The sequence below is a fragment of the Woronichinia naegeliana WA131 genome (assembly GCA_025370055.1).
Taxonomy (GTDB): Bacteria; Cyanobacteriota; Cyanobacteriia; order Cyanobacteriales; family Microcystaceae; genus Woronichinia; species Woronichinia naegeliana.
Genome location: CP073041.1, coordinates 5,881,584 through 5,939,254 on the forward strand (window position 1 = coordinate 5,881,584; position 57,671 = coordinate 5,939,254).

Sequence of the window (57,671 nt, forward strand, 5' to 3'; positions counted from 1 at the left end):
TCGCCGCGATCGGGGTTCAATTTATGGTTACAGGTATCATTAATATTTTTGTTAGTAAGATTATTCCTGAATTATCTAAAATTAAATAGCATACATCTAAAAAAATATTCATAGTGCGATCGCTGTTCTATTGTTGATTAAATCTTAAAACCGCGATCGTTTTTTACTGTCTTCGTAGTGCGATAATTTGTTGGTTTATTTGAAACTCTCTCTATGTTGAATCATTTTCTATCGTCCCTAAATCGTCTCTCGCCCAAGGCATTCCCATTGGCAACGAAAGCCAAAAGATTATCAATAACCGCCTTAGCTCTCATTGTCATCACTACCAGTTTAGTTATTATGTCCTCTCCCAGTAACGGCCAATCTCTGACGGGTTCTCCCGCCAACCCTAAAGTAAAATTCTCAACTCCCCTACCCCCAGGAATCGCTTCACCTGCCAGAGTGGAAACTCGTCTGGGAACGCTCAATTTCTTCGACGGTTTTCCCGACCAGGCAACTGCCGAAAAGCTTTATGATAATCTCGACTTCCAACGGGCTGTTCAAGCTTATCTATTGGGAATCCCCGCCGTTAACCAAGCGGCCAATCGTAACGCGATCCGTACCTTGGGGCCCGTGAATACGGTTGTGCCGATTTTCGAGCAACTTTTAGATTCGCGATCAATTTTTCTGACCGCTAATGATAACACCGTTTACAGTTGGACGTGGCTCGATCTCACGAAGGGGCCGTTAGTGTTAGAAGTCCCTCCGAAAGTGTTAGGAACGGTGAATGATATTTGGTTTCGCTGGGTGATTGATGTGGGCATTACTGGCCCCGATAAAGGCGAAGGCGGAAAGTACCTCTTTTTACCCCCAGGCTACAAAGGGGAAATTCCATCGGGTTACAATGTGGTGAAATCGCCGACCTTTAATATTTGGATTCCCTGGCGCAGTTTTTTGGTCAAGGGCGACCCGAAACCTGGGGTTGAGTTAGTGACAAAGAACACGAAAATTTATCCCCTAAACAGTGCCAACAATCCCCCCGCCTTAAATTTTGTCAATATGTCGGGTAAGCCGTTTAATACTGTTGCACCCGCCGATTATCGGTTCTGGGAACTGCTCAATCAAGTGGTACAGGAAGAACCGAGTGAATCCCTCGACCAAATTCGTCTGGGTTACTACGCCTCTATTGGTATTCAAAAAGGCAAACCTTTCAAACCCGATGAACGCATGAAAAAAATCCTGACGAAAGCGGCGGCAGTGGGGGATGCAACGGCACGGGCGATCGCCTTTCATAATCGACAGAAGGAGGCTTATTACTATGAGAACAGTGCTTGGCAGTTACCTTTTATCGGTGGCTATAAGTTCCAGACCCAGCCTGATGTTCTGAACATGGATGCTTATATCTATTACTATTTCATGGCGACGGGTGTTACTCCTGCGATGGAAGAAAAAATGGTCGGACTGGGTTCTCAATATGCTTGGACGGCCCGTGATGCTAAGGGTAATCTCCTCGATGGTGGCAAGAGTTATCGCCTCCATTTACCGCCCAATATTCCCGTGAAAGATTTCTGGTCAGTTATTCTTTACAGCAACCAAACGCGATCGCAGATTCAGACGGATCAACAGTTTCCTAGTGTCGGTAGTCAGACTAAGGGGCTTTTGGTTAATGCTGATGGTTCTGTGGATATCTATTTCGGGCCGAAACCGCCTGCTGGCAAGGAGAATAACTGGGTGCAGACAAATCCGGGCACGGGTTGGAACACGATTCTTCGGCTTTATGGCCCGCTTGAGCCTTGGTTTGACAAGACTTGGCGACCAGGGGAAATTGAGTTATTGAAATAGCTCTATCCAGAATATTTCTTGATCGCCGATCTGTAGCTTGGATTGAAGTGATAAAATGCAATACTACCTTTTTTCTCGCCAATAAAATCGGCGATCACACTTTGTCAGAGAGAATGATTGCAGTAACTCGATAATTAGGTTACTATTTCTCGTAGTTGTTTTGCGTTCCTTAACCCAACCCAAAAGATCGGCGATCGCACTAAAGAATGATAAGCACCATAACACTATATTTGACGACCAAAGACTATGTCAAAGAAAAAAGACGCAATGTGGGTAATTATCGGGGCAACCGCTGGAAATTCTCTCCAAGCCAGCGTCCCAGTGCCAGGTTTTGAGACTCATAAACATGTAGCAATGACTTCTGTCGAAATTGGAATGTGCCTGGCAATTGCAAAAATTTATTTTGGTGAGCAAATCACAAAAGAAGATCTTAAACCAATGTTTCAAGAAGCTGGGATAGCTATTGGAGCTGGCGGGGGTCTGGGTCTTGTCGCCACAAAAGTTGGGCATGTGGCAACAGATGAACTGCTAAATCTTGCCGGTCCAATTGGTTGGGGTGCGAAAGCTGGGATTGCTGGTAGTCTAACTGCAAGCATTGGATTAGTATTTTTAAAATTCTGTGAATCTCGCCTTTAAAGCAAGTAGTGCGATCGCCGATCTTGTAGTGCGATCGTTTTGGGAGAGTGCGATCACTTTCACGTTGTTGATTCATGTTTAAAAACGCGATCGTTTTGGGAGAGTCAATCTTTTGGGAATGGTGATCGTTTTTTGTGATGATGAGCGGCGATCTCTGTTTGGGATGTGAAGTGCGATCACTTTGGGAGAGTGCGATCCTTTGATTTTTGAAAGTGGGATTAATTTGTCTGTTGAAAGTGCGATCTCCTTAAATAAACTCAAAATTTAAAACGCGATCGCTCCTCATTATAGAAAAGGTGATGTTATATTTGCCATAATGATAAGGTCGTGTCCTTTGTAGGAACAATTAATATGTCTTCCTTATCTAGGCAAATTTTACAAACGGTAGAAGTATTACCGACTGAAGATCAGTATCAGGTGTTGAGTTTTGTGGAATCTCTTTGGAAAAAACGTCAGGAAGCAATTACTACGTCTCTAGAAACAAATTCTCCCTCGTTTTTTGAGGTGGCTCAAGCTTCGATTGGAGTAGGGGAAGGGCCAGGCGATCTTTCCACTAATCCTGATTATATGCAGGGCTATGGTCAGTGATGCACTACGAGGTAATTGTTGACACAGGGATTTTACTAGCTTTGATTGACCGCAATGATAGCCACCATACTTGGGTGACAGAACGATTAAAAGAGATTGCTCCCCCATTACTGACTTGTGAAGCGGTGATTTCAGAAAGTTGGTTTTTGTTGCAACGGGTAAAGAGAGGGCGAGAAGTTTTGCTGCAATTGTTAGCCCAGAAACAGATCATTATTCGGTTTAATTTGGATGCGGAGTTGGTGACAATAATGGCATTATTAAGTCGCTATCAATCAGTACCAGTTTCTTTAGCAGATGCGGAGTTAGTACGAATGTCGGAGCTATATCCTAATAGTCTGATTTTTACTCTCGATAGCGATTTTCTCGTTTACAGAAAGAATCGCGATCGTCTAATTCCTTTGCTTATGCCTCCATTAGATTCTTAATGTCTTATTTTATCGGTGCGATCGCCGTCACCTTGCGGATTAAACTTTTAAACTGCGATTATTTTAGTTTTTGAAAGTGCGATTAATTTGATTGCTGAAAGCGCGATCATCTTCCTCTTGATTAAGGTTTAAAAATGCGATTCTTTCTGCTTTTGAAAGTGCGATCGCTGTCATCTTGTTGATTAAACTTTAAAAGTGCGATCACTTGGGATAGGAACGCAAAGGGTGATCGCTTTTTGCGGATGACGAGGGGCGATCGCTGATTCTCTGGGGTACATTAACAAAAGTGTAATGTGCCTTTTTCTGTGGCATGATGAGTTCGGTAATCCATAATCTGCCTTCCGTGCCAACGAACAACTCTGAAATACAGGAGCAAGCAAGAAACATCTTAGATGCAATTGCGTTTACTCCCTTTGAGCAATGCCAACCCTTGAGCCGTGATTTTAGCGAAATTCCCGATCGTCCTGGTATTTACGCAGTCAGACATAGATATCAGGGATTACTTTACATTGGTAAAACCAAAAGCTTACGAGGTCGTTTTAAAGGTGGACACAAAGCTTTTTTGTGGGCTTGGCTCGATCAATATACAAGTGAAGATGTACGAATTGCGGTGCAGACAATACCTTACTCGAAAAACCCTGCGCTACTATTAGAACTAGAGGCGATAATTTTAAGGGCAACTGAGCCACCGTATAATGTTCAAATTCCTATGGAGTCCTAACCCATGCAAGTGAAACTTTCGGAGCAAATCTCGTCTGCGGATGCGGAAAATATTTTAAAGTGCTTACCAGACTGGATTCAGAATGCTCTAATTGCTCGTGCCACTGAAATTGATTATCCCGTCGAAGCAATCCTTGAGATGGCGATCGCCAATTTTCTAGACACAGAGGCATTAAGTTTTGCCGACTGTAAGCCAGGGCGAGGTTAATAAGTGCGATCGCCGATCTTGTTGATCAAACTTTAAAACTGCGATTATGTTGGATTTTAAAAGTGCGATTTTGGCTATTGAAAGTGCGATCACTGTGGCCATTGAAAGTGCGATCGCCGATCTGTAGATTTAGATTAAGCAACGAAACCCAATAATCTTTGTTACAATATTCTTGTCATAAAGAAAGACCTCTAAAAATAGATTTATGCCAGAAATTACTCGATTTTACGGAATTATCATTAAACTCTTTTTTGCCGATCATCTACCTCCCCATTTTCATGCGATTTATGGAGACTATAACGCCCTATTTAACCTAGAAACCTTAGAAATCATCGAAGGCGACTTACCCAATAGAGCCACAAAAATGGTTGTAGAATGGGCAACAATCTATCAACCAGAATTATTGAAAATGTGGAATACTCAAGAATTTAATAAATTACCACCTTTGAAATAAAATAATGCTTTGCCCCAAAATAATATCAGCCAAAATCATTGAAAATTACACTTTATTGGTGCATTTTTCTAATCATCAAGCTAGAAAATATAACTGTGAAAAGCTACTGGAAAAAACAATGTTTTCCCCGCTTAAAAACTATGCTTTCTTTAAAAATTTTCAACTAGATCCATCAGGTAGTGGAATCATTTGGAATGATGAAATTGATATAAGCGAGTATGAAATTTGGGTCAATGGGATTGAACTACAATTGTAGTCTTCTTTTTGAGTAAATTTTAAAACCGCGATCTTTTTAGTTTTTGAAAATGCGATTTTGGCTTTTAAAAGTGCGATCGCTTTGCTTTTTGAAAGTGCAATTTTTGCTTTTGAAAGTGCGATTACTTTGACTGCTGAAAGTGCGATCATTTTGGGAGAGTGCGATTTGGCTTTTGAAAATGTGATCACTTTGGTTTTTGAAAGTGCGATCATTTTGGGAGAGTCAATTTTTCGGGAATGGCGATCATTTTTTGTGATGACGAAGGGCGATCGCTGTTTGGGATGTGAAGTGCGATCGTTTTGGTTATTGAAAGTGCGATCCTTTTGGCCTTTGAAAGTGCGATTACTTTGACGGCTAAAAGTGCGATCATTTTGGGAGAGTGCGATTTGGCTTTTGAAAATGTGATCACTTTGGTTTTTGAAAGTGCGATCATTTTGGGAGAGTCAATTTTTCGGGAATGGCGATCATTTTTTGTGATGACGAGGGGCGACTTTGAGCAAATCCCTTAATTTGGGCAGGATTAACAATACTGACAATGTGACCTAAACCGTGTAAATAAGTTGCTACTGAATGGCCGTAGGTACTGGCATACTCCTCACGGTCATAATTTACGATTTTTAGTTTGGCCCCCCTAGCCCCCCAACTTTGGGGGGAAACATTCTCTATTTATGGGTTTCAAAGTCCCCCAGAATTGGGGGATTTAGGGGGCAAAAATCACAATTCATAACCGTGCTAAGTATAGCTTCTAAGCAGGCATGAACTTTTTCGACCAAGGAACGATGGAGTCAATTTTGGGCAAAACTTGATCAATATGGGTTCCCTGTAGAACCCTTATTACACCAGCTTTTATCAACTAAAGGTCGCGCCTATACCAGTCAGGATAATTGTCCATGGCTGACACCATCAGGGTTTATATTGCCAAGGATTAAAAACGGTTTGTTGATCTTGCTCTATCACTTAATGTAACCATCCCCAAAACATCTGCAAAAGTAGCCAGCTATTTAAACCGACGATTAAAGTCGCGACTGCCCCTGCCAACAGTTTAAGCCAGGTTGGATTCACAAATTCCTTCATAATGCGAGGGTTACTGGTAAAGCTCACTAGGGGAATGACGGCAAAGGAGAGTTGTAAACTGAGAATCACCTGACTTAATACTAATAAATCTGTTGTGCTACCTTCCCCCAAAAGCAAAATGGTTAATAGAGCAGGAATAATGGCTAGGCTACGGGTCAATAAACGACGCAACCAGGGACGCATTCGCAATTTGATAAACCCTTCCATGACAATCTGGCCAGCCAATGTCCCCGTTAAGGTGGCGTTTTGGCCTGAGGCTAACAAGGCGATCGCAAATAAAGTGCTGGCTAAACCCGTTCCTAATAGCGGGGTGAGCATTTGATAGGCATCTTCAATCGAAGCAATATGATGATGACCTGACTCATGGAAAGTGGCCGCCGCCAAAATTAAGATCGCCGCATTAATAAACAGGGCAAAACAGAGGGCAATGGTGGAATCTAAACTACCAAAACGAATCGCTTCCCATTTTTTCGGTGTCGTCAATTCCCAGGCACGGGTTTGGATAATGGCGGAATGGAGATAGAGATTATGGGGCATCACCGTCGCGCCTAAAATCCCGATCGCCAGATAGAGCATTTCAGGATTATGAATAACGGCTGATTGGGGAACAAAACCGGCTAATATTCCCGACCATTGGGGTTGGGCCAAAAATAATTCCGCTAAAAAACAGCCGCCAATCAAAGCAATAAGGGTAATCACCAGGGCTTCCAGGTAGCGAAAACCTCTACTTTGCAGTGACAGCAATAAAATGACATCGGCAGCCGTCAAACTCACACCAATAAGTAACGGAATCCCAAAGAGCAACTTTAAACCGATCGCACTGCCCAGCACCTCGGCTAAATCACAGGCCGCGATCGCAATTTCCGCCAAAATCCAGAGTAAAAAACTAACTGGTGGTGAATAGTAGGCTCGACAGGCTTGAGCTAAGTCCTTTCCCGTTGCCACTCCTAACCGCACACAGAGCGATTGTAACAATACCGCCATCAGGTTAGACAATAAAATAACACTCAGCAAGGTATAGCCAAACTGAGATCCCCCCGCCAAATCCGTGGCCCAGTTGCCTGGATCCATATAGCCCACCGCGACCAAATAACCCGGCCCCGCATAGGCCAAAAGCTTGCGCCAAAGTCCCTTCCCTGAAGGAATAACCACAGTGCGATGAACTTCCGATAAACTAGCCACCTGGGGAGAAACAGACATTGCCAACACTTCTCATAATTCTTTCATAATCTAATTTAGCATCCCACCCTTGACTTTTTCATAATTCTTTCATAATTCCTATTTGTTAAGAAATGTTACAATATTGCCGTCATAGAGGCTTACCATCTTGACAGAATGAGATTTAGTTATTACATTAGTTTTCAATACCCGTTGGGTAATCTCATTTAAGTGATATGCAAGACAAGCAAAAGGTCACACTCTATTTACCGCCTGGCATTCATCGACAACTCCGAATCCGCTCTGCCATTGATACCGAATCGATGTCAGCCATTGTGGAAAAGGCAATTAACTTCTATCTGAAGTACCCAGAAAAAGTTGAAGAAGAGGAAGCCGCCGCCTACGGTAAAACACACCAGGTTCATATTTGTCCCGAATGTGATGCCGCAATGGTCATGCGAGAAGGGCAAATGGTTTCTCTTAAGAATCAGCCCAGTGTGATGAATGACGATTTCTCCTTGGAAGTTATCGAAAAAGTCCCAGTTACAAATGAATCTGCCGCCGAAATGCTAGTTCCTTGCTAACTTTGACAAGCTGATAATTTGACCGTCCCGCCCTTTAACTCAGGTCGATCCCATGAAAGAAGAGCTCAGTGTTCTCGTTCAGGCTCAATATCCCCTAATCTATCTGGTTACGTCCGAAGAAGAACGGGCCGAACAGGCGATCGCCAAAATTGCCCACCAGCAAACCCAGCATCATCGGGTTTTTGTCTGGACGGTAACTAGAGGGTTTATCGAGTACGGTCAATCTCAAGCAGCCAACCATCACAACACTATCTCTCCTGAAGCGGCGATTGAGTGGGTGATGCGGCAGAAAGAGTCGGGTATCTTCATTTTCAAGGATCTTCATCCTTTTATTTCCTCTCCGGCGGTTACTCGTTGGTTACGGGACGCGATCGCTAGTTTCAAAGGCACAGACAAACTCATTTTGTTAATGTCGCCCTATCTAGACATTCCCCTCGAACTGGAAAAGGATGTTATCGTTCTTGATTTTCCCCTGCCCGATTTGACAGAATTGGGAGAAGTTCTCGCCCAGCAATTAGAGCAAACTCGTACCCGTAGAACCTCAATTGAAGTTCGGGAAAAACTGCTCAAAGCGGCCCTAGGCTTAACTAAAGATGAGGCTGAAAAAGTTTATCGCAAGGCCTTTGTCAAAGCAGGCAAACTGACGGAAGAAGAGGTTGATGTCATTCTCTCTGAGAAGAAGCAACTGATTCGTCGTAATGGCATTCTCGAATACATTGAGGAAGACGAAACCCTGCAATCCGTTGGTGGTTTAGAAGAACTCAAACACTGGCTGACTCAGCGTTCTGATGCCTTTACCGAGAGAGCTAGGGAATACGGTTTACCTCAACCCAAGGGGATGCTGATCTTAGGGGTTCCAGGCTGTGGAAAATCCCTCATTGCCAAAACCACTGCTAGACTATGGGGATTACCCCTACTCCGTTTGGATATGGGTCGCGTCTATGATGGCTCTATGGTGGGGCGATCGGAAGCTAACCTTAGAAATGCCCTCAAAACCGCAGAATCCATTTCTCCCGCCATTCTCTTTATCGATGAACTAGATAAAGCTTTTGCGGGGGGAGCTGGTTCGGGAGACTCTGATGGCGGTACCTCTAGCCGTATCTTTGGTAGTTTTCTGACCTGGATGCAGGAAAAAACTTCTCCTGTCTTTGTGATGGCAACGGCAAATCGGGTGGAACGCCTACCCGGAGAGTTCCTTCGCAAGGGACGGTTCGATGAAATCTTCTTTGTGGATTTGCCTAATCCCGAAGAACGTCAAGATATTTTTAAAATTCACCTTAATAAGCGTCGCCCTGACGCGGATCGTTTTGAACTAGGCCAACTCGCTAAGGTATCTGATGGTTTTTCTGGGGCAGAGATTGAACAGGCGATTATTGCGGCAATGTATGAAGCCTTTGCTCAAGATCGGGAATTTACCCAACTTGACATTATTGCAGCCATTAAATCGACATTACCTCTGTCTCGGACAATGATGGAACAGGTCACTGCGCTACGTGATTGGGCTCGACAACGTGCCCGACCTGCTTCTGCCTCCGTTGCTGAATATCAGCGATTGGAGTTCTAACAGACTTTCTCCTGCTCCCAACAGGACGAAAGGCTAGTCCTAATTGATTCAGGCTAGCTTCTCTCTCAAAAAAGCCGTTTTTCTTTCAATGAGGCGGCGTACTTCCCAACTCTCAATCTGTTGTTGTTGATTTTTGTTTCCTGGAGGAAATCTACCATGTCTCACTTTAGCACTCTTCGTACCAAAATCACCGATGCCGAAATTCTCAAAGCATCTCTACGTGACATCGGTATTGATGTTAAAAACGAAGCAGATGTGCGTGGCTACAATGGCCAGCGCGTTCGGGCTGACATCGTTGCCGTTCTAGATGGTGAGTATGACCTCGGTTGGACTCGCAATAATGATGGCTCTTTTGATCTTATTGCTGATCTTTGGGGTGTCGCGAAAAAACATAATCAAACCGAATTGATTAACTCCATCAATCAAAAATACGCCGTTAACAAAACGCTTTCGGAAGTAAAACAACGCGGTCTGCAAAACGCTAACGTTAAGTTGGTAGTTCAGTAACAGGATTCTCAGCGCGTTCCCAAGCTTTAGGGTTGACCAAGTTGGTTGACCCTTTTTCCTAACGGACGGACACAAGTGTGTAAATGCCCTGATTGACTGACAAAAGTTATGCAGAAAAGTACTGATAAGAGTGGATAGTGAATTCGAGACGATGCAGTCGCTGACGATGTTGTGGGCGCGAAGCCATAGAGGGTTCGGAGTCAAAATTAGAAGAGAAACGGACTTGATGAATGAGATTCCATGAATTGAGAACAGCCGCCTTAGTCCAGTCACAGCCAATCCGAAAATAACTGTTGCCGCGAAACCAATGAGTATCGACCCAGCGACGATGCCCTCCATCAACGACAGCAAGACCTTGAGAGGTGGCAAAAAGTGTAGCCACAGCCATGATAAAACAGAGGCGTGACAGAGCGCAGACATCCCGAATCTCGGAACGTTGGAGATTCCAACCGCGCCGAAGCTTTCCATTCCTACCCAACTGTCCGCTCCACAAATTACAGCTAAGATGGCAATCGTTAGAATATCAATGAGTTTATGCCGTTTTGTTCGTTCGATGCGAGGGTCATCTATTTCGGCAAAGTGTTCTACCAGTCTATATTTGGGTCGGAGTTTCATCGCTTTTGTTTTCTATGCACTTTCCCTTATTTTCCCTTATCCATCCCTCTATAATGTTCTTGTATCTGTATCATTTTTAGATGCGTTCGCCCTAGCAAAAAAGAGAAATTCTCTGCATAATCCCCCTGTAGAGAAGAATCTCAAGAAACTTTCGGGATAATAGGCCAGATAGTTATACTATCCAGAAATAGTCTTGATATCAATCGAGGATGTTGTAATTAAGGAACGCAACACAACCGACAGTTCGCTGATCGCCTCTTGATTAAAAAAGCGATCAATTCTTAATTTATCATTCTCAATAACAAGCGATCGCCCTTTACCCATAAAAAGCGATCGCCTCCTCCAATCTCATTCCTAAAAAACGTGATCGCCTATCAACTTCTTGACTCACAGGAATAGCGATCGCCTTCAGGAGATAAATTGTTAATATGATCCTCTAGAAAAGATGAGTAGCAATAATACAAATTGTCTAACTCCTGAAATTGTCAATACAAGTGCCAATTTGTTTAAGTCCCTGCAAAACTTGAATACGTTCTGCTGTATTTTCAAGGAACCGATAAGTATGCGATTTCGTATATTGAGGGACACTTTTGTTGCGATCGCATTTCAAAAATAATACTTCCCTTCCGTTTGTAACCATTCCATAGCAACTTGACTGCAAATTAGGCGCGCTCAACAAGTAGGTGAGTGCTTGGGGAATTCCTGCGGTAACGTCTAGTCTTGCAGGTTTTGATTCGATCACCAAAATCCAAAAACTATCTTGGATTACCAAAATATCAATTCTGCCTTGAACCAACCTAGTATTAGCTTCGTCAGCGACTTCGATATTGGTACTTACTTCTGCTTTTACCAAAAAAGGAAATTGATAGAATCCAGCCAAATCTAGCAATGGTGACACCACGACAAGCTTAACAATTTCTTCGAGGGGCGGTTCCTCTTGACTGAGATAGGTATAGTTGCGAGCAAGGCGATCTAGTCCTTGTAGTTCCGCTTCGGTTAGAGTCGGTGCATTATTTAGCCATTCGTCAAAAAAGCGATCGCTAGAGTCAAGTCTCAAGCCAAAGTTTTGACGGAGAGTGCTAAGGGTAAGGCTACTAGCATTTGTAATCACAGTTAAATCTTTTTAGTATTTACATGAAATTTAGAAGTCTAGGTATTTGATCTAGTCACTAATAATTAATATACAATACATACGAAGAAAAGAGCGATCACCTAAAAATCACGGCTAACAGGAATAGCGATCGCCTCCTCCAATCTCATCCCCACAAAAAGCGATCGCCTAAAAATCACGACTCACAGGAACAGCGATCGCCTTATCCAGTCTCATCCTCACAAAAAACGATCGCGTCATCCAATCTCATCCCCACAAAAAGCGATCACCCTTTAATCTTCACAACCAGCGATCGCCTAAAAATCACGAATCACAGGAATAGCGATCGCCATACCGCAAATCCTTTAACAGATAGATAATTGAGGAGATTGTGATTCACCAGGGAAAATGATCGCACTCCATCACTAGTGGCACGTCAACTTTATTTTGATGGGTTGCTAGATTCTCAAAGCCTTGCCAAAATAGACTTACGGGTTCTTGTAGCCCCTCATTTCAAGCTTGACAGACCACTAGACGCGATCGCCTTCCAAAAATTCCTTTTTGGGATAAAATTTAGTTATTATAATCCTGAAAAATTTTATGAAATTATTATCAAATGTTATTCATTGTGATCCCGATATAATGGGTGGGATTCCTGTTTTTGTTGGAACCCGTGTTCCCATCAGAACTTTGCTTGATTATCTTGAAGCGGGGGATTCTCTCGATATTTTTTTAGATCATTTTCCTAGCGTGAGTTGTGAACAAGCGATCGCCGCTTTAGAATTAGCCAAAGAAATGCTAACAACCTATGCGAATCCTGCTTGATGAATGTGTCCCGAAGCCTTTGAAACGTGAATTGCTCGATTATCCGATTCGTACTGTGGTTGAAATGGGGTGGTCTGGAAAAAAAAATGGTGAGTTGCTCCGACTTATGAAACGGGAAAATTTTAATGTGCTGTTAACGACAGATCAGAATTTGCAGCATCAGCAAAACCTCCTACAGGTTGGAATTGTCGTGATTGTGATGGTAGCACCAAGTAATCGTCTTTCTGAACTTTTGCCTTTGCTTAAGAATGTTCGTAAGGCATTAGAGCGAATTGCTGGGGGTGAAGTAGTTGAAGTGATTGAAATAAGACTTTGATGAAATTTCATCGCTAATCAAGTAATGTTTTGTGTGCTTTTCCAACAATCAAACGCGATCACTCTCTATCATCTACAAAACCGCGATCGCCCCCTTCAATCCCCCCCAAAACGATCGCCTAAAAATCACGACTCACAGGAACAGCGATCGCGTCATCCAGTCTCATCCTCACAAAAAACGATCGCGTCATCCAATCTCATCCCCACAAAAAGCGATCACCCTTTAATCTTCACAACCAGCGATCGCCTAAAAATCACGAATCACAGGAATAGCGATCGCCTTTTCTAGCACTTCCAAATACCCAAATTTCTATGCTCTAATTCTGGATTTTAATCATCATCCTGATCCTCGCCAGATTCGTCTAATAGCCCCAATCTCAATAACTTTTTGGCAAGAGCATATACGTCCTGTTTACTGCCATCCTTCCGAATTCCCAAAGCAACAATCATTACAGTGACTTGAGCTTGCCCGATCGCGTAAATGATGCGATATCTTTGTCCAACTGCACGCACACTGTAATAACCATCCAGTTCACCGAGTAATGGTTTTCCCTGCATTTCAGGAGATTCTCGGAGCTTATCAATGCGATCGCTGATTTTTTGACGGATACAGCGATCGCTGATTTCTTTTAATAGTTTGAAAGCCGTAGGTTGAATGACAATGCGATACATTACAGGTCTAATTCTCGTTTAGCTGATTCCCAATCCATTTCTTGTACTGATTTTGCCTCGGTAATACCTTGACGCAGGTTAGCCATGAGGTTCGCATCACCAAGTATTTCTATGGTTTCGAGTATTGCTTCGTAATGTTGCCAGGTCATCACGGCTAGGACTGGCTTGCCTCTACGGGTAATAGCAAGTGCACCGCCTTGCTGGGTAAGCTTTTCAGGCAATGAGGTTAACTCGTGTCTTGCTTCTGTAATCGGAATATTGGACAGCATCATTTTAAACTCTATCTGTACATCTAAGTTTACATCTAAATAGGGCTTGCTGAAAAAAGCTGAAACCTTTACGGAGAAAAATAGTAGGCGAATTAAGAACCGCTAGAATGCACGAAAATAGGGTAGAATGCCTCAAAACCATTGCATTAAGAAGAGAGAAAGCAGATGTACCGAAAGCAACAGTACTCAATTGAAACACCAGAAAACTTGAAAAATCTGTTCGGCGGGCAGTTAGACGAAGAAAATCGTTGGATAGAAATGTCAAAAATGATTCCCTGGGAAGAATATGAGGAAGAATATGCAAAAAACTTCATAGAAAAAAAAGGAGCCCCAGCCAAATCATTTAGAATGGCATTAGGAGCATTAATTATCAAAGAAATTTCAGGAAAAAGTGACAGAGAAACAGTAGAACAAATAAAAGAGAACCCTTATTTACAGTACTTTATAGGAATGGAAAGCTATAGTAGCAAAGAAGCATTTAATGCGTCAATGATGGTTCATTTTCGTAAAAAAATAGGAATGGAATTAATAAATAAAATTAATAAAGAAATAGAAAAAAAAGCGACGGGTGTAGCGTCAGAAAAAAAAGAAAATGAAGGAAAGTTATTGTTAGATGCGACTTGTACACCAGCAGATATAAAATATCCAACGGATATAGGAATATTGAATGATGCCAGAGAAAAAACAGAAAAAATAATAGATAAGCTGTATGAAGAAATAAAAGAGAAAAGGAAAGAAAAGCCGAGGACTTATAGGGAAGTGGCAAGAAAAGAGTACTTAGCCATAGCAAAAAAACGTCGTGTGTCAAAAAAAGAAAGAAGAAAAGGAACAAAAAAACAACTAGGATATATAAAAAGAAACTTGTCTGATATAGAAAAAATGATAGAAGAGGGAGCAAAGTTAGAAAAACTAACGAAAAAAGAGCAAGAAGAGCTTGTAACGATAGGAAAAGTGTATGAGCAACAGTTAGAAATGTATGAAAAAAAGACAAATAAAGTAGAAAACAGAATCGTGAGTGTAAGCCAACCTCACGTGCGTCCAATAGTGCGTGGAAAAGCGGGAAAAGCAGTAGAGTTTGGAGCTAAAATATCGGCAAGTAATGTGAATGGCTTTGTCTTCTTAGACAAATTAAGTTGGGATAATTACAACGAATCGGGAGATTTACAAGCGCGAATAGAAGAATATAAAAGGGAAACAGGATGTTATCCGGAATCGGTTCATGTGGATAAAATCTATCGAACAAAAGCGAATCGAGCTTATTGTAAAGAAAGGGATATAAGAATGAGTGGTCCCCGATTGGGAAGACCGCCGAAAGAGGTGAGCAAAGAAAAAAAGAAAGAGGCACGCTCAGATGAAAGAGTGCGTAATGCCATTGAGGGTAAATTCGGACAGGGAAAGAGGAAATTTAGTCTTGGTCGAGTGATGGCCAAACTACCTGAGACCTCGGAAACGGTAATTGCGATGAACTTTTTGGTAATGAATCTTTCTACTCTACTTCAGAAGACAAAAAGTAAAAAGTTGTAGAGTCGTTTTTCTTGTGAAAAATGGTGTTAATTTTCCTCTCTTTTGTGAGGAGTGATTTGTGTTGACCTTTTTAGACAGAAAGGAACAATAGATTAAACAAAATCTGTATTTTGATTTGTTTCCATAAGGATAAGTTATCTATGCTTTTTCAGTCCATACTTCCCTAACCCACATTTCTTTCGTTTTTTGACTTTTTCAGCAAGCCCTAAATACTAAAGGGAGATCGCCACTTTCTCCTTCACCTTACAAAAATCGCCACTTTCCCCTTTACCTCACCAAAAGCGATCGCCACTTACAAAATGATCGCAGTAACTCAACGAATTAGCCAGAAATAGAGTTATAATTCTCCTAACAAGATCGGTAATCGAAGCTTGAGTCGGCACGCAGTAATCCACAATGAGGTTATCATTTCCCTAGTTGGGTTGCGTTCCTGAACCTAACCTACAGATCGGCGATCTCACTCGCTTGGTGGCGAAACCGTCCCAGCTTAAAGAAAGCGACTTCTTGATTTGCAGTATAAATGCTTAAAGATCAATTTTTAGAGAAAAATTCAAATGCCTCTTGAATTAACGATTTCTGTCATAATATCAAGAAAATTCTTTAGAACTGGAGATTTGTCACGTCTGCGCCATAACATCACCACATTTAATTGTTTAGATAGCTCTTTTATCTCTTGAAAAACAACACCGTCTCTTTGAATATATCGAGTGTTTTCTGGTAATAAACTGATACCAGCTTCACCTGATACTAAACTTATAATTGTTGATGCAAAAGTAGCAGTTTGTACACATTTAGGTGTAAATCCTGATTGTTGACAAAGAATATTAATTTGCTCTGTAAGTCCAAGAGTTGTCGAAGAAACAGGTAGAATAAAATCTTCTTCAGCAATATCTGTTAACTGAATTTCAGGTACATTAGCAAGACGATGCTTTTTCGGCAAAACTAGCAACAAGGACTCTTTCAGAATAGTTTTAGAACTCAAATCTTTATCCCACAGAAAATTTGAAGGAGCATAGGTAAACCCAATATCAACCTGATAGTCTAGTAATCCCTGAGTTTGAGGATGGGCCATTTCTTCTAACACTATTTGTACTTTTGGATATCTTTGTTTAAAAATCTGTAAAATTTCAGGTAAAAAATTATGAGTAATCACACCAATTACTCCTAATTTCAGTTTTCCCCTTTCACCTTCAGTAACTTGTTGTATCCCATAAATTCCTTCATTAATAGAGTTAATTGCAAAACGGACTGCCTCTAAAAATATTTTGCCTCTTTCTGTTAGTTGTACGTTTCTTGGTGTTACTTCAAATAAAGGTACAACATCACAACCAATTTTCTGACCCAACTCTTTTTCAATCGCTCTAACCTGTCTGCTTAATTGAGGTTGATCAATTGAAGAACCTTGACGACTAAGACTAATTCGATCAGCCGCTTTTCTAAAATTAAGTTCTTCGGATAAAATTATCAGATTTTCAAGATGTTCGATTTTCATGGTACTTTGTATTACATCAGTTCGTGTTAACTTTGCTCTGTTCTTTAATGATAGCTTACCTTACATTGATGGTAGTTAACGTTCTAAAGGTAACACGCAATGACTCAAATTCCCAAACAAATCAAACAACCAGCCCTATTCGGTGGTATTCATGGAAATGAACTAACGGGTCTCTATCTGATTAAAAAATTTCTGAAACAGCCACATTTACTTGATCGCAATACATTTACGGCTCTTGCAATCACTGGTAACCCCAAGGCGATAGAAGCCTGCACTCGATTCATTGACAAAGACTTAAATCGATGCTTTGATATTGAGAGCTTAGAGTCTGTTGATGAAACTATCTATGAACAGCAACGCGCAAAAGAAATCAAGGATATAATCACTTCAAATAACGTTGATTTTATACTTGATATCCATTCCACGACATCGGACGTTGGTTTATCTTTCATTTTAATAAACGACCATCCTTTTAATCTCGGTTTAGCCGCTTTTATTAGCCAAACAAAGCCTGAAGTTCGTATTTGTAGCTTCTTTGAAAAGGATCAGCCTACTTCGTTCTTAAATTCTCTTTCTCCCTTAGGTTTTGCGATCGAGGTGGGGGCAATTGCCCAAGGTGTTTTGAATTTTTCATTGTTTGAAAAAACCGAACAGTTAATTAATGAAATTTTGAGTTACATTGATCGCTGGAATTTAGGAATAACGAGTCAATCAGAGTCTGTAAAAGTCTATCAAAAGCTGATAACAGTCAATTTTCCAATAAATTCTTCCAATGAATTAACAGCTTTCATCCATCCCAAAATTCAAAATTTCGTGCCAATTAAAACTGGAGATCCTTTATTCATTAGCTTTGATGGTGAGGTAATTAATTACACGGGAACGCAAGAGTTGTATCCCTACCTTGTCAATGAAGCCGCGTATTATGCGTATAATCTTGCCTTTCACTTGATGGAAAAAACCGAAGTGAAAATTACGTTGTAATCACGGGTAAAACTTTTTAGGGAGATGATATTTTATCTCCCTAATCTGTAGAGAATTTAACCACTAGACTTTCTATTCTAAATACTTTATGGAGTTAGATATGTTCAAAAAACACTTTTGTCATTTTCTTGCTTTATTAGCTACGCCTTTCCTGGTTTCAAATGGTATAATGGCTGAAAATACTGTTCCTCTTATTGACCCATACACATTTTATCCTCGTGGTTGCCATATCATAATTGATTCTTGGGAAGGAGATTGTAAATAGATAACGATAGGTTTACTCTCAGACTATTCTGCTTTTAATATTAAGCTGTACAGTTCAGATGAGCGTTGCTTAATTTTAATTGGCGACGCTAGTGAACTCCGATACTACCCCTATTCGATGCGGATTTATTCTGTAGCTTGGTAAGAAGAAACAAGGTATGAATGCTGAATTTTGCACATATCCAAACGTCAGTTTGAAGTGTGATCGCTATCGCTGATCTTGTAGGGTACGTTACTCAACGCGCCTTTTTTCTTTTAATCATGATGAATTTGTAATTATCTGATTTTTGGAATATTTACTAATGCGATCGCTGTTTCTTCACAAGACATTGAGAGAATTATCCATAGAAAAGCACAATTTAAACAAAATCCAGAACTTCACACTTATCAAGGAGAAATAGACAATGCCTAAAACCACAGATGCCGTAAAAATCATTCACCAAATGATCGCAGACGATCCCACAATCAAAGAACAAATCGCCCTAGAATCCCTCAACGCAGAAATTGCACAACTGATTTATGATTCTCGAACAAATGCTGGGTTAACTCAACAACAACAAGCTGACCTAATCTATGTTGAACAATCCGTTATTGAAGACCTAGAGGATGCTGACTATCAGGACAATCCCCTAATGATGCTCCAAAAAATTGCTACCGCACTCAATCAACGAGTCAAAATGAGCCTTGTTAGCTGAAATCCGGCGATCGCCCCTCAATTAAAAAAGCGATACAATTGTCGTTGACTACGAGGTTATGAGCTATCCAGCGATCCGATATAATCGCACATCAAAAAAGCATTATTGATCAAACACCATGCAATACGAATATGAATGGGATCACAACAAAGCACGTTCCAACCTTCGTAAACATAGCATCCAATTTGCGGACGCAGTTGAGACACAAAACCCAACACCGCCTCGCTCTGTTGCATAACCTATTTTGGGGTTGACGAGAGGAACTCTAACTTACATAGTAAACAGAATATAATAAAATCTACACAAGGAGCCGATAATCCCTTGCCTACCGAGCAACAAAAAGACACCGCAATCTTTATTTGCCAGCTACTCTCAAACCTCTATCAACCCATCAACCTCTTTCGTTACGACCAAAGACTCCAAAGCATCTATATTTTAGCTGGAATAAACGATGGAATAGAAATCACCATTAATCAACAAGGAAATTGGGATTTTGAATCATGAACAAACCACTCTCTGACATGAACAACACCGAACTTCGTCAATACCTCTCTCAAAATCGTCACGACGAACAAGCCTTCAGCCAAGCCCTAGAAATCCTCCTCGATCGCAAAAAAAATCTCTTTAAATATCCCCCACCCACCCAAATGAATTACCAAGAAATTGAGGACATCTTTAAAAAAGAAATTAATCCCAAATAAACAATGCCTAAAACCACAGATGCCGTAAAAATCATTCACCAAATGATCGCAGACGATCCCACAATCAAAGAACAAATCGCCCTAGAATCCCTCAACGCAGAAATTGCACAACTGATTTATGATTCTCGAACAAATGCTGTGTTAACTCAACAACAACTAGCTGACCTAATCTATGTTGAACAATCCGTTATTGAAGACTTAGAGGACGCTGACTATCAGGACAATCCCCTAATAATGCTGCAAAAAATTGCCACCGCACTCAATCAACGAGTCAAAATGAGCCTTGTTAGCTGAAATCTAGCGATCGCCCCTCAATTAAAAAAGCGATCGCCCCTTACCGATAAAGATAAAAAGCGATCAATTCTTATTATTTAGGTGGAACTGTTTTTAGGTGTGGTGGGCCCCATTGACACGCAAAACATCACCCGTTACATAACTACTTGCCACTGGAGAGAGAAGAAAAGCCACTGCCCAGGCAATTTCCACTGGCTTACCAAAACGACCAAAGGGAATTTCCGCCGTAATTTTCTGACGAATATCTTCTCGAATAGCCAGGGTCATTTCCGTATCAATAAAACCTGGAGAAACCGCATTGGCCCGTACTCCAAATCGTGCGCCTTCCCGTGCCAAAGATTTCATCATGCCAATCACCCCCGCTTTGGTAGCAGAATAGTTAGTTTGACCGATGTTGCCCCGTTCTCCTGAAATAGAGCTAATGGCCACAATAGAACCCGCTTTGCGCTCATACATTCCACTAATAAAGGGCTTGATACTATAGGCCACGCCTTTGAGATTGACATTAAGAACGGCATCCCAATCACTAGGAGTTAATTTCGGAAAAAAGTTATCTTTGGTAATACCTGCGTTGGCCACAATGCCGTAAACAGGGCCCAGTTTTTCCTCAATTTCCTGGGCTGCTGCCGTCATGGAGTCTAGATTTGTTACATCGGCCACCACACCCAGAGCGGAACTTTTGCCTTCATCAATACTGAGATCCGTAAAGGCCACTTTAGCTCCTAATTCCTGAAGCAGTTCCACGATCGCCGCGCCAATGCCACGATTACCGCCCGTAACCAAAATAACTTTATCTTCTAAGCCGAGAGATAGCATAATGACTCCTGAGAGTGAATAGTGAATAGTTGAGAGTGAATAGTTAGCGAGATCTAAACTCGTTCAATGGCGATCGCGGTTCCGCCACCTGTACCATGACAAAGGGCTGCCAATCCCAAGCTTTGATCCCGTTGTTGCAGAGCATAGAGCAATGTCACCACAATCCGCGCCCCCGAAGCCCCAATCGGATGACCCAAAGCGATCGCCCCACCATTGACATTGAGTTTTTCAGGATCAACGCCTAAAAGCTTGTTAAAAAGCAAACTACTAACGGCAAAAGCTTCATTATTTTCAAATAAATGAAAGTCAGAAATGTCCATTTTTAACTTAGCCAGTAATTTCTGAGCCGCAAAAATGGGAACTTCAGGGAAACGCCAGGACGGCCCGCCGGCCCAGGAACCACCCAAAATTTTACCCAAGGGCGTTAAGCCATAGCGTTCTACCGCTTCTGCACTGGCTAAAATTAAGGCCGCTGCCCCATCGGAAATTTGGCTACTATTACCCGCCGTCAAAACCCCTTGCGGATTAAACGCTGGCCGCAGTTTGCCTAAACTCTCTAGGGTTGTTTCTCCCCGAATGCCTTCATCCGTCTCAATGATTTGTACTCCTTTGCGAGTTTTCACCTCAATGGGAGTAATTTCTGTCTTAAATAGCCCCGCACTAGTGGCCTCGGCTGCTCGTTTTTGGGAATAGTAGGCTACTTCATCCAAGGCTTGACGGGTAAAACCATGTTCCGCCGCTAATCGTTCTGTTTGATCCCCCATCCCTTCGCCAGTGGTCGCGTCCATCAAACCATCGTGGAGTAGTAAATCTGTCAGTTGTTCCGGCGCACCCAGCAGAAACTTATAACCCCAACGGGCCCGATGGGACAGGAAAAAGCCCGTTTGAGACATTACTTCCATCCCTCCCGCTAGGACAACCTCCGCTTCGCCTCCCCGAATAGCCATCATGCCATTAATTAAACTGACCATTGCCGAGGAACAAACCATATCGACTGCATAGCCATCCACACTTTCGGGAATTCCCGCTTTCAAGGCAGCCTGACGGGGTAACAATTGACCATGACCAGCCCGTAATACATTCCCCATAATGTAAAGATCTAAAGCCTCTGGGGGTAATCCCGATTGGGTGAGGGCCGCTTTCATGGCCTTGGCTCCCAAATCCGACGGGGAAAATTCGGTTAAAGCTCCACCAAAACGACCGAGGGGGGTTCTTTGGGCAGCAACAATATAAACATCACGCATGGTATTTTCCTAATAAGCTAGTAACATCGAACAAACTTTTTGTCAGCAAATGAGTTAACTAAAATGACAATGAGAAAGAATGAGGAGAAATTTGCCAACAATTGATTAAGTTTGGATCGAAAAAATAGATAAACATTGACAATTAGTGGATAGCAACACCAAGATTAACCTTGGCATCACCAAGCATTCATCCCAATTTAAAGAGAGCAAGAAGGTTTATATAGACCTCCAATCTAAGGTTTAACAAACTTTAGTGCTTTTGATTTAATAATTTAGATTTTTTTAACAACTAGAGCTAGTTTGTTAACGGTTGATGACATTTGGAAACTCAATTTCTTGATGGAGTCCAGGGAAGTTTTCGGCGATCGCTTTTTTTTTGCTAAGGAGTGATCGCCTTGTATTACTGAACCAAATGACAATTATTGAGGAGAGGGATAAATCATTTCTTCTGGTCGCACCCATTGATCAAACTCTGCTGCGGTAAGAAAGCCTAATTCTACACAGACCGCCTTTAAGGTTTTATTTTGCTCATAGGCCCTCTTCGCCACTTGAGCCGCCCGATCATAACCAATATGGGAATTTAAAGCCGTTACTAACATTAAAGAATTGGTGAGAAAGTGTTGAATCTGGGGACGATTAGCTTCAATGCCTACCACTAAATGTTCTCGAAAAGAACGACTAGCATCTGCTAAGAGATGGATAGAATGTAAGAGGTTATAAATCATGACTGGTTTGAAAACATTTAATTCAAAATTGCCTTGACTCCCCGCTAAGGTAATGGCCGTATCATTCCCCATTACCTGCACACAAACCATGGTCATGGCCTCTGATTGGGTCGGATTGACTTTACCTGGCATAATTGAAGACCCTGGTTCATTGGCCGGTAAAATTAACTCCCCTAAACCGCAACGGGGGCCAGAGCCTAACCAACGCAGATCATTGGCAATTTTCATCAAGGAACAGGCCAGGGTTTTGAGTGCCCCACTGGCCATCACGATCGCCTCATGACTGGCTAAGGCAGCAAACTTGTTGGCCGCAGAAACAAAGGGTAAGCCGGTCATCGCTGAGATGGTTTGAGCAACCCGTTGGGCAAATTCAGGATGGGTATTGAGACCTGTACCGACAGCCGTTCCTCCGATCGCCAATTCGTAGAGATGGGGCAAACAACTTTCTAATCGCTCCAAGTTGTGATCTAGTTGGGCCACATAGCCGGAAAATTCTTGGCCCAAGGTTAGGGGAACTGCATCCATGAGATGAGTCCGACCAATTTTGATAATGTCATCAAATTCTGTCTGTTTTTGCGCCAGGGCGTTACGTAAAGCTAGTATTTGGGGAATTAGGGTTTGCTTGATTTGTTGCACCGCCGCAATGTGCATGGCCGTCGGAAAGGTATCGTTCGAGGATTGCGACATATTGACATCGTCATTGGGATGGATCGGTGTTTTACTGCCCAGTTCTCCTCCAAAAAGGGCGATCGCCCGATTAGCAATCACCTCATTGGCGTTCATATTGGTTTGAGTTCCACTGCCCGTTTGCCAGACACTGAGGGGAAAATGCTCATCTAATTGACCGGCAATAACTTCATCGGCTGCCTGAAAGATTAACTGTGCCTTTTCCTCACTTAACTTCCCTAAATCCCGATTCGCGATCGCGGCTGCCTTTTTGAGAATACCAAAGGCCCGAATCAGTTCTGCGGGCATGACATCATAGCCGATCGCAAAATATTTTAAAGATCGTTGAGTTTGCGCCCCCCAATAGCGATGACTAGGCACTTCCATCGGCCCCATGCTATCGGTTTCAATGCGAGTTGGGAAAGAAGAAGAGGTCATAAACTAAATCAAATAAACAGCAAATTACTACTGGCTACCATTCTAGTCAAAAGCCTGTCCCCTTACCGACGAATAGCGAGGATTGGCGATCGCTGTTTTTTTGTGGAGATGAGAGAGGGCGATCACTGTTTTATGAAATTTGGAAAGGGCGATCGCTGTTTTATAGAAAATCCTATTCCCAAGTTAAGTGAATTTGCTCAGAGTTGCACACAGATTGAATGGTTTCAAGTTTAGTTTTTGTTAATTTACCAAATAAATGTATTCGTAAATGATGCTTAGGATAAAATTGACCATAACTTTTAACTTGACCGATCGCACTTTTCCAATTAGCTGAACGCTTAACCTCAATAACTTCCGTTTTAGTTAAAATATCTATTCTACCAACAGGCGTTGAGATTTCAGTTTTACCACCTAGCTTTTGTGCTAACCGATCACGATAAAAAGCCTCGGTTCCCTCTAGAGGTTTATTAATGATCTTTTCAGGTTTCTGGTCATTAATTTGTTGAATGGCTTCCCGAACTACTTTTCGAGCAAGCACTTGTAAAAAGTTAGGTTTTGCTTTTTGACCCATATTTTTTGTGTAGGTATTTTTTTAATTTTTTATACTTTACTTTTTTTAGAACCCCATAACCAGCTAATCCCACAACTGCCCCAACCGCAGCAACAGGAGCCATCGTAATTCCTACCGCCGTACCACCAACAGCTAATCCCATTCCGCCCAAAACAGCAGAAACCCCTGCGCCAGCCCCAGCCCCGACAGCAGCAGCCCCTAGAATACTGGGATCTTGCTCTTCCACCGCTTTTTTGACCCCATAGGCAGCAGAACCAACTACTGCACCAGCCGCAGCAACAGGAGCCGCACCAATACCAACGGCTGTACCTCCAACCGCTAAACCCATTCCTCCCAATAAGGCAGAAGTTCCTGCCCCAACAGCCGCACCAATACCAACGGATACGGCGGCATCTTGCATATCGGAGGATGTACCTTGTGGCTCAGATTCTTTTGATTGATTTTCAGGCATAATAATCACCTTAATTGTGTAAAAGAAGTCAGTCAATTCTCTTGGGAGAAATACTAGTTCTATCGTAAGACAATTACTCTATGAAAGTCAATCATCTTAAAATATTGTACAATCATTAAAAATTATTAAGCCCGATCGCCCATGACTGACCAAAACACCATCCGTATTCGAGGCGCGAGACAACATAACCTCAAAAACGTTGATCTAGATTTACCCCGATTATTTGCTTATTATCTGAAGTAAACATGATTCTCTCTTTTGCCTGTAAAGAAACTGAAAAAATATGGCAAGGTTGTCGCTCGCGTAAGTTACCATCAGATATACAGGAAAGAGCCTTGCGTAAATTGCGTCAGTTAGACGCATCCAACAATTTAGACGATCTCCGTAATCCGCCAGGAAACTGTTTAGAAGCCCTTGTTGGCGATAGACAAGGACAATATAGTGTTCGTATTACAAAACAGTGGCGGCTCTGTTTTATCTGGCAGAATAATAGTGCCTATTGTGTTGAAATTTTTGATTATCATTAGGAGAAAATCTGATGAACGATACCTTACTAACCAATCCCCATGCAGGAGAAATCCTTAAGCAAGAATTTTTAGATGAACTTCAAATAACCACCCAAGCTCTATCCTTGGCCATTGGTATATCTCTTGATAATATCGAATTTATTATTCGCGGTAAGTCCAATATTACGGCTGATATTGATTTACGTTTATGTCGTTATTTTGGACTATCAGAAGGTTATTTTTTGCGATTGCAAAATGCCTATGAATTAATGGAAGCAAAACGAAAACTGGGAGAAACTTTAAATCAAATTAAACCCTTAGCAATTCTTTAGAAAATCAAAAGAGAGTAAATTATAAGTTGAATCGTGGCTGACAAGACAATGCCTGTTACATTACGGTACAATTATTAAAAATTGTTAAGCCCGATCGCCCATGACTGACCAAAACACCATCCGTATTCGAGGCGCGAGACAACATAATCTCAAAAATGTTGATCTGGATTTAGCTCGCGATCGCCTGATTGTTTTTACAGGAGTTTCGGGTTCAGGAAAATCTTCCTTGGCCTTTGACACCATCTTTGCCAAAGGTCAACGGCGATATGTGGAATCCCTAAGTGCCTACGCTCGCCAATTTTATGGGTATGACGTATTACGTGTGCTCTAGTTGGAAGTGATTAACGGCTTCTTGAAGATAGGTTAAATAGAGCAAACTATCGGCTAAGTTGGGTAGTTTAGGAATTACCACGACTGATTCTGCGGAAATGATTAAAATTCGATGATCGGGATAGGGAACCAGTAAAACGGCTTCAATTTCTGGGGTTTTGACCTTGCCAATGGCTTGATTATCTAGGTTGACTTTGAGAAAGTATTGATCAATGAAACTATGTTTAACACGACTTAACTGCCAGCCCTTATAGATCATCAGAGCGATCGCTGTGCCAAAGGCCAAAAAACTACGCCAGTTCCAAAAGTCTAAAAGTTGAGCCGGATTCTGGGCAAATTCAATGATCACAGGTTCTTGACTACGAAAGCCCTGCACAAAAAGATTGATCAAACCACCGAATTGCAACATGATTGCCGACATCAACAAAACAAAGAGTAGAAATCCCGATTCCTTAAAAACTTGCTTAAAAAATTGCCAGGAATGATGAAATTTCCAGACCGAGCTAAGATGCCATTTTCGTTCTGTTTTGTGACATTTGATCCCCCAATTTTTAACCGCTTCAATAAACGTTTTTGATTCTTCTAAGTCAATGATTGCATAATCTCCTGGCCCGTAACTCTCCGCAAATTGGATCGGCACTGTAACATAGGATTGCAATTTTTTAGCGACCTTGAGGACAACGAGTAAATTCGCATCTTCTTCAATCACCCAGTCCGAACCATCGTATAGCCATAATTTGACTTGCCAAACCTGATCTAGCTTTTCCTCAAAGGCTCCCCCAAAAATAGGACGAGAGGCGATCGCCATTTCCCTAACTTGACCCCGATTAAAACTGTTTTCTAATATTTTATTTTCCGGCAAGGATAATAGCCAAAGCAGGTCTCCCGTTTCATTTTGTAAAAGTTGTAGGGGACGGTCATATTTCTGCTGTTGATAGGCTTGCTTGGCAATACCAATGTCGATATACCAAATGACAATGAAAACAATGAGAATAAGCTGGAAATAATTTTTAAGAATAAAACTTAGCCAGGATAAAGCAATAAAGAGAATAAATAATAAAATTCCTGCCAAATCATTTTGTTTCATCTCTCCCTTGATCAATTCTATCCACATTAGTTTCAACAGAAGATTATACAGGGCTTGAAAAATCTTCTTGATCTGCACGAGGGGGAAAATAAAAATAGCATAAATGCTCTTTTGTGGATAAAAAGCTTTGCCCTGATAAAGAATTTTTTCCGGCATATCATCCCCCCTATTCCCCTCCTTGAAAAAGAGAAAATAATTAACTGATGAATTTTAAGTTTCTGGTTTGCTGATTTGGGTTTCTAGTTTAGAGAGACGACTTTTTAGCTCCTGATTTTCCTGTTTGATCTGGTCAAGTTCTTGACGTAAATCTTTTAACCCTTGATCAGAGCCAATTTTGCCCTGAACTTTGGCGATCGCCTCTTCTGCTAAACGACGAACCCGACCATCGGGGGTTTGATGGGCTAAGGCTTGTAAAATACCAATAGCTTTAGGCGTTTCCATTTGTCCGAGGGCCGAGGAGACTGCTACCTGGGTCAAAAAGAAGGATTCCTGGGCGATCGCGGTTAAACGATCTAAAATTTCCGTTAATTTATCGGCCGTTTGACCTGTCGAAATAGCTCCTAAAGCCCGAATAGCCGCTAAACGTAAGGGTTGGGGAATGCCCAGAGCGGTGTAATCCAAAATCAGATCTACCGCTTCGACCGAAGATTTAAGCTGACTTAAACCGGCGATCGCGCCACAGCGTACCACTTCATTCCAACCAGAACGACTTTCTAGAATCAGTTTGAGGGTGGCAATCACCTCTGTGACCTTATCCTGAAGATTACCGGTGCTGATTTTGCCCAGCCCAGTGGCTGCCGCCGCTTCCGTATAGTAACTAGATTCGCCTTTTTCTAAACAATCCTTGAGCGTTTGATAGGCAGTTAAGGTTTTGACTTGACTTAAGCTATTAAAAATGGCTTTTCTGACCTTGGGATTTTCGTTACTTAAACCGGCAATCAGAGCCGTCCCCGCCTGATCTAACTTAATCTCGGCTAATTGTTGTGCAATTTCCGCTCGGACTCCCCAAAAGGGATCGGCTGTTAAACGATTTTGCAATAATTCCACGACCTCTAAACCGCCTTTTTTCCCTAAAGCGATCGCCGCATAGATACGAGCAATGGGATCAGGATCATGACAAAGTTGGGCTTTGAGTTCTGCCAAAGGATAATCCAACTCAACCGTTTTCAGGAAAGCATTGCCCTGATCAAAACTGACAAAATCCGGCTTGCGATCTAGCGCGAAATAAAAACGCTGCTCCCGTTCCTGGAGTCTGAGTAAAAGGGTTTTCTGAGTAATGGTTTCCCCCTGAATAAAATTAAAGGCAATGGGAATTTTTAGATCAAAAAGCTCATGATGATCACTCTCCGGTTTTGCCTGGGTTTGAGTAACCGTTAACTGTGCCAAATTATTGTCCTGATCCCAACGGTAGGTAACTTTATAGTCTGGATGACCACCTCGAAAAACATACTGATCAAATAGCCAGAGCAAGTTAAAGCCGGTTGCCTTTTCAATTGCCCTTAATAAATCAATCGTTTCAACGATTTTATGAGCATTATCTTGGACAAAAGTATGAATGGCTCGGCTAAATAATTGATCGCCTAAAATAGCCCGTATCATGTGATAAACACAGGCCCCTTTCTCATACAAATGCCGATCATAGAGTTCGATCGCTTCTCGATAAACATTTGTTACCATCGGACGACGATAACGGGACGCATCTTCTTCTAAATAACTACGGGCTTCTCCTAGCAGATAATAGGCTGCTTCATCGGGGCCATATTCATGCTCTGTCCAGAGCACTTCTGAGTAAGAAGCCATCCCTTCTTTGACCCAGGCGTGTGACCAATGTTTAATGACGACCAAATCCCCAAACCATTGATGGGCTAACTCATGGGCCACTAAACTTTCTGAATTGCGATTGTCTAAAGCGGCTCGTTCATCTAATAGGCAGCGATCGGTTAAAAGGGTAGTAGAAGTATTCTCCATACCGCCGAAAATAAAGTCATCTACACAGATTTGGGCATACTTAGGATAGGGATAGGGATAACCAAATGCTTGAATAAAAAAACTCATCATCTGTGGCGTTTTTCCCATTGTCCGCCAACCGTCAGCTTCCCGACCTTTTTCCACGTAATAGGTAATGGGAACGGGATGATCTTGGCCTTTGAGTTCGGCAAAATCTCCCACTGCTAAGGTCATTAAATAGGTAGGATGAATTTCCTGTTGTGACCAATGAAAAATTTGTTCTTGACCACAATCTTTAACAGACTGTAAAATGCCATTGGAAATTGCCGCATAGGGTTTCGGAACTTGAACTTTAATTTCTGAGGTGGCTAATTGTCCGGGATAATCAAAACAAGGAAACCAAAAACGTGAATCTTCCTCTTCTCCCTGAGTCCAAACTTGACAAGGTTTGTGGGGATAATGATCATCCGGCTGGATAAAGTATAGGCCACGTTGGGGATGATTAACGTGATAATGAATTTCAATATCCGTCTGCTGATCTGCTAGGGGTTGCGACAAATTGATCGTGAGCGTTTCGCCATTATAATCGAAGGATTGGCTAACATTTTTGACGAATACCAAATCAATTTGTAAATCAATGGCATCTAAAATTAATTGGTTAATATCAGTGCGAATCGGGGTTAAGGTCAGGCGACAAATTCCTTGAAATGCTTGTTTTTTAAGATCTAGTTTTAAATCTAAACAAATATGATTAATTTGTCCGGGTCGATTAGGGTTGTAGTGAGGTTTTGCCCCCGGTAACTCAAAACTTTTGCGTTGATTGTTTTCCGTATCAAAGGTAAGCAAGGACATTGTTAGTAATAACTCAGTAGAAAAACTAAAAATTTAAGAAGGCTATAAGCCTGAGAGAACAAGAGAAATGGTAAGTGAAAGTATTCTAATTTTAACTAAATTGAGAAGCTTTGTCTATGCAGACCTTCTCGACTTTTGCCATGAGAATTTGTACTGTATCGTGAAATAATTGCTTCGCTTGCCACTCTTTTCGCTACACTTAAGGTCTAAGTATTGAGCATTTAATTATTTAACTTAGTCCTGACTAGCAAGTCTTCCTCGTAACAATCTGCCCCATTGATTCTATGACTTGGCTGCCCCATTACCGTCCCCAACAACTTTCCCTTGGCCCCCTAGAGCAGGAAATTCTCCAGATTGTCTGGGAGTTAGGCACTGCCACGGTCAAGGATATTCATGAGCGTATTTTGGCCAATCCCGATCGCGAACTGGCCTATTCTTCGGTGACGACGGTTTTAAATCGACTCACGAAAAAAGGTTGGCTGGTTTGTCATAAGCAGGGTAAAGCCTTCTCCTGGCAAGCGGCCATTTCCCAGCCCCAGGCCAAGGCAATTAAATCCTATGAACAACTTCAGCAATTTTTAGCGATTAGTAATCCTGATGTGGTGGCGGCCTTCGCCGATAGTCTGGATACAGCCAGTATTGAACAATTGGATGCGATCGCTGCCCGCTTAAAAGACCTTCGTCGTCAACGGGAGGGATAAAGATGCACTTCCTGATGTTATTGATCGCTGGCTGCCTTGCCTGGGGATTACGGTTATGGACTTGGCGGGATCAATCCCCCCTCTCCTGGTCAAAAACCCTTTTTCGGTTCGTTTTTCCGCCTTTATTACTGATTACCACCGCCTTGGCGATCATTTCGATGGGCTATCAGGGAACCATGTTGGGTCTGGAGTCGGGTTGGTTAACCTTTGGCTTGGCGATCGCCTTAGTCAGTTCGAGTTTGGGTGTTCTGGTTCTAAGGTTCTATCAAGCGAGAATCTCCCTTCAACAATTGCAACCCTATCCCCAAACAAGCATTCACGGACAATCTGCTCGTATTTTAAATGTCAGTTTTCCCTACAGTGCCCAGATCGGTTTTTGGCGATCGCAATTGGTGATTAGCCAAGGTTTAATCGAGCTTTTAGACAGTGAACACTTGGAGGCCGTCCTGGCCCATGAAAAAGCCCATGCTAATTATCGAGATACTTTCTGGTTTTTCTGGTTAGGCTGGTTGCGTCAGATTACTGCCTGGCTACCTAACAGCGAATCTCTTTGGCAAGAACTGCTATTTTTACGGGAACTGCGGGCTGATCAAAAAGCCGTCACTCAAGTTGATGCCTTAGTTTTAGCAGAATCTTTGATGTTAGTGGCTCAACAGGCCCATCAAACGTCTCCTTTGACAGATTTAGAAGTCATTTGTGCAACCTTTTATCAAGAAAATCGCCTGCTCGTTCGTATTAATGGTTTGATCGATCCCAGCACTCAAAATCGTCTGACGGAAATGGGTTGGACGAGACTATTCTGGTTATTAGTTTTTATTCCCCTGATCCTCATTCCTTTGCATTATTAACATGGGTCAATTACCAAAAATTAACGATGCAGCCCCGCATTTTTCAGCTAAAGATCAGACTGGCAATATTGTCACGCTAGAGGATTTTCAAGGATCTTGGCTAGTGCTCTATTTTTATCCCAAAGATAATACGCCGGGCTGCACAACGGAGGCGATTAATTTCAGTGAACAACAGTCAGTTTTTCAGGGGTTAGGAGTGAAAATCTTAGGGGTTAGTCCAGACTCAGAAAAATCTCATGGTAAATTCATTGAAAAGCAGCAGTTAAATCTACAACTACTCAGTGATCCTGATCATGCAGTGGCAGAAGCCTACGGGGTATGGGGGTTAAAGAAATTTATGGGTAAGGAATATATGGGAATCTTGCGCTCAACTTTTCTGATTAATCCCCAGGGAATCATTGTCTATGCATGGCCCAAGGTTAAGGTAAAGGATCATGTGGCCGATGTGCTGACTCAAATTCGTGCTACCTGTAAATAATTAGGATTCTTCGGTATTTGTTATGCCAAATATGAGGTTATCTACTCCAGAATCCATGCCAAGAAAGGGTTTCCTTGTCTTTACACTCAATTCATGCCAAATTAACTGACAGTTTTAACTAAAAGCCTTATACGGCAAGAGTTTTAGGACTTGATAAAATGACTTAGCATAGTAACTACCGATGAACCAAAATCCAAGACTATCCCGTTAAACAACCTAATTCGTCTTGAGAAAAAGAATACAATTTTGTATCTAATTTCTTTCTTAATTCATCTAAGGTTTGAAAATTTTGCCAGGCAAAGAAATTTTTAATATACTGCCATAGTCTCTCAATCGAATTCACTTCAGGACAATAAGAAGGTTGATAAAATGCAATCACATTATCCGGAATCTCTATTTCTTCAGAGGTATGAGCAGGAGCATTATCCAACTGTTTCACTTGCTCTGACTTTCATGCCTTTAACCTGATCAACGTTATCCCTTAATGATTTTAATGATTATGATTGGAACCGTTCTGCTTCTGGCAGCTTTGTTGGACTATCTTATTGCTGATCCTGACAGATGGCTCCATCCGGTGCAGGTAATAGGCTGGATCATTGCGGGACTAACCCAGATAATTCTGAGAACACTACCCAATCCCAGACAACGACGTTATGCCGGTATCGGTTTAGGGCTACTCGTTATTTTGGGAACCGGACTAGGAAGCTGGTTTTTGCTTTGGGGATTAGAGCAATGGCACTCTTGGTCACGTTGGGTCGTAGAAGTGATCTTGCTGGCCAGTGGTTTTGCGGGTCGGAGTTTATATCAAGCAACCGACAAAGTGTTAAAGGCTCTGCAACAAGGGGAGATAACATTAGTCCGCAACGCCCTCGGTCAATTTGTCGGACGAGATACGGAAACGTTAAATGAATCAGAAATTTTGCGAGCGACCTTAGAAAGTTGGGCAGAAAACTCAGTGGATGGGGTGATGGCTCCTTTGTTTTATGCCATTTTGGGTCTCTGGCTTCCCTGGGTGGGCCCGGCTCCTCTGGTTCTCAGCTATAAAGCGGCCAGTACATTGGATTCTATGATTGGTTATTTGCGGGAACCCTATCGCGATTTAGGCTGGTTTAGTGCTCGATTCGAGGATTATTTGACCTGGTGGCCCTGTCGTTTAACCGTATTAACATTGGCTTTGTTATCAGGAAAACCCATAATGGTTTTGGCTATTTGTCGTCGGGATGGCCCCCAGGATCCTAGCCCTAATTCCGGTTGGAGTGAGGCGGTTTATGCAGCGATTTTAGGGGTGCAATTGGGCGGTGAAAATAGTTATCAAGGGGTTAAACGTATAAAACCGTTATTGGGAGAGCCTGATTTTCCGATTACAGTGGACAAGATTCAAGCGGCGATCGCCTTAACCCGTGTTTGTTTTTTACTTTGGCTGGCGATCGGGGTTGTGTCAACACACCTGATCATGGAATAACGAAGTATAACGGGGTTAATCGGAGCAAAAAGAATCTTGTCGATAAGAGAATTCCGGCGTTGCTTAATCAGGGTATGAAATAGAATTTTGCATACATCTAGAAACCAGTGTGAGTCAATGTTTTAAAAATTGCATCTTTAGAGATTCATACCTCAAGTCAGCAACGCCAGAAAATCCGTATTTACAATACTTTATCGGAATGGAGAGCTACAGTAGCGAGGAGCCGTTTGAAGCATCAATGATGGTTCATTTTCGTAAAAGAATAGGGATGGAATTAACAAATAAAATCAATAAAGAAATGGTAAAGAAGGTTGAGGGAGTAGAAAAAAAAAGGAAGAAAATGAAGGTAAGTTATTGTTAGATGCGACTTGTACACCAGCCGGTATAAAATATCCAACGGATATAGGAATATTAAATGAAGCCAGAGAAAAAACAGAAAAAATAATAGATAAGTTGTATAAAGAAATAAAAGAAAAAAAGAAAGAAAAGCCGAGAACCTATAGAGAAGAAGGGAGAAAAGACTACCTAACGGTAGCGAAAAAACGTCGTCCGTCAAAAAAAGAAAAAAGAAAAGGGATTAGAAGAAACTTATTGTATGTAAAAAAAATGTTAGATGAGGGAGCAAAATTGGAAAAACTAACAAAAAAGGAGAAGGAAATGATTATAACCATAGAAAAAGTGTATGAACAACAACTAGAAATGTATGAGAATAAGACGAATACAGTAGAAAACAGAATTGTGAGTGTAACGCAACCTCATATCCGTCCAATAGTGCGTGGAAAAGCGGGAAAAGCAGTAGAATTTGGAGCCAAAATATCAGCGAGTAATGTGAATGGCTATGTTTACTTAACTAAATTAAGTTGGGATAATTATAACGAATCGGGAGATTTAAAAGAGCAAATAGAGGAGTATAAAAGGGAGAGAGGATGTTATCCAGAATCGGTCCACGTGGATAAAATATATCGAACCAAAGAGAATCGAGCTTATTGTAAAGAAAGGGGAATAAGAATAAGTGGCCCTCCATTAGGAAGACCACCGAACGAGGTGAGTAAAGAAAAAAAGAAAGAGGCAGTCTCAGATGAAAGAGTGCGTAATGCCATAGAGGGTAAATTCGGACAGGGAAAGCGAAGATTTAGTCTTAGTCGAGTGATGGCAAAACTACCTGAGACCTCTGAAACTGTGATTGCAATGAACTTTTTGGTAATGAATCTTTCTACTCTACTTCAGAAGACAAAGAAGAAAACAAAAAGTAAGAAGTTGTAGAGTCATTGTTCTTCTAAAAATGGCGGTAATTTTCCTCTTTTTCACTTTTCATCTCATGTTAACACTTTTCTTTCCCTTCATCAAATAAAGGTCACACCCGTCTGTCATCAGTTTTATCTCCAAATAAAGGTCAAACTAAGCTTTTTTTCAGATCAATGCATACAATGAAAAGCGGGCGATCGCTCGTTTTACAAAAAAATTGCAGGTGGGATTGAGAGTAAATTTCGGGGATGACATTCATCTTTTACTCTCATCCTCTTTCAATTAGCTTTATTAAAGGTAAGATATTGCTGATAACACCACCGCCAAATTTTTTTAAGATTTTCTTCTAAAATAACGACAATTACATCTAGCCAGTCTAATATATATTCGAGCAAGTGTTTGCTATAGCCAACGGGTTTAGCTTCCGTTTCAATCCAATCAAAGGCAGCTTCCAGTTCTACTTCCCAGGGTTTACTTAGCGGAACCGATTTAGGGACGGGCGTTTTCAAGCCTGCGGCGGGGGAATGGGTAATCGTACTGTCTGGTGGCTCATCGGTTATGCGATCGGAAATGATGCTAGGACTGGCCGAGACAGTCAGATCTGAGGGAACGGGATAAGTCACCGCTTGAGATGCTTTAGATGGAGTGGGTGTAAGTTTAGGCTTTTGTTGGATTTGAGTATTAAGAGTTTCCAGGCTGACCGCAGAGATATCATCTGAGCCTGGTAAGGCAGCAAAGGGTTTGATGCCTGGGATCGCTACACTATCATCCGCATGGGAAAAAAGATCGTCCCAGGAGAGCCACGTTTCTTCTAACCCTGATTGTTTGCCGAGGGGTTTTTCTGAGGTTTGAGCCGATAAAGGGCGGGCTGATGATTCTGAGCTAAAAAAGTAGGCGATCGCCGCTTGAATGAGGGCTTGAATTTGAAAAGGATCGGGTTCGGTCGCTTCTAATTGACCCTGGGGATGATCTAGGTTAGTAGAGTGCTGAGGAGCTAGAGATGAGGGTAATTTTTGAATAATTTCGGACTTTAAAGCTTGCCACGTTTGGGGTATTTGGGGTAAGGCAAGGGGCGGTTGAAGATGACTAATTTTTTCAATAGAAGCTTCTAAGATAGGCGTTTCTCGTAGGCTGACCAATCCTTGATTGAATTGTTCAAAAACTTTTTGTCCCCATTGAATTTCTTTGGCTTCGATCTGGGCAACGGTTTGATCCAAACGGGCTAAGGGTTGGCGCAGGGGTAAGGAGGGTAAGGGTACAGTGGGCATAGGCACAATTGCCGTGCTAATGGATGCGCCACATTGGAGATTAAAGGTGAAATGTTCTAGCCATTGCAGTTTACGCCAGAGGAAGTTTAAGGGCGCGATCGCCGTTTGGGTTTCCGTATCAATCAGGGAAATAAAGCCAATCTGTTGTTGAGAGAGGGCCCACTGAAGACGACGTTCATAACCATAGTTGGCCAATTCCAGCCCCATACGCTGTTGCAGTTGTTGTTGTTGGCTACCGGAGAGCACATCTAACAGGTCATTATCGGCCGTGGTGAGCACCAATTGGCGGTTTTCCAGCAAGCAAGCAATCCCTTGAATAATTAAGTCTTTTTGTTTGGCAAAGGAAAGAGCATTTTTGATATTAATGACTAATTGTCCTAAGCCATGAGAGGGAAGATTTTTGACTTCGGACGGCTGAGACGGTAGGAAAGCGGGGGGTAAAAGTTGATCGGGGGTAGTGCCGATCGCTAACTGTTGGCGAACCTGTTCAAAATATTGGGGAGAAAGAACGATTTGTGGCGGTTGATAGTCTAAAGGGTCGAGAATGGGCGAATCTTCAGGCAGTTCAAACCAGGGTTTAAGGCTATTTAAAACTCTTTCAAGGGGCTGATCGACAGGCGGATCGGATAAGTATTCCATACGGCTGGACAAGGCCGGTTGACTACGACCATTTCCTAATTTGGGGCCAGCCCATTGCTGGGGACGTAACAGCCAATGAAAAGGTAAGGCTAATAACTGGACACTCCATTCCGCCGCTACTCGCAAATGTCTAAAGGTTTCTCCCAGGCGATCGCGGATTCGTAGGGATTGACGATTAACAAAGTTGAAGAGATGACTTTTATAGGGGCGGTTGGGGTCAGACATATCACTAAAATCGGCAAATTGGCGGACAAGGATATTGCCTCGACAGCGTGGGGCGTTGCCGCAGAGATCAACTGTCAAAAAGCTGAAACTAGCTTAACATTATCAGGCAGTAATCCAGTCTAGGAATATCTCGCTTGACAGTTTTCTGACCATAAACTTGATGAGTTTAGATAATAGAAAAGTTAATGTATTTAATGCCAAGTCACCCCAGATGGTATCATTGCCTACGAGTTTTTACCTAAATAACTAATCAAATAATAAATCATTATTAGAGCGATCGCTAACTTTCTGATAGTATATTTGATATTTTCTGTCACTGACTAACTTAGTGTCACAAATCAATACTCATGCCCGCTATTACTTCCCTGTTATTTAAGCTACAATTAAGCAATCTAAATATTAATTTTTGGCATGAAGATCGCCTATCTCATTAATCAATATCCGAAAATCAGTCATAGCTTTATTCGTCGAGAAATTTTGGCCCTTGAAAAATTAGGAGTGGATATTTTTCGTGTCTCAATGCGTTCCTGTGAAAATGAATTAATTGATATTGCCGACAAACAAGAATTTACCAAGACTTTTACTATTTTAAATCTTCACCCCTTTGTCATCTTTTATAACCTTATTGTCTGCTTTTTGAGCCATCCCATTCTTTTTTTAAAAGCCTTGTCCATGGCTATCGAATTGGGGAAAAGCTCCGAAGTGGGTCAAGTCAGACATCTCATTTATCTGGCGGAATCTTGTGCATTAACAAATCAACTCAAAAAAAGCAACCTGACTCATATTCATGCTCATTTTGGTACTAACTCTGCCACAACAACCCTATTAACTTCAATTTTAGGTCATTTTACCTATAGTTTTACCGTTCACGGCCCAGAAGAATTTGATAAACCGCAAAATTTATCCCTCACGACTAAAATTAAATATGCTACTTTTGTGGTGGCAATTAGTTCTTTTGCTAGAGGTCAATTATATCGTTGGTGTCCTTACGCTGAGTGGTCAAAAATTAAAGTTGTTCATTGCGGTTTAGATGAAGACTTTTTAGATACACCAATTTTGCCGATTCCCCCGACTTCACAACTACTATGTATCGGCAGATTAACAGAACAAAAGGGGCAAGGTTTATTGATCAAAGCGTTAGCTAAAGTTAAAGAAAAAGGGCTCAATTTTAAACTATTATTGGTTGGCGATGGGCCGTTACGTCCTACCCTTGAAGAACTGATTGTATCCCTTGAACTTCAGGATTTTGTGAAAATTAAAGGCTGGGCAACTAGTCAAGAAATTAAGCAATTTTTCCATGAATCTAGAGCATTAGTCCTGCCCAGTTTTGCCGAAGGATTACCCGTCGTGATGATGGAAAGTTTTGCATTAGGTCGTCCTGTAATTGCGACCTATATTGCGGGAAATGTGGAATTAATGGAAAATAATCTATCGGGTTTTCTGGTTCCATCAGGCGATATTGAGGCGTTAGCTAATGCGATTGAAAAAATGTTACTTTTAGATATCGATCAACTCGAAGCAATGGCAATGGTAGGGAATCAAAGAGTCAAAGAAAATCATAGCAGCATAATCGAAGCGAGAAAATTAGTGGCACTTTTTGAGGAAGTGACTAAATCTCAAAACTAGCTCTCAAACAAATTAAGCGACGGAGCTAGACTGGTTTTAACGGCTAACTTGATAGCGATCGCACCACCAACAGAGAATATAAATTGACCAGATACGCGACCAGTATAGTCCAGGAGAATCTGCTAAAAAAGCTTGCCAAAGGGCATTAACCGCATCCGCATTCAGTCCGATCCTAGCCAAATGAGCGCGATCGCTGAAAGTCTCAGAAATTTCACGCTTTAAACTTTGACGACACCACTGTTCAATCGGTAAAACAAATCCAGATTTAGGACGATTAAATAATCGAGCATCAAGCTGTTCTGCTACTAAGTTTTGTAAAAAACGCTTTTTCCCCAGGGGATAAAAACGATTCTTGAGCTTTTGTTCTATTACTAAGCCAACTACCTTATGATCAATAAGAGGTAGTCTAACTTCCAAAGAATTAGCCATACTTGCAACATCTGTGTCTCGTAATAATCGCTCCCCTAGGAAAATAGCGATTTCAAGCTGGCTGATGGAACTTAAAGTTGGCTCTTGGGCGATGGTTTCTTGGAATTTTTGGGTATAAAAATCTGTCAAACCATAATAAGAACTTGGATATTCTTTTTGTCCTAATAATTGATTTTGAAAATCCTTAGTAAATAAGCTGTAAAAAACCTGATAAATATTAGTAAGATTACTGGTAGATAAAAGATCTTCGATTTTTCCCCAACGGGTTTGAGCCGGAAAGCTACCTAATTCTCCCTCATTCCAATGTATGAATTGTTTTGATAAATTTTGACGGAATGAATAGGGCAATTTATTCAAATACTGGTTAATTTTAACCGCTAAACTGACTTCTCGAAAAGAGCGGTAGCCGCCAAAGAGTTCATCCCCTCCTGTCCCGGCTAAGGCCACCGTAATGCCTGATTCCTTTACTGCACGGCTAATATAATAGGTATTCAGACCATCAAAAGTGGGTTGGTCTAAACTGCCTAGAGCACTTTCCAATTGTGCGAAAAACTGAGCTTGGGATAGTTGTACCTCAAGATGTTCTGTTCCTAAAGCCTGGGCCACTTGATGAGCATAAACGGATTCATCGTACTCTACTTCTTCAAAGGATAAATTAAAAGTCTTAACTGTACCCGCATTTGCCTGAACCGCTAAAGCAGCCACTACGCTAGAATCAATACCACCAGAGAGAAAAACGCCCACCGGAACATCACTCACTAAACGCATTTTTACCGCATCTCTAAGTTCCTGTTCCAGGGATTCAAGAGAGCTATTATTAGAATGATATTTGGGAATTGTCCAGAAGGATTCATAATTTTCAATCTCTCCCTCCATATTAATCGTCATTTTATAACCCGCAGGCAGTAGAGAAATGGCCTCAATAATGGTATTCGGACTAATTACAAAGCCATTCCAGAGATAATTCTCTAGACTTTTTTGATCTAATTTTCGCTCAATTAAACCACTGGCTAATAAGGCTCTCAGTTCTGACGCGATTAATAAAGTATTACCACCATTATTCTGGACAGAAGCATAATAGAGTGGCTTAATTCCCAGGCGATCTCGAGCACAAAAAGCTTTATTTTGTTGGGGGTTCCAGATCACAAATGCAAACATTCCGCGCAAATAATCCAGAACCCCTTCTCCCCAAACTCGATAACCTGCTAAAAGGACTTCTGTGTCACATTCAGAACGAAATTTCACACCTTGTTTTTCTAGGTCTCGTCGTAGTTCTTGGTAATTATAGACCTCGCCATTGTAGGTAATGACATTTCCCGTTACTTGATCGATCATCGGTTGGGCACCATTGGCACTTAAATCCATGATTGCTAGTCGTCTATGGGCTAAGGCCACACCTTGCTCATTCTCATCGACAGAAGACCAAAAACCCCCACCATCTGGCCCACGATGAAACTGGGCATCATTTATTTGCTCTGTTGCCTTGATGATCATTGGGGAAATCGCACCAATCGCTGCCGTAATTCCGCACATAGAAGATGCCCTATACTTAGCCTATAAAATTGAACGGAAAATGTTGTTCTCTTAAGGTGATTATAGAAAATATAAACTAATTATGACTAAAATACAATATGGATTAAAATAATTATAATTTTTTGGGGTACTTAACGAAAAAGAGACAATAGCAGTCTTTTGGTATTAGTCGTGTTAACACCGTAGAAAAATTCAACGGTATTTATTTTCTTGTTATAAACCTCAACTTGCGGTGAAAACGAGGTTATATCGTATGATCTGCAAATGACTAGATCTCATAATTTGATTGTTTCAATTTTTGCCAATGAAACCTGATATTCGGTTAAAATCTTGCTAATTCTAGAAGTTCAAGGAGTCAAGGGTGAACGAGGATCGCTATTATTGGTTAGCCTGGTCGCAAATAAATGGAGTCGGCCCCGTTTTATTAAAGCGAATCCAACAACATTTTGAGACATTAGAGAATGCCTGGAAAGCATCAGAAAGAGCCTTATTACAGGTCAATGGCTTAGGCTCAAAACTAATTACCAATATTCTCACCCAGCGATCGCAACTCAATCCCCAACTATTACTAGAAGAGCATAGCCGTCAAAATCCCCACTTTTGGACACCAGCCGATGCTGATTATCCCCGTTTATTGTGGGAAATTCCTAGTCCACCGCCGGTACTTTACTATCGAGGTCAGGTTAAAATGTCCGAAAATCAAGGACAAATTCCAGGCATTGCGATTGTTGGCACTCGTTTTCCTACTGAACATGGCAAACGCTGGACAAAGAAAATTAGCATGGGATTAGCAAAAAGTGATTTTACGGTGATTTCTGGGTTAGCTGCTGGTATTGATGGACAGGCCCATCGTAGTTGTTTAGAAGCGGGTGGTAGAACGATCGCCGTTTTAGGAACGGGTTTAGACCTGGTTTATCCGCCTCAAAATCGACAACTCTTTGAAGAAATTGCTGAAAAGGGTTTAATTTTAAGTGAATATCCTGTGGGAACTAAACCTGATCGCGGTAATTTTCCGGCTCGTAATCGGATTATTGCCGGGCTAAGTCGCGCTATTTTAGTGATGGAAGCCCCCGAAAAATCAGGTTCATTAATAACAGCCCGTTATGCCAATGAATTTTGTCGAGATGTCTATACTTTACCCAATTCTCCTGATGTAGCTGAAGCGAAAGGTTGTCTCACTTTAATTCATAACGGAGCCGAAGTGATTCTCTCGGAAGAAACATTATTAGAAACCCTGGGAGCCATTCCCAAACTGGATATTGCCCCCGTTTTATCTTTGTTAGAATCTTTGCAATCGGTTGAATCTTTGCCAGATCTAGATCCCATTCCTTTGAAAATTTTACAAGCCGTACCGCGATCGCCCACTCCTTTTGATACCATTATCCAGAATACGGGTTTAAGCACCGGAGAAGTATCGGCAGGATTACTGCAATTAGAATTAATGGGTTTGGTTAGCCAAATTCCTGGGATGCGCTATCAACGATTATAGTAAAAACTACATTTATATTGTATTTGTATTCGAGAATTTTAAGCCAAGTCCATTTTGAAACAAGTCCCCATTTTTAAGGGGGATTTAGGGGGATCAAATTTGAGACAAGTCCTCATTTTAAGGGGGATTTAGGGAGATCAAATTGGGCGATTAAAAAACTATGGGTTTCGAGTTAGAGAGGGTTATCAATGATTCATAATTACCTTAAAATTCTCCCTTTCTGGCTTCCATAAACAGAGAATCAGGTTTGCGAACTTTGCCATCAATGATATCTAATTGGTAATCATTAAATCCTCTGATTTGACTATCCATTGCCTGACAAACCTGAATATCTTGAAATCTATTTTTGGACAAAAGAGCAGCTAAAGAGACCCGATCATACATCCATTGATGAATTTCTCCCGATTGACGGAATACTCCCTCGCAGAAAGCCCTTTGGCCAGATTTGCCCGCAATCAGTCTTACCATCCATGCTGCTACAAGATAACGGCTTTTTGCCAAAAACCAGCCCCAATTTTTATGTTTAAGTCGGGTTTGTAAAGAAAAATTAGTCTTAGGTGCTGTCCAAAAACCTTCTGCTTCTTGACCAATGCGATCGCGAATAAAATCACGGTTAAGAAGTTGGGGATTGCCCAGAAAATTAGCCATTTCTCCCCCTGGAAAGCGTCGATTAATTTGGTCTAATAACTCTAACATCAACCAATGGTAATTGGCAAGCGCGATGGGATCGGGTTGTTTGGCCATAGCCACTGATTCTAGACAACTTAAATAAGTTTTAACAATGGCTTCTAAGTCTGGAACAACAATCCGAATAATACCATTGGGTTTTAGAATCCGCCAACAGTCAGCGATAAAAGCTTGAGCCTGTTCCTGGGTTAAATGTTCCAAAACATGAGAGCTATAGCAAACATCAATAGAATCTTCCGCAAAGGGCAAAGGATTACAAATATCGTAGGGTTGGATGGTAGGAGATTGGGGGATTTTATCTAAATTAATCCAATCAGGATGATAAACTACGCCACAACCAATATTAAGACGTTTCATGCCAATAATTAGGAATGGGATGATAGGGGATAAAAAATGCCAATTCTGGCCGTAACATCGACGCGATGAAGCATTAAAGCAATTTGGTGTTCTGCTAAATATTCATCAACAGCTTTTCTGGCTCCCTGCCAATGGCCATAGTCATCAATAATAATCACCCCTCCTACCGCAAGGCGAGGAAAAAGGTAAATTAGCTCATGTTTTGTGGATTCGTACCAGTCAGTATCTAGACGTAAAAGGGCAATCTTTTCAGGAGCTTGTTCAGGAATAGTCTCTTCTACTTTGCCTTTAATAAAGTGAATTTTGTCAGCAGGATAATTAATCGATCCAACGGACTTTTTGACCTCTTCTAGAGAGGCATAACACCAAACCGAATTACTAACATTTTTGTCCTCCTCTTGTAAAAGTTTTTTAGCTTCAATACCGCTTAAATCGACATCTTCCTGCGTCGGCTCTGACATTCCACTAAAAGTATCAAACAAAAATAGTTCCCGCTCTTCTTGACCTAATTTTTTAAGGGTATCGGCGATCGCCATCATGCTTCCCCCTTTCCAGACCCCACATTCCACAATATCACCTGGAATCTGGTTCTTGACCACATATTTAACTGCTTCACAAAGGGCTGAAATTCGTTCAGGCGAAGTCATCGTAAAGGCCTGCACGCGATTAATGGTTTGAACCACTTCCTTGTCAAAATCTGGTGGTAAATTAGGAGGATAGCGATGCACATCAATTCCTAAATTTTGTAGTAAGCTTTTGATCCGTTGAAGAGGAGAGAGTTTAGCCATAGATATTAGTCAAGATAATAAAAATTTTAGAAGAAGAGTTTAGAGAGAAACTTTAGAGAAAAATTTGCTTAATTTTCGTTTTAAACGATAGGTTAACGTGGGATCAAAGATAGTATTTTGAGAAAACTGATCCGCTGCTCCATCCCGAATCAGATAAGCAGGATGTTGAATTGGAAAAGTCATAGGATAGGTGGGCAAATAGGCAAAAGGATGGTTTTTACTGGTTGTATGGCTGGCATCCTCATCAAAGCCAATATTACTAACTAGATTTCTGGATGGCAAGATGGTGAGAGCATTTTGCAGCCAACAGGCGAATGTCCATCGATAGTCCCAAGCCACAATTTGATTATCAAATACACCTTGAAAAATATTCTCCCAATATTGACGAGTTCTCCTATCTTCTAGGATAAAATTCAAAAGTTGCTGTTCTTTTACCCTGGGCCAATGGGTCATATTCATATCAAAGTATTGCCAAGCCCTTCTCCAGGTTGCCCATCCCCAGGAATGACTGTAGCGAGAAAAATAGTAACTGTCTGAGGTTGTTTGATGACCAAATTGGAAATTATTACCTGAAATTGTCATCACTCTTTGATCATGACGATAATGCTCTAGCAATTCTTCGCAAAAAGGAAAAAAAGTTTTTTCTGGCAAGCAATCATCCTCTAGGATAATAGCTTCTTCCACCTGACTAAAAACCCAATTTAAGCCGGTGGGAATACGTTTAGATGAACCTAGATTCTGTTCAGAATAATTTTTATAAACTTGACAATCCCAATCAATAGTCTCAATGATGGCGCGAGTTTTCTCACATTTTTCTGCTTCTCCTAATTTATGCGATCGCGGTGCATCAGCAATTACAAATAACTGTTTGGGTTGAATTTCTCGAATGATATTGAGGAGTTTTTGGGTCTTTTCAGGACGGCGAAAAATAATGAGGACAACCGGCGTTTTCATAGGCTTTGTTTTGGATAGAGTTTATTCACCTCGGTAATGGCTAGACGAGATTGTACCCCTAATGTTAATGGCGATCGCTCGCCTTTTTCAAAATGTTCAGCAGCAGCACAGGCAATCATAGCAGCATTGTCGGTACAGAGATGGAGCGGTGGAAAATAAACGGTGAGATTTTTTTCCTGGGCTGCCCGTTGCAGAGATTGACGCAATTCGCGATTGGCTGCCACCCCCCCCCCCACCGTAATGGTTTGCAGGCCTTGATCTAGGGCACAGTTAATCGTTTTATGGGTCAGCGATCGCGCCACGGTCGCTTGGAAACTAGCCGCCAGATCCTCAATCGGTAAGGGTTGACCCGATTCCTTTAACGTTGTAACCAGTCGTAACACCGCCGTTTTTAAGCCACTAAAACTAGAATCATAGGGATGATAACCCCCCTGGGGAAGAGAAATACGACCTTCGGGCAGAACAAAGGCTTGGGGATTGCCCCTTTGAGCCGCTTTGTCGATAGCAGGGCCGCCTGGATAACCGAGATCTAATAAACGGGCAACTTTATCAAACGCTTCGCCTGCCGCATCATCTCTCGTCGTACCCAATATTTGGTAATCACCGCAGGATTTGACCTGAATGAGACTGGTATGGCCTCCCGATACCAAAAGACAGAGAAAAGGCGGTTCTAAGGTCGGTTGGCTAAGGTAACTGGCATAAATATGGCCTTCCAGATGATGAACCCCTAAAAATGGCTTTTGATGAACTAATGCTAAGGTTTTGGCCGCTGTTACTCCCACCATCAACGCTCCCACTAATCCAGGGGCAACGGTAGCGGCGATCGCCTCAATCTCTGTCCAGGTGAGACCGGACTCTGACAACGCCTGAGTAATACAAGGATTAATAAGCGTAAGATGTTGACGCGAAGCCACCTCTGGGACAACCCCACCATACTGTTGATGCACAGCGATTTGTGAAGAGACCACACTGCTTAAAACGTTACGATTCTTTACAATTGCTACCGCAGTTTCATCACAACTTGTTTCGATTGCTAAAATGGTTGCCATTGTCTGCTAGTTTGATACGAAAGACTACTTTTGATTGCTTAATCTTTACTCTACCAACCCGTCAGAGTAAGATCACTTCCGCGTACAATCGATCTGTCATCCTTTGTACAAAAAACTTAGCCTTTGGCCATAAAAGGAAACAATTCTTATGAAACAATTGTTAGCTTTCCTGCTCGCCCTAACCCTCTGGTTTAATTTTGCACCTTCTGCTTCGGCGGCTGACTTCGCGAACCTAACTCCCTGTAGCGAATCTCCTGCTTATCAGCAAAAAGCCAAAAACTTCCTGAATACCACTGCTGATCCCCAGTCAGGTCAAATCCGGGCAGAACGCTATGCGGCGGCTCTCTGTGGCCCGGAAGGCTATCCTCACCTGATTGTAGATGGCCGCTTAAGCCATGCTGGTGATTTTCTCATTCCTAGCATTCTTTTCCTCTATATCGCCGGCTGGATTGGCTGGGTTGGACGGTCTTATTTGATCGCCATTCGAGGCAGTAAAGATGCTGAAATGCAAGAAATTGTGATCAATGTGCCTTTAGCCATCAGCAAAATGTTAACCGGCTTCCTGTGGCCTCTAGCCGCTTTAGGGGAATATACCTCTGGCAAACTGATTGTCAAGGATTCTGAAATCCCGGTTTCTCCTCGCTAGGAGACTGTATTTTAATCCTGTTTTACTGCTTTTACCCTTGGAGACTCTTTCATGGAAGGTTTGACTAAATTTTTATCAACTGCTCCTGTTTTAATCATGGCTCTGCTAACTTTTACCGCAGGGATTTTGATCGAAGCAAACCGTTTTTATCCTGATCTGCTTTTCCATCCCTAGGATGAAAATTTAAGATTCGTTATTGAAAAAAGGGGATTGGTTGTCGGATGAAATTCTGATGCCAGTCCTCTTTTCCTGTCTAGCTAAGGGTTCTAAGTCTTCAGTGCGTTCCCCCTACCTTATTGATTACCCAATTAATGTTAACTTAAGTTAAACTACCTACTGAAAAGCTTCCAGAGGAATTGCGATAGATGGTTGCAGCACCCGTTCAAGTTCAACAAAAGTACGATATCAAGGATATTGGTCTAGCCCCCCTAGGTCGTCAACGGATCGAATGGGCCGGTCGAGAAATGCCTGTTCTTAAACAGATTCGCGATCGCTTTGCCAAGGAAAAACCCTTTGCTGGCCTACGTTTAGTGGCTTGTTGTCACGTTACTACCGAAACCGCTAACTTAGCGATCGCCCTCAAGGCAGGTGGTGCAGACGCACTGTTGATTGCCAGTAATCCCCTTTCGACCCAGGATGACGTAGCAGCTTGTCTGGTTGCGGATTACGGTATCCCTGTCTATGCCATTAAGGGAGAAGATAATGATACCTATCACCGTCACGTCCAAACGGCTTTAGATCATAAACCTCAAATCATTATTGATGATGGTTCTGATGTGGTGGCAACCATGATCCAAGAGCGTCAGCACCAAATCGCAGATATTATCGGAACAACGGAAGAAACCACTACGGGCATTGTGCGTTTACAAGCCATGTTCAAGGATGGCGTTCTAACTTTCCCGGCTGTCAATGTCAATGATGCTGATACCAAACACTTCTTTGACAACCGTTATGGGACGGGTCAATCCACCCTTGATGGCGTAATTCGGGCCACCAATATTCTCTTAGCGGGTAAAACGATTGTTGTTGCCGGTTATGGCTGGTGTGGCAAGGGTGTGGCCATGCGAGCGAAAGGTTTAGGCGCGAATGTCATTGTGACGGAAATTAACCCCGTACCCGCGATCGAAGCTGCTATGGATGGCTTCCGCGTTATGCCGATGTCTGAAGCCGCTAAAGAAGGCGATATTTTTGTCACTGTGACAGGCAACAAACACGTTATTCGCTCTGAACACTTTGATGTAATGAAAGACGGTGCGATCGTTTGTAATTCTGGTCACTTTGATATTGAAATCGATCTCAAGTCTTTACGAGATAAGGCCACTGAAGTGAAGGTTGTTCGTAACTTTACTGAGCAGTACAGTTTAAAAAATGGCAAGTCTGTCATCGTCATTGGGGAAGGTCGTTTGGTTAACCTAGCAGCAGCCGAAGGTCATCCTAGCGCGGTAATGGATATGAGCTTTGCCAATCAAGCCCTGGCCTGTGAATATCTGGTCAAAAATCAAGGTAAATTAGAACCCGGACTTCACTCCATTCCCAAGGACATTGATCAAGAAATTGCTCGTTTGAAATTACAAGCAATGGGTATTGCCATTGATGCACTCACCCCTGAGCAGATCGAATACATTAATTCCTGGACTTCAGGAACTTAGTATTGATCCCCCCCTCCCCCCTTAATAAGGGGGGCAAGTTTTTTCTAATAAGGGGGTAAGTTTTTCTACAGACTAAGACGCTTCATTATTCCAGGCGATCGCAGCTATGACACATTGGTTTGAACATTGGATTCCCCAGGTAATGCAACAGTGGAGTTACCTAGGCATCGCCTTTCTAATGTTTATCGAAAACGTTTTTCCCATTATTCCCTCGGAAGTGTTTATGCCTTTGGTCGGTTTTACCGTTTCCCAGGGACAAATTGCTTTTTTCCCAGCCGTCTTTGCCGGAGTGATTGGGACAATTTTGGGAGCCTATCCTTGGTACTACGTCGGTAAGTGGGTGAATGAAGAACGCTTAGAGCATATTGCTGATCGTTATGGCAAATGGGTCGGTATTAGTGCCAAAGATATTCATCGAGCCAACCATTGGTTTGATAAACATGGCGGACAAGCGGTTTTTATTTGTCGGATGATTCCGGTACTGAGAACCCTAATCTCTATTCCTGCTGGTATTAACGAAATGCCCCTCATAGCTTTTACCCTCTATAGCATTGTGGGAACCGTTATTTGGGTAGGGGCCTTAATGGCTGCTGGCTATAAATTAGGCCACCATTACGAAGAGGTTGCTAATTATCTAGCTCCCTTTTCTAAAGTTATTGTTATTATTCTGGCCGTTGCTCTCCTGGTTTGGATTGGCCGTAAATTAATCCGTCGTTATGGCAAGCCTTCCTAAACTTTTCATTCTCAATTCTGAACCCTAAAATTTTATGTCTCAATGGCTTGCTGAATGGATTCCCGCACTCATGAACCAGTTAGGTTATCTGGGAATCGCTCTATTAATGTTTTTAGAAAATCTATTTCCCCCGATCCCCTCGGAATTGATTATGCCTCTGGCTGGGTTTACGGCTGCTCAGGGAAAAATGGAATTGATTCCAGCTATTCTCGCTGGGGTTGTTGGCACTATATTGGGTGCATTTCCCTGGTATTACCTGGGTAGAGTAATGAGTGAAGAACGCTTGGAATATTTAGCTGACAATTATGGTAAGTGGATTGGCCTCAGTTCCCAGGATATCCGCAAAGCCAATCGTTGGTTTACTCGTCATGGTGGGAAAGCGGTCTTTTTCTGTCGTTTGGTTCCTGGGGTTAGAACCTTGATTTCTCTACCGGCGGGGATTAACGGAATGCCTTTACTACCGTTTACTCTCTATAGCACTATCGGGACAACGTTATGGGTGGGTTTATTGGCGATCGCTGGTTATAAATTAGGTGATCATTACGAATTAGTGGAGAAATATCTTGATCCAGTGTCCAAAATTGTCTTGGTCAGTTTAGTGATTTTCTTGATTCTCTGGATTTTCCGTAAACGTTTGCGCCGCGCTAATTAGCTTAAGTCAAATTTTTCTATTCTGAGCGATTGGGCATGGACATTCAAAAAGCAGGGCTGAGAAAAAATCTAGAAGATTGTCGCCAAGGCACTCTCGCCCTGTTTGAAACAGTAGAGGCCGATTTATTTTGTCAGCAAATCCATCCTGAATTTAGTCCCATTGGTTGGCATCTCGGACATATTGCCTTTACTGAAGCCTATTGGCTATTAGAAAAATGTCAGGGTTTAAAACCTCTATTTCCCGAATATCGAAAATTATTTGCTGCCGATGGTTTGCCCAAGTGCGAACGGCAGAATTTACCCAGTTTAGAGATTATTAAAAATTATTTAGAGATTGTTCGACTTCAGGTTTGGGATTATTTAGAAGAAACTTCGTTACTTGAAACGGAAAGACTCTGGTGGTGGTTATTGCAACATGAAAGTCAACATGGTGAGACGATCGCCTTTTTACTGCATTTACATCATGTTAAGAACCCTATTACCAATAAAACGGGGGCATTCTCAACCCCTCCAGAGAATTTAAGTAATGTTACGACTCAAACAGTCCTCAATATTCCTGCCGGCAGCTTTTGGATGGGCAGTGATCGCCTTTTTGCCCAGGATAATGAACGGCCTCGGCATCTCGTTAATCTAGAAAGCTATTGGATTGACTCCTCTCCAGCGACCCAGGGACAGTATCAAGAATTCATAGCAAAGGATGGCTATCAACAGGCTAAATTCTGGACGGAAGAGGGATGGCAATGGCGACAAACGCAAGGGATTGAGGAACCTTTATATTGGCTAGAAGGACAAGAGAATGCTCCTGTGTATGGGGTAAGTTGGTATGAAGCCCAAGCCTATGCCAATTTTGTCGGCAAACGTTTACCAACGGAAGCGGAATGGGAAAAAGCCAGTTATCATCAAGATTTTTACCCGCAATATCCTCAGCGATCGGTTTGGGAATGGACAGATTCCTGGTTTGCTCCCTATCCTAATTTTGAACCTTATCCTTATTCCGGTTATTCCCAAGTTTATTTTGACCAGCAACATCGCGTTTTGCGGGGGGGAAGTTGGGTAACGCGACCCTGGGCATTGAGAAAAACTTTTCGCAATTGGTATCATCCCTGGGTCAGGGAAATTTTTGTGGGTTTTCGTTGTGCAGATTAGGGTATCTGATATCGCATTTTGTTAAAGAATAGCAACAGTTAGATTTACAGTTAAAGAGCAAAATTTAATCCACGAATACCGACAGAATGCGCTAGAATGCGCTAGAATGGGAGCGTCGAATTGAGGGATTTATTATCGCAAAATATGTTAAACCCAAAACCGCAGCAGGAATGCTCGGAGTCCACGTCCTCATCAAAATATAGAAATTTTAGATAATCCTGAAATGGTTAAGGGTGATCTTGAATTACCAGGGTTTGTATTGCAAATGGCAAAAATCTGGTAAAGCGATCGCGGAAGTTCATCTTTGCTTGTAGAATGCTCTAGGGTCAGTTAACCGCCCCCACTATACTTAGCACGGTTATAAATTGTGATTTTTGCCCCCTAAATCCCCCAATTCTGGGGGACTTTGAAACCCATAAATAGAGAATGGTTCCCCCAAAAGTTGGGGGGCTGAGGGGGCTAAACTAAAAATCGTAAATTATGACCGTGAGGAGTATATCTGCCCGTTTCATCACTCATGCTGTAATATTTCGGAGAGATTTCGTGGATTTATCGCGCATTCCAGCCCAACCTAAACCCGGTCTGATTAACGTTCTTATTGAAATTCCGGCCGGTAGCAAAAATAAATACGAGTTTGATAAAGATCTTAACGCCTTTGCTCTTGATCGCGTTCTTTATGCCTCTGTCCACTATCCTTACGACTACGGTTTTATTCCCAATACCTTAGCGGATGATGGCGATCCCCTGGATGGCATGGTGATTATGGATCAGCCTACCTTTCCGGGTTGTGTGATTGCGGCTCGTCCCATTGGGATGTTGGAGATGATTGATGGTGGCGATCGCGATGAGAAAATTCTCTGTGTACCGGACAAAGATCCGCGCTATGCCCAGGTGAAGTGCCTTAAAGATATTGCCAGTCATCGCTTAGATGAAATTGCTGAGTTTTTCCGCACCTACAAAAATCTGGAGAAGAAAGTCACCGAAATCCTAGGCTGGAAAGATGTGGATGCAGTTCTGCCTTTGGTGGAAGAATGTATTAAAGCGGGTCAAAAATAGGCGGCTGGTGGACGGGAGTAGGGTCTGTTTTCTGGCCGTCCTCCCCAAATTTCAGCCAGTTCTTTACAATAAAGTTTGCATTAACGCTTCGATTTAGGTCAGCCTATCTAAACTAACGTTCCATCGCCCTTTTACCCAGAAAATCCCTATGCTTGTTAAGTCAACTACTCGTCACGTCCATATATTTTCTGCCGAAGTCAACGGCAATGAATTGACTCCCAGCGAAAAAGTACTAACTCTTGATATTGACCCCGACAATGAATTTAACTGGAGTGACGACGCTCTGCAACGGGTTTATCGCCAATTTGATGAGTTAGTGGAATCCTACAGTGATGAAGAATTAAGTGAATATAATTTGCGTCGCATTGGCTCAGATTTAGAGCATTTTATTCGTGCCTTGCTCCAACAGGGAGTGATTAGCTATAACCTTGGTAGTCGAGTTTTAAACTACAGTATGGGACTTCCTAAAATAGAAAGCCCGGAAACGGAAGGACAATATCTCCTTCAATAAATTATTGCCTTCTTTAAAGTATCAGCAATTCCAAGTTCAGAATGTAGTCCAAGAGACAAAAGTCTTGAAGTGCTCACGGTCAAGGGGTTTTGTATCAATATGTGGAATCAGCGTAATGCTCTATTTAGTGATTGATCAAGTTTGTTTGCCGGTTGCTGACTCTCCAAGAGACTAAGATTCGAGGAGGAAGTACGAAAAACGTTAGAAATCAGCAAAATCTCTCTTGATTGCATAAAAGCGAGATAGAGTCTGTATCTTATGTTACTGTTTGAATTTGGAATTGCGGTTAAAGTACGACTGAAAATTTTGAGTAGAGTTGTTAGTTATGGTTAGTTCTGTATTATCGGCAGGTTTGACGACGGTTTATCAGCAGTTGACCGCTTTCGCGGGGCTGGAGAGTTTTTGGACAAGTTTTGATACCGTTTTTGGGACGGAATATAATTTGGCTGTGGCTCAGTCGTTTCGTGCTCAGTGGCAAAGCGGGAATTTTAGTCAGTTGCCGACCATTGAGGTGATTGATGATCAAATTTTGGGCAATGCGCGGGGAGCCTATGCCAGCAGTAGCAATACCATTTTTTTGTCGGATACGTTTGTGGAAACGGCGAGTCAGCAGTCTTTGGAAGCAGTTATCTTAGAAGAGTTTGGGCATTTTGTGGATGCTCAGGTGAATGGAACGGATACAGCAGGAGATGAAGGAGAATTGTTTTCGGCTTTGGTACAAGGCCAAAGTTTAGATGCGGCAACTTTACAGGCATTAAAAGCCGAGGATGATTCCGCAATCATCACAATCGCGGGAGAAAATATTTTAGTCGAGCAAAATACCCCTAATTCCCCCTTAATCAATGGATTGGGAGGAACAGTTGGATTTGGGGAAAGTATCTTAGATCGTAATGATGATGGTTCCACAAGTTTTATTGATGTCACCTCTGTGTTTGAGACCGGATTAAACTTTTGGGGCACAACTTATAACGGTTTTTACATCAACAACAACGGCAATATTACCTTTAATTCTCCTCAGAGTACCTATACACCCTATGCAATAACAGGTAATACTGGTCAACCTATTATTGCCCCTTTTTTTTCCGATGTAGATACTCGTGCAGGAACACTAACACCTTCTTCAGGGGGAACTTCTACTGGTTCTAACTTGGTTTATTGGGATCTCGATCCGATTAATAATCAAGTAATTATTACATGGGATGATGTCGGCCAGTATCCCAGTGGAACTACGCCCAATGCCTTTCAACTTGTCTTGAAGGACACGGGCAACGGCGATTTTAGCATTGAATTTCGTTATGAAGATATTCAGTGGCTAGTTGGACAGGCATCTAGTGATGTTCTTGCGAGAGCAGGATATTCAGCCGGAAATGGAAGCAACTATTTTGAGTTAGAACAATCAGGCACAGAGATAATGGCTGATCTTGAATCAGCTAGTAATATTGGTCAGCCTGGAAAATATCAATTCTCTGTGGTTAATGGTACGGCATCATTAATCACTCTGACCGTAACGCCCACTAGCGTTTTAGAAGACGGAACCACCAATCTAGTCTATACCTTTACTCGTACAGGGGGAACAACCAATGCCCTCACCGTCAACTACGCGATAGAAGGAACAGCCACAAATGGTAACGATTACACTACTATTGCCAGCAGTATAACGTTTTCGGCAGGGTCAAGTACTGCTATCCTAACGATAGATCCGATTGCTGATAATGTTGCCGAAGACGATGAAACCATATCCTTTACGTTGGCTTTGGGAACAGGATATGACATAGGCACAACCAGCCCCATTATAGGAACTATTACTAACGACGACTTGCCCAGTATTACTCTGGCTGTATCTCCTAGCAGCGTAGCTGAAGATGGCACAACCAATCTGGTCTATACCTTCACCCGTACCGGAGCCACAACCAACGCTCTAACTGTTAATTACAGCATTGCCGGCACAGCCGATGCTACCGACTACACAGGCGCTACTCCTGGCACAGGAAAAACCATTACTTTCTTAGCAGGTTCAAGCACAGCCACTTTAACCATTGACCCCACAGCCGATACTGTTATAGAAACCGATGAAACTGTAGCCCTAACCCTCGCAACAGGAACAGACTACACCATCGGCACAGCAACAGCAGTAACCGGAACCATTACTAATGATGACCTACCCTCTATTACCCTAGCCGTTGCTCCTGCTAGTGTTACTGAAGACGGAACAGCAAATCTGGTCTATACCTTTACCCGTACAGGGCCAATAACCAACGCCTTAACTGTCAACTACAGCATTGCAGGAACCGCCGATGCTACCGACTACACAGGAGCTACTCCTGGCACAGGAAAAACAATAACCTTTGCAGCAGGTTCAAGCACAGCAACTTTAACCGTTGACCCCACTACCGATACCACCATCGAAAGCGATGAAACGGTTGCTTTAACCCTCGCAACCGGCACAGGTTATACGGTAGGCACAGCAACAGCAGTAACAGGAACCATTACTAATGATGATTTACCCTCTATTACCCTAGCCGTTGCTCCTGCTAGTGTTACTGAAGACGGAACAGCAAATCTGGTCTATACCTTTACCCGTACAGGGCCAACAACCAACGCCTTAACTGTCAACTACAGCATTGCAGGAACCGCCGATGCTACCGACTACACAGGAGCTACTCCTGGCACAGGAAAAACAATAACCTTTGCAGCAGGTTCAGCCACAGCCACCCTAACCATAGACCCCACTGCTGACACTACGATAGAAGCGGATGAAACGGTCGCATTAACCCTCGCAACCGGTACAGGTTATACGGTAGGCACAGCAACAGCAGTAACCGGAACCATTACTAATGATGACCTACCCTCTATTACCCTAGCCGTAGCACCAGCCAGTGTATTAGAAGACGGAACTGTCAATCTGGTCTATACCTTTACCCGTACAGGGCCAACAACCAACGCCTTAACTGTTAACTACAGCATTACAGGAACCGCCGACGCTACCGACTACACAGGAGCTACTCCTGGCACAGGAAAAACAATAACCTTTGCAGCAGGTTCAAGCACAGCCACTTTAACCGTTGACCCCACTACCGATACCACCATCGAAAGCGATGAAACGGTTGCTTTAACCCTCGCAACCGGCACAGGTTATACGGTAGGCACAGCAACAGCAGTAACAGGAACCATTACTAATGATGATTTACCCTCTATTACCCTAGCCGTTGCTCCTGCTAGTGTTACTGAAGACGGAACAGCAAATCTGGTCTATACCTTTACCCGTACAGGGCCAACAACCAACGCCTTAACTGTCAACTACAGCATTGCAGGAACCGCCGACGCTACCGACTACACAGGTGCAACTCCTGGCACAGGAAAAACAATAACCTTTGCAGCAGGTTCAAGCACAGCAACTTTAACCGTTGACCCCACTACCGATACCACCATCGAAAGCGATGAAACGGTTGCTTTAACCCTCGCAACCGGCACAGGTTATACGGTAGGCACAGCAACAGCAGTAACAGGAACCATTACTAATGATGATTTACCCTCTATTACCCTAGCCGTTGCTCCTGCTAGTGTTACTGAAGACGGAACAGCAAATCTGGTCTATACCTTTACCCGTACAGGGCCAACAACCAACGCCTTAACTGTCAACTACAGCATTGCAGGAACCGCCGATGCTACCGACTACACAGGAGCTACTCCTGGCACAGGAAAAACAATAACCTTTGCAGCAGGTTCAGCCACAGCCACCCTAACCATAGACCCCACTGCTGACACTACGATAGAAGCGGATGAAACGGTCGCATTAACCCTCGCAACCGGTACAGGTTATACGGTAGGCACAGCAACAGCAGTAACCGGAACCATTACTAATGATGACCTACCCTCTATTACCCTAGCCGTAGCACCAGCCAGTGTATTAGAAGACGGAACTGTCAATCTGGTCTATACCTTTACCCGTACAGGGCCAACAACCAACGCCTTAACTGTTAACTACAGCATTACAGGAACCGCCGACGCTACCGACTACACAGGAGCTACTCCTGGCACAGGAAAAACAATAACCTTTGCAGCAGGTTCAAGCACAGCCACTTTAACCGTTGACCCCACTACCGATACCACCATCGAAAGCGATGAAACGGTTGCTTTAACCCTCGCAACCGGCACAGGTTATACGGTAGGCACAGCAACAGCAGTAACAGGAACCATTACTAATGATGATTTACCCTCTATTACCCTTGCTGTAGCCCCAAGTAGCGTTACCGAAGATGGCACAACCAATCTGGTCTATACCTTCACCCGTACTGGCTCCACCACTTCTACCCTAACCGTTAATTACGGAATTACAGGCACAGCCGATGCGACCGACTACACTGGCGCGACTCCTGGTACTGGAAAAACCATCACCTTTGCAGCTAACTCAGCCACAGCCACTCTCACCATTGATCCCACAGCCGATACCACCATTGAAAGTAACGAAACCGTCGCTTTAACTCTAGCCACTGGTACGGGTTATGTTATTGGAACCACTGCGGCAGTCACCGGAACTATTACCAACGATGATCTACCCTCTATTACCCTAGCCGTTGCCCCAACTAGTGTTACTGAAGATGGCACAACCAATCTGGTCTATACCTTCACCCGTACTGGCCCCACCACTTCTACCCTAACCGTTAATTACGGAATTACAGGCACAGCCGATGCGACCGACTATACTGGCGCGACCCCTGGGACAGGCAAAACCATCGCCTTTGCAGCCAACTCAGCCACAGCCACTCTCACCATCGATCCCACTGCCGATACCACCATTGAAGCTAATGACACCGTTGCCCTGACCTTAGCAACCGGCACAGGCTACACCATTGGAACCACTACGGCTGTCACCGGAACCATTACCGATGATGACACCCCCAGCATTAGCTTGGCATTAAACTATGGCGGTATCAGCGAAAACAGCCCCAGTAACTTCATCTATACCTTTACCCGTACTGGCTCAACGACCAACGCCCTTACCGTTAATTATGGGATTACAGGAACCGCCGATGCGACCGACTATACAGGTGCAACTCCTGGCACAGGCAAAACCATCATCTTCAGCGCAGGAGCCGCTACGGCCACCCTTGCCCTGGACTCGATAGGGGATACCAGCGTTGAAACCGACGAAACCATTAGCCTACAACTAGCCACAGGAACAGGTTACACAGTCGGTACTAGTGCTGCCCAAATCGCCACCATTATCAACGATGACGGAACCCGTCGCCAAAAAGGAACCAATGGCAAAGATGTCATTTTAGGCACTAACCTCGGCGACATTTTATCGGGCGGACTGGGCAACGATACTCTGACAGGGAGTGATGGCGGTGATTCTTTTCTCTTTAATGCCACCAATGAGGGCATTGATACGATTACCGACTTCTCTGTCGGCAGTGATTATTTGTTAATCAAAGGTTCTGCTTTTGGAGGTGGTTTGGTTTCGGGAGATACGATTACCTCTGCTCAGTTTATTATCGGTACAGCCGCTACTAATGCGAGTCAACGTTTCATTTACAACGCGACGAATGGAGCCTTATTCTTTGATGTGGATGGTAATGGTGCTACTTCAGCTATTCAATTTGCCACTCTCAGTCCGAAGTTAGGCCTCACCTTTGAAGATATTTTTATTAGCTAAATGTCGTTAAATAGGCGATCGCGTTTTTCCTGGTTGAGAAAGGGCGATCGCATTATGGTTTTCGTTAAGTTACTCATTGTCGGAATGGGCATTGGCTGATTTAATCTTTACTTAAGACTTCAGAAAAACCAGCATAGGAGGATATGAC

At 42.5% G+C, this 57,671-nt stretch carries 56 protein-coding genes and 5 pseudogenes (1 of these 61 only partly in view); 40 read left to right on the plus strand and 21 right to left on the minus strand.

Features of this window, described 5'->3' with window-relative positions; translation table 11 throughout:
• From KA717_29875 to KA717_29915, 9 genes are all read left to right on the plus strand, one after another.
• Window positions 1-89, plus strand: partial view of an NAAT family transporter gene (locus KA717_29875; protein ID UXE59870.1) — the 3' portion only. 592 nt of this gene lie to the left of the window's left edge; 89 of the gene's 681 nt are visible here — the last part of the coding sequence; the start codon falls outside the window, past its left edge; it ends in the stop codon at window positions 87-89.
• A gap of 124 nt (window positions 90-213) precedes the next feature.
• Window positions 214-1,821, plus strand: coding sequence for a DUF1254 domain-containing protein (locus KA717_29880; GenBank protein UXE59871.1), 1,608 nt, complete (start codon window positions 214-216; stop codon window positions 1,819-1,821).
• Between the two features lie 246 nt (window positions 1,822-2,067).
• A complete protein-coding gene (locus tag KA717_29885; GenBank protein UXE59872.1) occupies window positions 2,068-2,457 on the plus strand; it encodes a hypothetical protein in 390 nt (129 codons plus the stop codon).
• A gap of 351 nt (window positions 2,458-2,808) precedes the next feature.
• A complete protein-coding gene (locus tag KA717_29890; GenBank protein UXE59873.1) occupies window positions 2,809-3,045 on the plus strand; it encodes a hypothetical protein in 237 nt (78 codons plus the stop codon).
• Entirely contained in the window at window positions 3,045-3,470 is a 426-nt protein-coding gene (locus KA717_29895) for a PIN domain-containing protein (protein UXE64815.1), read from the plus strand. Before KA717_29890 ends, KA717_29895 begins: the two co-directional genes overlap by 1 nt.
• Window positions 3,471-3,900: 430 nt before the next feature.
• Window positions 3,901-4,191 (plus strand): GIY-YIG nuclease family protein, encoded by a 291-nt coding sequence (locus tag KA717_29900; protein UXE59874.1) that lies wholly within the window; start codon window positions 3,901-3,903, stop codon window positions 4,189-4,191.
• A 3-nt stretch (window positions 4,192-4,194) separates the two neighbouring features.
• Window positions 4,195-4,398: a hypothetical protein gene (locus KA717_29905; GenBank protein ID UXE59875.1), complete on the plus strand. Its 204-nt coding sequence runs from the start codon at window positions 4,195-4,197 to the stop codon at window positions 4,396-4,398.
• A gap of 205 nt (window positions 4,399-4,603) precedes the next feature.
• A complete protein-coding gene (locus tag KA717_29910; GenBank protein UXE59876.1) occupies window positions 4,604-4,852 on the plus strand; it encodes a DUF4160 domain-containing protein in 249 nt (82 codons plus the stop codon).
• 4 nt (window positions 4,853-4,856) lie between these two features.
• Window positions 4,857-5,108 (plus strand): DUF2442 domain-containing protein, encoded by a 252-nt coding sequence (locus KA717_29915; GenBank protein ID UXE59877.1) that lies wholly within the window; start codon window positions 4,857-4,859, stop codon window positions 5,106-5,108.
• On the opposite strand, the gene KA717_29920 is transcribed toward KA717_29915, so the two are convergent.
• Window positions 5,012-5,320, minus strand: coding sequence for a hypothetical protein (locus tag KA717_29920; GenBank protein UXE64939.1), 309 nt, complete (start codon window positions 5,318-5,320; stop codon window positions 5,012-5,014). The two genes, KA717_29915 and KA717_29920, sit on opposite strands and share 97 nt — an antisense overlap.
• A gap of 87 nt (window positions 5,321-5,407) precedes the next feature.
• Here KA717_29920 and KA717_29925 point away from each other — a divergent pair, with 87 nt between their 5' ends.
• Window positions 5,408-5,617, plus strand: a complete 210-nt coding sequence (locus tag KA717_29925) for a hypothetical protein (protein ID UXE64940.1) — start codon at window positions 5,408-5,410, stop codon at window positions 5,615-5,617.
• Window positions 5,618-6,065: 448 nt separating this feature from the next.
• Here KA717_29925 and KA717_29930 read toward each other — a convergent pair whose 3' ends face one another.
• Window positions 6,066-7,382 (minus strand): Nramp family divalent metal transporter, encoded by a 1,317-nt coding sequence (locus KA717_29930; protein ID UXE59878.1) that lies wholly within the window; start codon window positions 7,380-7,382, stop codon window positions 6,066-6,068.
• Window positions 7,383-7,576: 194 nt separating this feature from the next.
• Between KA717_29930 and KA717_29935 the strand changes: the two genes are divergently transcribed.
• The 3 genes from KA717_29935 to KA717_29945 all read left to right on the plus strand — a co-directional run bounded on the left by KA717_29935 (window position 7,577) and on the right by KA717_29945 (window position 9,995).
• Complete coding sequence (locus KA717_29935; protein ID UXE59879.1) at window positions 7,577-7,924, plus strand: hypothetical protein; 348 nt, start codon at window positions 7,577-7,579, stop codon at window positions 7,922-7,924.
• A gap of 52 nt (window positions 7,925-7,976) precedes the next feature.
• Window positions 7,977-9,488 carry an AAA family ATPase gene (locus tag KA717_29940; GenBank protein UXE59880.1) on the plus strand — a complete coding sequence of 504 codons (1,512 nt, stop codon included), beginning with the start codon at window positions 7,977-7,979 and terminating at the stop codon, window positions 9,486-9,488.
• Between the two features lie 156 nt (window positions 9,489-9,644).
• Window positions 9,645-9,995: a DUF1257 domain-containing protein gene (locus tag KA717_29945; protein ID UXE59881.1), complete on the plus strand. Its 351-nt coding sequence runs from the start codon at window positions 9,645-9,647 to the stop codon at window positions 9,993-9,995.
• Window positions 9,996-10,448: 453 nt separating this feature from the next.
• On the opposite strand, the pseudogene KA717_29950 reads toward KA717_29945, so the two are convergent.
• Window positions 10,449-10,610 (minus strand): annotated as a pseudogene (locus KA717_29950) (transposase family protein).
• A 469-nt stretch (window positions 10,611-11,079) separates the two neighbouring features.
• Window positions 11,080-11,667 carry a restriction endonuclease subunit R gene (locus KA717_29955; protein UXE59882.1) on the minus strand — a complete coding sequence of 196 codons (588 nt, stop codon included), beginning with the start codon at window positions 11,665-11,667 and terminating at the stop codon, window positions 11,080-11,082.
• A 633-nt stretch (window positions 11,668-12,300) separates the two neighbouring features.
• Between KA717_29955 and KA717_29960 the strand changes: the two genes are divergently transcribed.
• Together KA717_29960 and KA717_29965 are read left to right on the plus strand one after the other, a co-directional pair.
• A complete protein-coding gene (locus tag KA717_29960) occupies window positions 12,301-12,525 on the plus strand; it encodes a DUF433 domain-containing protein (GenBank protein ID UXE59883.1) in 225 nt (74 codons plus the stop codon).
• Window positions 12,526-12,544: 19 nt separating this feature from the next.
• Window positions 12,545-12,841, plus strand: a complete 297-nt coding sequence (locus tag KA717_29965) for a hypothetical protein (GenBank protein ID UXE59884.1) — start codon at window positions 12,545-12,547, stop codon at window positions 12,839-12,841.
• A gap of 329 nt (window positions 12,842-13,170) precedes the next feature.
• Here the strand turns inward: KA717_29965 and KA717_29970 are convergent, their stop codons facing one another.
• Window positions 13,171-13,512: a type II toxin-antitoxin system RelE/ParE family toxin gene (locus KA717_29970; GenBank protein ID UXE59885.1), complete on the minus strand. Its 342-nt coding sequence runs from the start codon at window positions 13,510-13,512 to the stop codon at window positions 13,171-13,173.
• Complete coding sequence (locus KA717_29975; GenBank protein ID UXE59886.1) at window positions 13,512-13,784, minus strand: type II toxin-antitoxin system Phd/YefM family antitoxin; 273 nt, start codon at window positions 13,782-13,784, stop codon at window positions 13,512-13,514. Before KA717_29975 ends, KA717_29970 begins: the two co-directional genes overlap by 1 nt.
• Window positions 13,785-13,946: 162 nt before the next feature.
• On the opposite strand from KA717_29975, the pseudogene KA717_29980 reads away from it, so the two are divergent.
• Window positions 13,947-15,284: pseudogene (locus KA717_29980) on the plus strand (IS5 family transposase).
• A 571-nt stretch (window positions 15,285-15,855) separates the two neighbouring features.
• Here the strand turns inward: KA717_29980 and KA717_29985 are convergent.
• The gene (locus KA717_29985; protein UXE59887.1) at window positions 15,856-16,797 is read right to left on the minus strand and encodes a LysR family transcriptional regulator; all 942 of its coding nucleotides are present in this window, start codon (window positions 16,795-16,797) and stop codon (window positions 15,856-15,858) included.
• A gap of 99 nt (window positions 16,798-16,896) precedes the next feature.
• Here KA717_29985 and KA717_29990 point away from each other — a divergent pair, with 99 nt between their 5' ends.
• From KA717_29990 to KA717_30010, 5 genes are all read left to right on the plus strand, one after another.
• Entirely contained in the window at window positions 16,897-17,778 is an 882-nt protein-coding gene (locus tag KA717_29990) for an aspartoacylase (GenBank protein UXE59888.1), read from the plus strand.
• A 668-nt stretch (window positions 17,779-18,446) separates the two neighbouring features.
• Window positions 18,447-18,737 (plus strand): helix-turn-helix domain-containing protein, encoded by a 291-nt coding sequence (locus KA717_29995; GenBank protein UXE59889.1) that lies wholly within the window; start codon window positions 18,447-18,449, stop codon window positions 18,735-18,737.
• A 321-nt stretch (window positions 18,738-19,058) separates the two neighbouring features.
• Window positions 19,059-19,241: a hypothetical protein gene (locus KA717_30000; GenBank protein ID UXE59890.1), complete on the plus strand. Its 183-nt coding sequence runs from the start codon at window positions 19,059-19,061 to the stop codon at window positions 19,239-19,241.
• 17 nt (window positions 19,242-19,258) lie between these two features.
• The gene (locus tag KA717_30005) at window positions 19,259-19,438 is read left to right on the plus strand and encodes a hypothetical protein (GenBank protein UXE59891.1); all 180 of its coding nucleotides are present in this window, start codon (window positions 19,259-19,261) and stop codon (window positions 19,436-19,438) included.
• 3 nt (window positions 19,439-19,441) lie between these two features.
• A complete protein-coding gene (locus KA717_30010; GenBank protein ID UXE59892.1) occupies window positions 19,442-19,732 on the plus strand; it encodes a transcriptional regulator in 291 nt (96 codons plus the stop codon).
• Window positions 19,733-19,825: 93 nt separating this feature from the next.
• Here the strand turns inward: KA717_30010 and KA717_30015 are convergent, their stop codons facing one another.
• The 5 genes from KA717_30015 to KA717_30035 all read right to left on the minus strand — a co-directional run bounded on the left by KA717_30015 (window position 19,826) and on the right by KA717_30035 (window position 24,679).
• Window positions 19,826-20,548: a beta-ketoacyl-ACP reductase gene (locus KA717_30015; GenBank protein ID UXE59893.1), complete on the minus strand. Its 723-nt coding sequence runs from the start codon at window positions 20,546-20,548 to the stop codon at window positions 19,826-19,828.
• Between the two features lie 53 nt (window positions 20,549-20,601).
• Complete coding sequence (locus KA717_30020; GenBank protein UXE59894.1) at window positions 20,602-21,792, minus strand: thiolase family protein; 1,191 nt, start codon at window positions 21,790-21,792, stop codon at window positions 20,602-20,604.
• A 419-nt stretch (window positions 21,793-22,211) separates the two neighbouring features.
• Window positions 22,212-23,621 (minus strand): class II fumarate hydratase, encoded by a 1,410-nt coding sequence (gene fumC / locus KA717_30025; protein UXE59895.1) that lies wholly within the window; start codon window positions 23,619-23,621, stop codon window positions 22,212-22,214.
• A gap of 172 nt (window positions 23,622-23,793) precedes the next feature.
• Window positions 23,794-24,192, minus strand: coding sequence for a hypothetical protein (locus KA717_30030; protein UXE59896.1), 399 nt, complete (start codon window positions 24,190-24,192; stop codon window positions 23,794-23,796).
• On the minus strand, window positions 24,170-24,679 hold the full coding sequence (locus tag KA717_30035; protein ID UXE59897.1) for a hypothetical protein: 510 nt from the start codon (window positions 24,677-24,679) through the stop codon (window positions 24,170-24,172). Before KA717_30035 ends, KA717_30030 begins: the two co-directional genes overlap by 23 nt.
• A gap of 209 nt (window positions 24,680-24,888) precedes the next feature.
• Here KA717_30035 and KA717_30040 point away from each other — a divergent pair, with 209 nt between their 5' ends.
• From KA717_30040 to KA717_30050, 3 genes and pseudogenes are all read left to right on the plus strand, one after another.
• Complete coding sequence (locus tag KA717_30040; GenBank protein ID UXE59898.1) at window positions 24,889-25,170, plus strand: type II toxin-antitoxin system RelE/ParE family toxin; 282 nt, start codon at window positions 24,889-24,891, stop codon at window positions 25,168-25,170.
• 11 nt (window positions 25,171-25,181) lie between these two features.
• Window positions 25,182-25,481 (plus strand): HigA family addiction module antitoxin, encoded by a 300-nt coding sequence (locus KA717_30045; GenBank protein UXE59899.1) that lies wholly within the window; start codon window positions 25,182-25,184, stop codon window positions 25,479-25,481.
• Window positions 25,482-25,581: 100 nt separating this feature from the next.
• Window positions 25,582-25,782, plus strand: a pseudogene (locus KA717_30050) (hypothetical protein).
• Window positions 25,783-25,797: 15 nt separating this feature from the next.
• Here KA717_30050 and KA717_30055 read toward each other — a convergent pair.
• Both KA717_30055 and KA717_30060 read right to left on the minus strand, forming a co-directional pair.
• Window positions 25,798-26,898: a hypothetical protein gene (locus tag KA717_30055; GenBank protein UXE59900.1), complete on the minus strand. Its 1,101-nt coding sequence runs from the start codon at window positions 26,896-26,898 to the stop codon at window positions 25,798-25,800.
• A 210-nt stretch (window positions 26,899-27,108) separates the two neighbouring features.
• A complete protein-coding gene (locus KA717_30060; protein UXE59901.1) occupies window positions 27,109-29,697 on the minus strand; it encodes a M1 family metallopeptidase in 2,589 nt (862 codons plus the stop codon).
• Between the two features lie 284 nt (window positions 29,698-29,981).
• On the opposite strand from KA717_30060, the gene KA717_30065 reads away from it, so the two are divergent.
• The 3 genes from KA717_30065 to bcp are packed head-to-tail and all read left to right on the plus strand — an operon-like array spanning window position 29,982 to window position 31,724.
• On the plus strand, window positions 29,982-30,398 hold the full coding sequence (locus KA717_30065) for a BlaI/MecI/CopY family transcriptional regulator (protein ID UXE59902.1): 417 nt from the start codon (window positions 29,982-29,984) through the stop codon (window positions 30,396-30,398).
• Between the two features lie 14 nt (window positions 30,399-30,412).
• On the plus strand, window positions 30,413-31,246 hold the full coding sequence (locus tag KA717_30070; protein ID UXE59903.1) for a M56 family metallopeptidase: 834 nt from the start codon (window positions 30,413-30,415) through the stop codon (window positions 31,244-31,246).
• Between the two features lies 1 nt (window position 31,247).
• The gene (bcp, locus tag KA717_30075) at window positions 31,248-31,724 is read left to right on the plus strand and encodes a thioredoxin-dependent thiol peroxidase (GenBank protein ID UXE59904.1); all 477 of its coding nucleotides are present in this window, start codon (window positions 31,248-31,250) and stop codon (window positions 31,722-31,724) included.
• 199 nt (window positions 31,725-31,923) lie between these two features.
• Here bcp and KA717_30080 read toward each other — a convergent pair.
• A pseudogene (locus KA717_30080) lies at window positions 31,924-32,163 on the minus strand (transposase).
• 45 nt (window positions 32,164-32,208) lie between these two features.
• Here KA717_30080 and cbiB point away from each other — a divergent pair.
• Window positions 32,209-33,186 (plus strand): adenosylcobinamide-phosphate synthase CbiB, encoded by a 978-nt coding sequence (cbiB, locus tag KA717_30085; GenBank protein UXE59905.1) that lies wholly within the window; start codon window positions 32,209-32,211, stop codon window positions 33,184-33,186.
• A gap of 169 nt (window positions 33,187-33,355) precedes the next feature.
• Window positions 33,356-34,416: pseudogene (locus KA717_30090) on the plus strand (IS5 family transposase).
• A gap of 293 nt (window positions 34,417-34,709) precedes the next feature.
• Here KA717_30090 and KA717_30095 read toward each other — a convergent pair.
• Window positions 34,710-36,641 carry a hypothetical protein gene (locus KA717_30095; protein ID UXE59906.1) on the minus strand — a complete coding sequence of 644 codons (1,932 nt, stop codon included), beginning with the start codon at window positions 36,639-36,641 and terminating at the stop codon, window positions 34,710-34,712.
• Between the two features lie 333 nt (window positions 36,642-36,974).
• Here KA717_30095 and KA717_30100 point away from each other — a divergent pair, with 333 nt between their 5' ends.
• Entirely contained in the window at window positions 36,975-38,189 is a 1,215-nt protein-coding gene (locus tag KA717_30100) for a glycosyltransferase family 4 protein (GenBank protein UXE59907.1), read from the plus strand.
• A gap of 36 nt (window positions 38,190-38,225) precedes the next feature.
• Here the strand turns inward: KA717_30100 and asnB are convergent, their stop codons facing one another.
• Window positions 38,226-40,151 (minus strand): asparagine synthase (glutamine-hydrolyzing), encoded by a 1,926-nt coding sequence (asnB, locus tag KA717_30105; protein ID UXE59908.1) that lies wholly within the window; start codon window positions 40,149-40,151, stop codon window positions 38,226-38,228.
• 361 nt (window positions 40,152-40,512) lie between these two features.
• Here asnB and dprA point away from each other — a divergent pair, with 361 nt between their 5' ends.
• A complete protein-coding gene (gene dprA / locus KA717_30110; GenBank protein ID UXE59909.1) occupies window positions 40,513-41,640 on the plus strand; it encodes a DNA-processing protein DprA in 1,128 nt (375 codons plus the stop codon).
• A gap of 204 nt (window positions 41,641-41,844) precedes the next feature.
• On the opposite strand, the gene KA717_30115 is transcribed toward dprA, so the two are convergent.
• The 4 genes from KA717_30115 to tsaD are packed head-to-tail and all read right to left on the minus strand — an operon-like array spanning window position 41,845 to window position 45,475.
• Window positions 41,845-42,684: a methyltransferase domain-containing protein gene (locus tag KA717_30115; protein ID UXE59910.1), complete on the minus strand. Its 840-nt coding sequence runs from the start codon at window positions 42,682-42,684 to the stop codon at window positions 41,845-41,847.
• A gap of 8 nt (window positions 42,685-42,692) precedes the next feature.
• On the minus strand, window positions 42,693-43,472 hold the full coding sequence (locus KA717_30120) for a TylF/MycF family methyltransferase (protein ID UXE59911.1): 780 nt from the start codon (window positions 43,470-43,472) through the stop codon (window positions 42,693-42,695).
• 39 nt (window positions 43,473-43,511) lie between these two features.
• A complete protein-coding gene (locus tag KA717_30125; protein ID UXE59912.1) occupies window positions 43,512-44,426 on the minus strand; it encodes a glycosyltransferase family 2 protein in 915 nt (304 codons plus the stop codon).
• The gene (gene tsaD / locus KA717_30130; GenBank protein UXE59913.1) at window positions 44,423-45,475 is read right to left on the minus strand and encodes a tRNA (adenosine(37)-N6)-threonylcarbamoyltransferase complex transferase subunit TsaD; all 1,053 of its coding nucleotides are present in this window, start codon (window positions 45,473-45,475) and stop codon (window positions 44,423-44,425) included. Before tsaD ends, KA717_30125 begins: the two co-directional genes overlap by 4 nt.
• A gap of 148 nt (window positions 45,476-45,623) precedes the next feature.
• Here tsaD and KA717_30135 point away from each other — a divergent pair, with 148 nt between their 5' ends.
• From KA717_30135 to KA717_30175, 9 genes are all read left to right on the plus strand, one after another.
• A complete protein-coding gene (locus KA717_30135) occupies window positions 45,624-46,121 on the plus strand; it encodes a Photosystem I reaction center subunit III (GenBank protein ID UXE59914.1) in 498 nt (165 codons plus the stop codon).
• 51 nt (window positions 46,122-46,172) lie between these two features.
• Window positions 46,173-46,295, plus strand: coding sequence for a photosystem I reaction center subunit IX (gene psaJ / locus KA717_30140; protein UXE59915.1), 123 nt, complete (start codon window positions 46,173-46,175; stop codon window positions 46,293-46,295).
• A 191-nt stretch (window positions 46,296-46,486) separates the two neighbouring features.
• Window positions 46,487-47,770, plus strand: coding sequence for an adenosylhomocysteinase (gene ahcY / locus KA717_30145; GenBank protein ID UXE59916.1), 1,284 nt, complete (start codon window positions 46,487-46,489; stop codon window positions 47,768-47,770).
• A gap of 106 nt (window positions 47,771-47,876) precedes the next feature.
• Complete coding sequence (locus tag KA717_30150) at window positions 47,877-48,503, plus strand: DedA family protein (protein UXE59917.1); 627 nt, start codon at window positions 47,877-47,879, stop codon at window positions 48,501-48,503.
• A gap of 34 nt (window positions 48,504-48,537) precedes the next feature.
• Window positions 48,538-49,155, plus strand: a complete 618-nt coding sequence (locus tag KA717_30155) for a DedA family protein (GenBank protein ID UXE59918.1) — start codon at window positions 48,538-48,540, stop codon at window positions 49,153-49,155.
• Window positions 49,156-49,190: 35 nt separating this feature from the next.
• Window positions 49,191-50,300 (plus strand): SUMF1/EgtB/PvdO family nonheme iron enzyme, encoded by a 1,110-nt coding sequence (locus KA717_30160; protein ID UXE64816.1) that lies wholly within the window; start codon window positions 49,191-49,193, stop codon window positions 50,298-50,300.
• Between the two features lie 543 nt (window positions 50,301-50,843).
• A complete protein-coding gene (locus KA717_30165) occupies window positions 50,844-51,356 on the plus strand; it encodes an inorganic diphosphatase (GenBank protein ID UXE59919.1) in 513 nt (170 codons plus the stop codon).
• Window positions 51,357-51,504: 148 nt separating this feature from the next.
• Window positions 51,505-51,867 carry an NAD(P)H-quinone oxidoreductase subunit M gene (locus tag KA717_30170; protein ID UXE59920.1) on the plus strand — a complete coding sequence of 121 codons (363 nt, stop codon included), beginning with the start codon at window positions 51,505-51,507 and terminating at the stop codon, window positions 51,865-51,867.
• Window positions 51,868-52,192: 325 nt separating this feature from the next.
• Window positions 52,193-57,523, plus strand: a complete 5,331-nt coding sequence (locus tag KA717_30175; protein UXE59921.1) for a hypothetical protein — start codon at window positions 52,193-52,195, stop codon at window positions 57,521-57,523.
• Window positions 57,524-57,671: the final 148 nt, after the last annotated feature.

What these genes read in the sequence shown, in the direction of transcription:
- KA717_29880 (UXE59871.1), top strand. Translation starts at nt 214, where the DNA reads ATGTTGAATCATTTTCTATCGTCCCTAAATCGTCTCTCGCCCAAGGCA.
- KA717_29885 (UXE59872.1), top strand. Translation starts at nt 2,068, where the DNA reads ATGTCAAAGAAAAAAGACGCAATGTGGGTAATTATCGGGGCAACCGCT.
- KA717_29890 (UXE59873.1), top strand. Translation starts at nt 2,809, where the DNA reads ATGTCTTCCTTATCTAGGCAAATTTTACAAACGGTAGAAGTATTACCG.
- KA717_29895 (UXE64815.1), top strand. Translation starts at nt 3,045, where the DNA reads ATGCACTACGAGGTAATTGTTGACACAGGGATTTTACTAGCTTTGATT.
- KA717_29905 (UXE59875.1), top strand. Translation starts at nt 4,195, where the DNA reads ATGCAAGTGAAACTTTCGGAGCAAATCTCGTCTGCGGATGCGGAAAAT.
- KA717_29910 (UXE59876.1), top strand. Translation starts at nt 4,604, where the DNA reads ATGCCAGAAATTACTCGATTTTACGGAATTATCATTAAACTCTTTTTT.
- KA717_29915 (UXE59877.1), top strand. Translation starts at nt 4,857, where the DNA reads ATGCTTTGCCCCAAAATAATATCAGCCAAAATCATTGAAAATTACACT.
- KA717_29920 (UXE64939.1), bottom strand. Translation starts at nt 5,320, where the DNA reads ATGATCGCACTTTCAAAAACCAAAGTGATCACATTTTCAAAAGCCAAA.
- KA717_29930 (UXE59878.1), bottom strand. Translation starts at nt 7,382, where the DNA reads ATGTCTGTTTCTCCCCAGGTGGCTAGTTTATCGGAAGTTCATCGCACT.
- KA717_29935 (UXE59879.1), top strand. Translation starts at nt 7,577, where the DNA reads ATGCAAGACAAGCAAAAGGTCACACTCTATTTACCGCCTGGCATTCAT.
- KA717_29940 (UXE59880.1), top strand. Translation starts at nt 7,977, where the DNA reads ATGAAAGAAGAGCTCAGTGTTCTCGTTCAGGCTCAATATCCCCTAATC.
- KA717_29945 (UXE59881.1), top strand. Translation starts at nt 9,645, where the DNA reads ATGTCTCACTTTAGCACTCTTCGTACCAAAATCACCGATGCCGAAATT.
- KA717_29960 (UXE59883.1), top strand. Translation starts at nt 12,301, where the DNA reads ATGAAATTATTATCAAATGTTATTCATTGTGATCCCGATATAATGGGT.
- KA717_29970 (UXE59885.1), bottom strand. Translation starts at nt 13,512, where the DNA reads ATGTATCGCATTGTCATTCAACCTACGGCTTTCAAACTATTAAAAGAA.
- KA717_29975 (UXE59886.1), bottom strand. Translation starts at nt 13,784, where the DNA reads ATGATGCTGTCCAATATTCCGATTACAGAAGCAAGACACGAGTTAACC.
- KA717_29985 (UXE59887.1), bottom strand. Translation starts at nt 16,797, where the DNA reads ATGAAAATCGAACATCTTGAAAATCTGATAATTTTATCCGAAGAACTT.
- KA717_29990 (UXE59888.1), top strand. Translation starts at nt 16,897, where the DNA reads ATGACTCAAATTCCCAAACAAATCAAACAACCAGCCCTATTCGGTGGT.
- KA717_29995 (UXE59889.1), top strand. Translation starts at nt 18,447, where the DNA reads ATGCCTAAAACCACAGATGCCGTAAAAATCATTCACCAAATGATCGCA.
- KA717_30005 (UXE59891.1), top strand. Translation starts at nt 19,259, where the DNA reads ATGAACAACACCGAACTTCGTCAATACCTCTCTCAAAATCGTCACGAC.
- KA717_30010 (UXE59892.1), top strand. Translation starts at nt 19,442, where the DNA reads ATGCCTAAAACCACAGATGCCGTAAAAATCATTCACCAAATGATCGCA.
- KA717_30015 (UXE59893.1), bottom strand. Translation starts at nt 20,548, where the DNA reads ATGCTATCTCTCGGCTTAGAAGATAAAGTTATTTTGGTTACGGGCGGT.
- KA717_30020 (UXE59894.1), bottom strand. Translation starts at nt 21,792, where the DNA reads ATGCGTGATGTTTATATTGTTGCTGCCCAAAGAACCCCCCTCGGTCGT.
- fumC (UXE59895.1), bottom strand. Translation starts at nt 23,621, where the DNA reads ATGACCTCTTCTTCTTTCCCAACTCGCATTGAAACCGATAGCATGGGG.
- KA717_30030 (UXE59896.1), bottom strand. Translation starts at nt 24,192, where the DNA reads ATGGGTCAAAAAGCAAAACCTAACTTTTTACAAGTGCTTGCTCGAAAA.
- KA717_30040 (UXE59898.1), top strand. Translation starts at nt 24,889, where the DNA reads ATGATTCTCTCTTTTGCCTGTAAAGAAACTGAAAAAATATGGCAAGGT.
- KA717_30045 (UXE59899.1), top strand. Translation starts at nt 25,182, where the DNA reads ATGAACGATACCTTACTAACCAATCCCCATGCAGGAGAAATCCTTAAG.
- KA717_30055 (UXE59900.1), bottom strand. Translation starts at nt 26,898, where the DNA reads ATGAAACAAAATGATTTGGCAGGAATTTTATTATTTATTCTCTTTATT.
- KA717_30060 (UXE59901.1), bottom strand. Translation starts at nt 29,697, where the DNA reads ATGTCCTTGCTTACCTTTGATACGGAAAACAATCAACGCAAAAGTTTT.
- KA717_30065 (UXE59902.1), top strand. Translation starts at nt 29,982, where the DNA reads ATGACTTGGCTGCCCCATTACCGTCCCCAACAACTTTCCCTTGGCCCC.
- KA717_30070 (UXE59903.1), top strand. Translation starts at nt 30,413, where the DNA reads ATGTTATTGATCGCTGGCTGCCTTGCCTGGGGATTACGGTTATGGACT.
- bcp (UXE59904.1), top strand. Translation starts at nt 31,248, where the DNA reads ATGGGTCAATTACCAAAAATTAACGATGCAGCCCCGCATTTTTCAGCT.
- cbiB (UXE59905.1), top strand. Translation starts at nt 32,209, where the DNA reads ATGATTTTAATGATTATGATTGGAACCGTTCTGCTTCTGGCAGCTTTG.
- KA717_30100 (UXE59907.1), top strand. Translation starts at nt 36,975, where the DNA reads ATGAAGATCGCCTATCTCATTAATCAATATCCGAAAATCAGTCATAGC.
- asnB (UXE59908.1), bottom strand. Translation starts at nt 40,151, where the DNA reads ATGTGCGGAATTACGGCAGCGATTGGTGCGATTTCCCCAATGATCATC.
- KA717_30115 (UXE59910.1), bottom strand. Translation starts at nt 42,684, where the DNA reads ATGAAACGTCTTAATATTGGTTGTGGCGTAGTTTATCATCCTGATTGG.
- KA717_30120 (UXE59911.1), bottom strand. Translation starts at nt 43,472, where the DNA reads ATGGCTAAACTCTCTCCTCTTCAACGGATCAAAAGCTTACTACAAAAT.
- KA717_30125 (UXE59912.1), bottom strand. Translation starts at nt 44,426, where the DNA reads ATGAAAACGCCGGTTGTCCTCATTATTTTTCGCCGTCCTGAAAAGACC.
- tsaD (UXE59913.1), bottom strand. Translation starts at nt 45,475, where the DNA reads ATGGCAACCATTTTAGCAATCGAAACAAGTTGTGATGAAACTGCGGTA.
- KA717_30135 (UXE59914.1), top strand. Translation starts at nt 45,624, where the DNA reads ATGAAACAATTGTTAGCTTTCCTGCTCGCCCTAACCCTCTGGTTTAAT.
- psaJ (UXE59915.1), top strand. Translation starts at nt 46,173, where the DNA reads ATGGAAGGTTTGACTAAATTTTTATCAACTGCTCCTGTTTTAATCATG.
- ahcY (UXE59916.1), top strand. Translation starts at nt 46,487, where the DNA reads ATGGTTGCAGCACCCGTTCAAGTTCAACAAAAGTACGATATCAAGGAT.
- KA717_30150 (UXE59917.1), top strand. Translation starts at nt 47,877, where the DNA reads ATGACACATTGGTTTGAACATTGGATTCCCCAGGTAATGCAACAGTGG.
- KA717_30155 (UXE59918.1), top strand. Translation starts at nt 48,538, where the DNA reads ATGTCTCAATGGCTTGCTGAATGGATTCCCGCACTCATGAACCAGTTA.
- KA717_30160 (UXE64816.1), top strand. Translation starts at nt 49,191, where the DNA reads ATGGACATTCAAAAAGCAGGGCTGAGAAAAAATCTAGAAGATTGTCGC.
- KA717_30170 (UXE59920.1), top strand. Translation starts at nt 51,505, where the DNA reads ATGCTTGTTAAGTCAACTACTCGTCACGTCCATATATTTTCTGCCGAA.
- KA717_30175 (UXE59921.1), top strand. Translation starts at nt 52,193, where the DNA reads ATGGTTAGTTCTGTATTATCGGCAGGTTTGACGACGGTTTATCAGCAG.